The following is a 55,893-nucleotide window of genomic DNA, read 5'->3' on the forward strand; positions in this document are numbered from 1 at the left end:
GGCCTTGCCGATCGCGGCGATGCGGCTGCCCTTGATGCCGATGTCGGCCTTGACGATGCCCCAGTGGTCCAGGATGACGGCGTTGGTGATCACGCAGTCCATGGCCTCACCAGTGCCGGGGCCGTTGATGCGCTGGCCCTGGCCCATGCCGTCGCGCACGGTCTTGCCGCCGCCGAACTTGACCTCTTCGCCGTAGCCGCCGGCACGCAGCGTCAGGTCCTGCTCCACCTCCAGCACCAGCGCGGTGTCGGCCAGCCGCAGGCGGTCGCCCACGGTGGGGCCAAAGATCTCGGCATAGGCGCGCTTGTCCATCTTGACCATCACAGCGCTCCTTGCACCAGACCGCGGAAGCCCCAGACCGCGCGGTCGCCCGCGTAGTCCACCAGTTCCACCGTGCGCTGCTGGCCCGGCTCGAAGCGCACCGCGGTGCCGCTGGCGATGTTCAGCCGCATGCCGTGGGCTGCCGCGCGGTCGAAGCGCAGCGCGCCGTTGGTCTCGGCGAAGTGGTAGTGCGAGCCCACCTGGATCGGGCGGTCGCCAGTGTTCTCGACCACCAGCGTCAGCGTGCGGCGGCCGGGGTTGAGGTCGATCTCGCCGGGATCGGTCAGCAGTTCACCTGGAATCATTCGGGGGCTCCGTGGCACCTGATTGGTGCAATCAGGCAATGGGTTGGTGCACGGTCACCAGCTTGGTGCCGTCAGGGAAGGTGGCCTCGACCTGGATCTCGGGGATCATCTCGGGCACGCCGTCCATCACCTGGCCGCGGCTGAGCACGGTCTTGCCGGCGCTCATCAGCTCGGCCACGCTGCGGCCGTCGCGCGCGCCTTCCAGGATGGCCGCGGTGATCAGTGCCACGGCCTCGGGGTAATTGAGCTTCAGCCCGCGGGCCAGCCGGCGCTCGGCCAGCAGCGCGGCGGTGAAGATCAGCAGCTTGTCCTTCTCGCGGGGGGTGAGGTCCATGGCATCGGTGGTTCAGGCGACAGCGTCGATTGCAGCAAGGCCAATGCCATCTGTCCAGCGGGCGGTCCAGGCTGGTGCGTTTCTTGATGGCAGACGGGGCTTGCCATGGATGCCGCCACCCCGCCCGTCGCCCCCCGCCCGCAGCAGGTCATCCCGATCCGCCGCGACTACAACGCCTGGGTGGCCAGCGAGACGCTGGAGGACTATGCGCTGCGCTTCACGCCGCGCTCGTTCCGCAAATGGAGTCCCTGGCGGGTGGCCAACACCGCGTTTGGTGCCGCGTCTTTCCTGGTGCTGGAGGCGGTGGGGGCGACACTGCTGGTGCAGCACGGCTTCGTCAATGCCTTCTGGGCCATCCTGGCCACCGGGCTGGCGATCTTCCTGGCCGGCTGGCCGATCAGCGTCTACGCGGCGCGCCATGGCGTGGACATGGACCTGCTCACCCGCGGTGCCGGTTTCGGCTACCTGGGCTCCACCGTCACCTCGCTGATCTACGCCAGCTTCACCTTCATCTTTTTCGCCCTCGAGGCGGCGATCATGGCCTACGCGCTGGAGCTGGTGGCCGACATCCCGCCGGCCTGGGGTTATCTGCTCTGTGCGCTGGTGGTGATTCCGCTGGTGGCGTATGGCGTCACCGCGCTGTCCAGGCTGCAGGTCTGGACGCAGCCACTGTGGCTGGCGATGCTGGTGCTGCCCTACATCGCCGTCCTCCAGGCGCACCCGGACTGGTGGCAGGGTCTGCAGGGTTTTTCAGGCCAGTCCGGCGGTGCGGGCTTTGACCTGCTGTCCTTTGGTGCCGCCACCACAGTGGGCATGGCGCTGATCACCCAGATGGGCGAGCAGGTCGACTACCTGCGCTTCATGCCCGAGCCCCGGCCGGGCCAGCGCGCCCGCTGGTGGCTGGCGGTGGCGGCCGGCGGTCCGGGCTGGGTGATTCCTGGCGTGCTGAAGATGCTGGGCGGCGCGCTGCTGGCCTGGCTGGCGCTGCAGCAGATGGTGCCGCCCGACCGCGCCGTCGATCCCAACCAGATGTACCTGCTGGCCTGGGAGCAGGTGCTGGGTCACTACCACTGGGCGGTGGCGGCCACCGCGGTGTTTGTGGTGGTGTCGCAGCTGAAGATCAACGTCACCAACGCCTACGCCGGCTCGCTGGCCTGGTCCAACTTCTTCTCGCGCGCCACCCACAGCCACCCGGGGCGGGTGGTGTGGATGGTGTTCAACCTGCTGATCGCGCTGATGCTGATGGAGCTCAGCGTGTTCCAGGCGCTGGAGCGGGTGCTGGGCCTGTTCGCCAACCTGGCGATCAGCTGGCTGATGGCGGTGGTGGCCGACCTGGTGATCAACAAGCCGCTGGGCTGGAGCCCCAAGGGCATCGAGTTCCGCCGCGCCTACCTGCACGACATCAACCCGGTGGGTGTGGGCGCGATGGGCCTGGCCTCGGTGCTGTCGATGGCGGCGCACCTGGGCGCCTTCGGGCCGCTGGCGCAGGCCTTTTCGGCGCTGGTGGCGGCGGTCACGGCCTTCTGCGCGGCGCCGGCCATCGCCTGGGCCACGCGCGGCCGCTACTACCTGGCGCGCGACCCGGCTGAAGACGGCGGCCGCTACCTGGGCGCCGCGCTGCACCGCTGCCTGGTCTGCGAGCGCGACTACGAGGCCGACGACATGGCCGGCTGCCCGGCCTACGGCGGCCCGATCTGCTCGCTGTGCTGCACGCTCGATGCCCGCTGCCAGGACCGCTGCAAGCCCACACCGCGCATCAGCGACGCGGTCTGGGGCCGCTGGCGCGGTGCGCTGCGCCGTCTGCTGCCGCGCGCCTGGGCCGGCCAGGTCGACACCGGCCTGGGCCAGTACCTGCTGATGATGGCGGTGCTGGTGCCGCTGCTGGGCGGCCTGGCGGCACTGCTGGTGCGCCTGGCGCGCTCGGGGCAGGACGGCTACTGGCAGGTCTTTGCGACCATGCTGCTGCTGGCCGCGGTGGTGGCCTGGTGGCTGGTGCTGGCGCAACGCAGCCGCGCCGTGGCCCAGGAGGAGACCGAGCGCCAGACTGATGCGCTGGTGCGCGAGATCGACTCGCACCGCCAGACCGACCTGGCGCTGCAGGCCGCCAAGCGCCTGGCCGATGCCGCCAACCAGGCCAAGACGCGCTACATCACGGCGGTCAGCCACGAGCTGCGCACACCGCTCAACAGCATCCTCGGCTACGCCCAGCTGCTGGGCGATGACCCGGCCATCCCGGCGCAGCGCCGCCCGGCGGTGGAGGTCATCCGCCGCGGCGGCGAGCACCTGCTGGGCCTGATCGAGGGCACGCTGGACATTGCTCGCATCGAGAGCGGCAAGCTGAGGCTGGACGTGCGCCCGATGCGGCTGCGCGAAGCCATCCGCGAGCTGGTCACGCTGTTCGAGCAGCAGGCGCAGGCCAAGGGCATCGGCTTTGCCGTCATCGGCGTCGATGCCCTGCCTGAGGCGGTGCGCGCCGACGAGCGCCGTCTGCGCCAGATCCTGATCAACCTGCTGGGCAACGCGGTGAAGTTCACCCGCCACGGCCAGGTCACGCTGCGCGCCGCCTACAGCGGGCAGATGGCCCGCTTCGAGGTGGTGGACACCGGACCGGGCATGGACACTGCCGAGGTGGCGCGCGTCTTCGAGCCCTTCGAGCGCGGTAGCGCTGCCGGTGGGAGCGCCGCCGGCGGCACCGGCCTGGGCCTGACGATCAGCCGCATGCTGACCGGCCTGATGGGCGGCGAGCTGACGCTGGACAGCACGCCCGGCCAGGGCAGCATCTTTCGCCTGAAGCTCTTCCTGCCAGAGGTGGCCGGTGCCCACAGCGCACCGGCGGGCCGCGTTCGCCATGCCGGCTATGCCGGGCCGCGCCGCACGCTGCTGGTGGTCGATAACGAGGAGGCCGATCGCCAACTGCTGGCCGACCTGCTGCAACCGCTGGGCTTCACGATCGAGGCGGCCGGCAGCGGCGAGGCCGCCCTGGCGCGCCTGGCCTCACTGAAGCCCGACGCGATTTTCATGGACCTGGCGATGCCCGGCATCGACGGCTGGGAGACCATCCGCCGCCTGCGCGCCCAGGGCCTGAGCCGGGCGCCGCTGGCGGTGGTCTCGGCCAACGCCTTTGATCGCGCGCTGGACCACGACGTGGACCTGCCGCCCGAGGACTTCCTGGTCAAGCCCGTGCGACTGGACGACCTGCTGGCCTGGCTGGAGCGGCGCCTGCAGCTGCAGTGGATAGCCGCGCCGCCGCCTACCGCGCCACCGCCACCGGCGCCCGAGACACCCCCGCCCGCTGCCGCGCTGCAGCGACTGAACGAGCTGGTGGGCCTGGGCTACCTGCGCGGCATCACCCAGGAGCTCGACCGCCTGGAGGCCGCGCACGCGGACAGCGCCGCCTTCATTGCACGATTGCGCGGCCTGGCGCGCGGCTTCCAGCTCGACGCGCTGGCCGACACCCTGAAGAAAGCCCTGAATGAGCCCGCCGTCTGAGTCGCCCACCGACCTGCTCGATGCTGGCGACGCCGACGTGGTGCTGGTGGTCGACGACGTGCCCGACAACCTGGCCGTGCTGCACGACGCATTGGATGAATCCGGCTACACGGTGCTGGTCGCCACCCACGGCGAGGCCGCGCTGGAGCGTGCGCGCCAGGCCCGGCCGCACCTGGTGTTGCTGGATGCGGTGATGCCGGGCATGGACGGCTTCGAGGTGGCCCGTCGCCTGAAGGCCGATCCGGCCACCGCCGCCATCCCGATCGTCTTCATGACCGGCCTGACCGATGCCGAGCATGTGGTGCAGGCCTTTGCCGCCGGCGGCATCGACTACGTCACCAAGCCGCTGCGCCCGCGCGAGGTGCTGGCGCGCATTGCCGCCCACCTGCGTGCCGCCCGCGCCCAGGCGCAGGCGCGCAATGCGCTGGACGCCTTCGGCCACGCCACGCTGGTGCTGCGCCAGCGCGACGGCCGCCGGCTGTGGCAGACCGCGCTGGCCCGCCAGCTGCTGCGCGAGCACTTTCCCGAGGTGCCCGACGAGCAACTGCCCGCCCCGTTGCTGACCTGGGTGCAGGAGGTGGTGCCCGAGGCCGCCACGTCTGCGCCCACGCGCCAGCTACAAACGCCGCGCGGCCGCTTGACGCTGGCCCTGCACCCGATGGGCGAGGACGATGGCACGCCCGGCACCGACGGTGAATGGCTGCTGGTGCTGCGCGAGGCCAGCGAGGCCGCGCTGATGCTGGCCCTGGCCCAGGCCTTTCCGCAGCTCACCGCGCGTGAGCGCGAGGTGCTGTACTGGGTGGTCCAGGGCAAGACCAACCGCGACATCGGCGACATCCTGGGCACCAGCCCGCGCACCGTTCACAAGCACCTCGAGCATGTTTTTGAGAAGCTGGGTGTGGAAACCCGCACAGCGGCGGCGGGTGTGGTGATGGCGCGGATGGGGCGCTGATCGGTAACATCTCGGTAACAAGACGTCGGGCAATCGGTAACACTTCGAAAGCCGGCGCGGCGTGCCGTCGTGACCGCTTGCCTGTCGATGAACCCACCACCTGAATCCGCTCCCATCCGTCTGCGTCTGGGCCTGCGTCCCTCGCTGCTGTCCGCCGATGGGCAAGAGCTGGCGCTGTCGCGCAAGGATGCCGCGTTGCTGGCGATGCTCGCTGTTGAGGGCGCTTGCGCCAAGGACCATCTGGCCGCGATGCTGTGGCCCGACGCCGACAGCCAGCGCTCGCGCCTGAGCCTGCGCCAGCGGCGCTTTCGCCTGGCTCGGGCTGCGGGTGTGCCGGTGGTGGTGGGCGAGGACACGCTGAGCCTGAATCCCGCCGTGGTCACACAGCTGCAGGCCTTCGACGAACCGGGCGACGCATGGCCTGAGACCGAGCTGCTGGGCAGTCAGACCTTCGACGATTGCCCCGACTTTCAACGCTGGCTGCAGGGCGCCCGCCCGGCCTGGCGGCGCCGCATCACCACTCGGCTGGAGCAGCATGCCGAGGCGCTGGAGGCCGAGGGCCGACTGGTCGAAGCCCTGGCCTTGGCGCGCCGTCTGGCCGAAGACGAGCCCCTGTCCGACCGGGCGCACCGCCGCCTGATCTGGCTGCACTACCTGCGAGGTGACCTGGGCCGCGCGCTGGGCGAGTACAAGGCCTTCTGCGACCGTCTGGCCGAGGAGCTGGGTGAGCTGCCTGACGACGCCACCGGCGAGCTGGTGGCCCGCATTCGGCTGGGCGAGTTCAGCGATGCCGCAGCCCGCACGGCCCCCAGCGATGCCCCCCGGCAGTGGCCCTTCGTCGGTCGCGACGCCGAACTGGGCGCACTGCATCAGGCCTGGTCCGACCGCCGACCGATGCTGGTCGAAGGCATGCCTGGCATTGGCAAGACGCGTCTGATCGGTGAGGCGCTGCGCGCCCAGGCCGGCTGCTGCTGCCTGCATGTGCCGGTGTTCGCCGGTGAGCGTCACCGAACCTACGCCGTGCTGGCGCGTTTGTTGGCCAACCTGTGGCTGGGGCCGTCAGCGCTGAGGCCCCAGGGGCATCTTGACTTGCCTGATTGGGCCCGCAGCGAGCTGGCTGCGTTGTTGCCCGAGCTGCACCCCAAGCGCCAGGCCGAGCTGCGGCCGCTGGGCCTGCAGCGCGCGCTGGAGTGCGCGCTGTCCCAGGCCGGCCCCGATCTGGTGGTGATTGACGATCTGCAGCAGGCTGACCAGGCCACACTGGAACTGCTTCCCGCGCTCAGCCGCCCCGGCCTGCCGCCCTGGTGGCTGGTCTGTCGCAAAGGGGAGCGACCGGCGGAGATCGATGCCTGGCTGCAGGCGTCGCCGGCGCCGCAGGTGATCGAGCTGCAGCCGCTGGACCAGTCGGCCGTCGCCGTGTTGCTCGCCCATGCCTCACCCCATAGCGCCCCGAACGGCTCGGCGGCTTCCATCCTGCGCTCATCGGGCGGCGTGACCTTTCTGGTGGTGGAGCTGATCAAGGCGATGGCCGAGGGGCGCATGCCCGTCGGCGACGGCACGCCCCAGGGCGCTGCGCACTTCATCCGCTCGCGCGAGGCCTCGCTGGATGCCACGGCTCGGCAGATGGCACGCACGGCAGCGGTCCTGCGTGCGCCGCTCACAGCCGCCGCCGCGGCCGCGATCTGGGACACGGCCGAAGCGCCCTGGCAGGAGGCTTTGCGACATCTGGAGGCGGTGCATTGGGTGGACGCGCAATTGCGCATGCACGACCTGGTGGCCAGCGCCCTGTATGAGGCCCTGCCACAGGCCGAGCGGCGCGCCTTGCATGCCCGCCTGGCGGCCTGGATGGAGCGCGAGGGTCACCCACCGGCCGATGCCGCCCAGCACCATGAAGCCGCCGGCCAGCCGGCGCAGGCTGCACCGTTGTTCGAGCGCGCAGCCGCCGAGGCCGCCCGGGCCTGCCGGGTGGCCGAACAAGCGTGTTTCCAGCGCAGTGCGGCCGAGGCTTGGCAGGCCTGCGGACGCCATGACGAGTCCTTCGAGGCGCTGCGCGCCAGCCTGGATCCGCTGCTGATGGGACTGGGCGCCGAGGCCGCTTTGCCGGTGGCTCAGCAGATGCTGGCCCAGGCCCGTGGCCCGCTGCAGCATGTCCAGGCCCACATCGCGCTGGCAGAACTCGACAACCACCTGGGCCGCTATGCGGATGCCGACGCGCGCGCCGCCCGTGTGCAGCCCGTCGCCCAGTCGCTGCAGGATGTCGACGCCTGCATCCAGCTGGGGGCTCACCGCGCGTATGCGCTGGTGTCACTGTCCCGACTGGCCGAGGCCACCGAGATCCTGGCGCAGCTGGAGCCCCTGCTCGAGAAGGCCACCCCGCTGGTGCGCAAGGAGTACGTCGAGGCCCAGGCCGTGGTGTGCTGGCGTGCCGGCCAGCTGGGCCGCTGCGCCGAATACACCCAGACCGCGCTGGACCTGCAGTTGGCCTGCGGACGCTGGGCCGGTGCGCTGGTGCAGGCCAGCAATCTGGCGGCGATCCAGACCCTGCGTGGGCGCTTTCGCCAGGCCGATGAGCTGCTCAATGCCAGCCTGGCGTGGCGAGACATGCTCGGGCCGCTGGAAGGCCACACCGTGGCCGGCCTGGACACGGTGCGGGCCTGGATCGACATTGGCCTGGGCCACGCGGCCGATGCGCTGGCCACCGCCCGCCGCGCGCTGGGCTTCTACCAGGGCGCCAGCGCCTTGGACCGCATCGCGGCGCACGCCACCGAGACGCTGGCACGCATCCACCTGGCGCTGGGTCAGGTGGATGAGGCCCGTGCGGTCCACGCCCCGCTGGCGGCGGTGCTGCTGCCGGTGCAGGGGACGCGTGGCTGGCTGCTGGCCGCGGCCATCGAACGGGCCGCCGGGGGCGACGCCCAGCCCGCGCTGGACCAGGCCGCGTCATTGGCCGCGCAGGCCAGCGATACGCGGCTGCTGCAACTGAGGTTGGCGGCCGAGCGCCTGTGCAGCGGCCGCGAGCCGCCGTCGCCAGCGGATCTGGCGGCGGTCGAAGGCCAGGCCCTCGAGTGCGAGCAGGACGCGCTGGCCGCACGCCTGGCCTGGCACCGCGTGGGCGTGTTGCTGGACCGGGGCGATGCTGCCGCGGCGGCCGAGCTGGCGCGCCGTCTGCTGGACAGCCCGGCCTGGCCCGAGGACATCCTGCCCTGCCACTGGCAGTGGCTGGGCGCGCTGACCCTGCAGCTCGTGGGCGACGCCCAGGCCCCGGTGTGGCAGCAACGTGCCGAGGCTGCGCTGGCACGCACATGCCAGGATCTGCAGGGGGGATGGCCCACGCCAGCCTGGCCACGCTTTGCCCATCTGCAGGCGGCGGTGGCAGCGTGGCCGGCGCCGACCGACCGCCTCAGCGCTTGTCCAGCACCAGACCGCGCCGCTCCAGCAGTGGCTCGAGGCGCGGCTCGTGGCCGACCAGGTGACGGAACAGGTCCATCGCGTCCTCGCTGCCGCCGCGCGACAGCAGCTTGTCGCGCAGCGCATCGCCGTTCTCGCGTGTCAGGCCGCCGTTGGCCATGAGCCAGGCCACGGTATCGGCGTCCAGCACCTCGCTCCAGATGTAGGCGTAGTAGCCGGCCGAGTAGCCGCCCATGATGTGGCTGAAGTAGGGCGTGCGGTAGCGCGGTGGCACGGGCGCGAAGTCCAGGCCTTCCTCCTTCAGCACGCGCGTCTCGAAGGCCATGACCTCCGCTGCGGCGGGCACCTCGTTGGCACGCAGCTGGTGCCAGCGCTGGTCCAGCAGGGCCGAGGCCAGGTAGGACGTGGTGATGTAGCCCTGGTTGAAGCGCTTGGCACCCGACACCTTGTCCAGCAGTGCGGCCGGCATCGGCTCGCCCGTCCGGTGGTGTCGGGCGTAGCTGGCCAGCACGCTGGGCCAGTAGGCCCAGACCTCGTTGACCTGCGAGGGGTACTCGACAACATCGCGCGGCACGCGGCCCAGGCTGGGGTAGCGACTGCGGTTGAACATGCCGTGCAGCGCATGGCCGAACTCGTGGAACAGCGTGTTCACCTCGTCCCAGGTCAGCAGCGTGGGATCACCCGCTGGCGGCTTGGGAATGTTGAGGTGGTTGGCCACCACGGGCGAGGTGCCTTCCAGCGGGTTATAGCGCACGTAGGCGTTCATCCAGGCGCCGCCGCGCTTGGTGGGTCGTGCGTACAGATCGGCCAGAAAGATGGCGAGCTGCTGGCCCTTGCTGTCGAAGACGTCGTAGACCCACACGTCCGGGTGGTAGACCGGCAGGTCGGTGCGGCGCTTGAAGCTCAGGCCGTACAGCTGCCGGGCGGCAAAGAACACGCCGCGCTCAAGCACGTTGGTGATCTCGAGGTAGGGCCGCAGCTGGTTCTCGTCGAAGCCATGGCGGTCGGCGCGCAGCTTCTCGGCGTAGTAGGACCAGTCCCAGGCCTGCAACTCAAAGCGGGGCTGCTGCCGGGCGGCCTGGTCGCGGTCGATCAGGGCTTGCAGCTCGGCGGCCTCGGCCCGGGCGGCAGCCATGGCGGCCGGGGCCAGCCGGCGCAGCAGCGTGTTGACGGTCTCGGGGGTGCGGGCGGTCTCGTCCTCCAGCACCTGCGCGGCGTGGGTGGGGTGGCCCAGCAGCGCGGCGCGCTCCTGGCGCAGCTGCATGACGCGCGACAGCAGACCGGTGGTGTCCTGGGCGTTGCCGCGGCTGCCGCGTGCCACCGAAGCCCGGTGCAGGCGCTCGCGCACAGCACGCTGGTGCAGCAGCGTCTCGGCCGGCTGGATCGTGGTGTTCTGCAGTGCGATCAGGTACTTGCCTGGCAGACCACGCTGGCGGGCGGCCTCGGCCGCCGCCGCCACCTCGCCTGGGCTCAGGCCGTCCAGCTCAGCCGCCGTGTCGACCACCAGCGCGGAATCATTGACCTCGGCCAGCACGGCCTTGTTGAAGCGCGCGCTCAGCGTGGCCAGCTCGGCATTGATGGCCCGCATGCGGACCTTCTGGTCGTCATTCAGCAGCGCCCCGGCCCGCACCATGTCGAGCCGCATGCGCTCAATCAGGCGGCGTGCCTCGGCGTTGGGTGCCGCGTGGTCGCGTTGGGCGTACAAGGTGTCGACACGGGCAAAGAGCCTGGGATTGAGCTGGATCGCATCGCGGTGTGCGGCCAGTCGCGCGGCGTAATCGCTCTGCAACTGCTGGCGGGCTGGATGGGCGTCGACGCCCAGCAGGCTGAACAGCAGCGTGGTGGTGCGCGACAACAGCCGGCCGGAGCGCTCCATCGCGACGATGGTGTTGTCGAAGCTGGGCGCCGCCGGGTTGTCGGCGATGGCCTGGACCTGGGCCTGCTGCTCGGCCATGCCGCGCTCCAGCGCGGGCGCGAAGTGCTCGTCGCGCAGGCGGTCGAAGGGCGGGTACTGCAGCGGCAAGGGGCTGGGGCTGAACAGCGGGTTGTCCGTGTCGGGCGATGGCAGAGCCTGCGCATCGGCGGTGCCCAGGCTGGCGATCACGGCCAGGAGCAGCAGGGGGCGCCAAGCTGGCAGGCGTGTGCAGAACATCGCGGCCTCAGTGGGGGGGATGGTCGGGGCCATGGGCGGCGCGGCGGTCCATCGGGTAGGCATCGGCCACATAGGCCGGGCCCTTCATCACCATCACGATGAACGCGCCAATGGCCACCGTCAGCACCCCGTTCCAGTGCAGGAACAGCAGGCCCAGCACCCAGTGGTCGACCGTGTTGAGCGCGAAAGTCTCTGCGGCGAGGTCCGCGCCCAGCAGCCGCACCAGCAGCGAGGGCAGCATCAGCAGCAGCGAGCCCTGCCAGAGTGCCTTGGGCAGCAGGCGAAGGATTCGGCGCTCCAGGCCAGGTGGGGTGCGCTGGCCGCCGGGCAGGCGCTGGAAGGCATCGACCATGGGGGTACCTTGGGGGTCAGGGCAGGGGCAGGCCCTCGTGGCGCGCCAGGCGCTCCAGGGCCGATTCGAACAGCGCGCGCGAGGCGCCGGCCACCTGCTGCAGATAGGCATGCAGGCGGGCGTCGGCGCTGTCGCGGTGGGCACAGGCCGCACTGTAGGCCTCGAAGCTGGAGAGCTGCATCAGCAGTTCCGCCACATGGCGCGGGCATTCGCAGGCCAGCGTCGGCGACAGGCCGGCGATGCGGGTGAGGGTGGCGTCGTCGTAGCGGCGCGGTGCCAGGGCGGCGCTGAGGGCCGGCGGGGGCGCTGCCGGGGGCGGGTTGTCGCGTGCCGGCAGACTGTCCAGCAGCGCCGCCAGCCAGCGGCCCAGTGCCGGGTCGTCAGCGGGCTCGCGCAGCGTGGCCACGTCGGCGTCAGCCAGCGCCAGCGTGGCGGCCGAGCTGGCGTAGCGGTAGACCACGGCCACCCGGCGTGCGCCGCAGGCCTGGCGCGCTGCAGCCAGCTCGGGCGGCAGCGCAGACGGCAGCGTCGGGGCGTGCCACAGCAGCAGCTCGGCGCCAGCAGCCGCCCGCAGCGCGTCCTGCAGTGAGGCATAGGCCGCCACTGACGGCACCGTCGGCAGCAGCGCTCGGGTCACCGCGGGGCGCTGCAGCCGCGCCGCCAGGGCCGTGCCCACCACCGCCACGCGGGGTGCAGGCCTGCGCAGGCGAGCGGCCGGGGTTGGTGCCTGCTGGGCCAGGCGCTGCAACTCGGCCGAACTCAGCGCCGCGATCGAGCCGATCGCATGGCCTTGGCCGGTCAGTTGCCGCAGCAGCAGCAGCCGCTGCACATCGGCCGGCGCATACAGCCGGTGACCCGAGGGCGCTGTGGCCGGCTTCACCGCCTGGTGGCGCTGCTCCCAGATGCGCAGCGTGGCCACCGGCATGCCGGCCAGGCGGGCCACCGCGCCGCTGCGCAAACCGGGCGCACTGTCGGTGGGGGAGGGCAAAGGGCGTGGCGGCATGGTGTGGTGAGTTATCAATGAGTCGGAAAAATCAACTCATAGTCGCTGAATATACCCTTTCGTGCAATGAGTGAGTTGGATATATATGATCCAGCCATGTCCCGCCACCGTCTGTCCGCGCCGTCCTCGTTCAAGGGCAACAAGCAGGCCCTGCCCAGCAAACCCTGTTTGGCCTGCGGCCGCCCGATGAGCTGGCGCAAGCGCTGGTCCGCCTGCTGGGACGCCGTGCGCTACTGCTCCGACGCCTGCCGTCAGGACCGCCGCCGATGAGCCGCGTGCGCCACCTGGTGCTGGTGCTGGGTGACCAGCTCGACCTGGACGCCGCCGCGTTCGACGGCTTCGACCCCGCGCAGGACGCGGTGTGGATGGCCGAGGTGGCCGAGGAATCCACCCATGTCTGGTCCAGCCAGCCGCGCACCGCGCTGTTCCTGGCCGCGATGCGGCACTTCGCCCAGGCGCTGCAGACGGCGGGCCGGCCACTGCACTACAGGCGTCTGGACGACCCGGACAACCGTGGCACGCTGGCGGCCGAGCTGGCGGCGGCGCTGCCCGCCCTGGCACCCCGGCGCGTGCTGATGACCGCGCCGGGCGACTGGCGGGTGTGGCAGGCCCTGAAGGCGGTGGTGGCCGAGGCCGGCCTGGTGCTGGAGCTGCGCGAGGACCGGCACTTCTACAGCACCGTGCGCGAGTTTGCGGCGCACGCCAAGGGCCGCCGCACGCTGCGCCTGGAGTACTTCTACCGCGAGCTTCGCCGTCGCCATGGGGTGCTGATGCGCGGCAGCGGCGTCCAGGCGCAGCCGATCGGCGGCCAGTGGAATTTCGACGCCGACAACCGCGAGCCCTTCGGCCCTGACGGCCCTGGCCCGGTGCCGCCGCGCAGCCGTTTTGAGCCCGACGCCACCACGCGCGAGGTGCTGGCCCTGGTGGCCCAGCGCTTTGCCGATCACCCAGGGGCGCTGGCCCACTTCGCCTGGCCGGTCACGCGCGAGCAGGCCCTGCTGGCGCTGCAGCAGTTCATCGAACAACGCCTGCCGCACTTCGGCCGCACGCAGGACGCGATGTGGCCCGGCGAGCCCTGGCTGTACCACTCGCACCTGTCGGCTGCGCTGAACCTGAAGCTCATCTCGGCGCGCGAGGTGGTGCAGGCCGCCGAGGCGGCGTACCACGCCGGCCAGGTGGACATCGCCAGCGCCGAGGGCTTCATCCGCCAGATCCTGGGCTGGCGCGAGTACGTGCGCGGCCTGTACTGGACGCAGATGCCCGGCTATATGTCGCACAACGCGCTGCAGGCCGACCAAGACTTGCCCGCCTGGTACTGGACGGGCGACACCGACATGGCCTGCCTGCGTGACGCGCTCACGCAGACGCTGGTGCATGGCTACGCGCACCACATCCAGCGCCTGATGGTCACCGGCCTGTTCGCGCTGCTGCTGGGCGTGCGGCCGCAGCAGGTGCACGCCTGGTACCTGTCGGTCTACGTGGACGCGGTGGAGTGGGTCGAGCTGCCCAACACCTTGGGCATGAGCCAGTACGCCGACGGCGGCCTGATGGCCAGCAAGCCCTATGTGGCCACGGGCCGCTACATCGAGCGCATGGGCGGCGGCTGTGCCGGCTGCCGCTACGACCCGGCGCAGCGCGTGGGCGAGCGCGCCTGCCCTTTCACCACGCTGTACTGGGACTTCCTGGGCCGCCATGAGGCGCTGCTGGCGCGCCACCCGCGCATGGCGCTGCAGGTGAAGAACCTGGCGCGGCTGCCGCCGACCGAGCGTGAGGCGGTGCGTCAGCGCGCCGACGCGATCCGCCAGGGCCAGGTGGGGGTGGCGGCATGACCGGGTTGGCCGAGTTCCCGCCCACACCCGCTGCCGCCCGCGCCCGCCTGGCTGCCGTGCAGCCGGCCGCGTACGCGCGCAGCCGCAACGCACTGGACGGCGCGGTGACGCGGCTGTCGCCCTACATCACCCACGGCCTGCTCAGCCTGCCCGAGGTGTTGGCCACGGTGGCCGCGCGCCACCGGCTGGACCTGGGCCACCGCTTCGTGATGGAGCTGGGCTGGCGCGCCTGGTTCCGATACCAGTGGCGGCAGCATGGCGAGGCCATCCTGTCCTCGCTGCACCCCGGCCCACTGCCGGAGGCGGCCTATGCCGACGAATTGCCCGCCGACATCCGCCAGGCCCGCACGGGTGTGCCGGTGATCGACCAGGCGGTGCGCACGCTCTACGCCACCGGCTACCTGCACAACCATGCGCGGATGTGGCTGGCCAGCTATGTGGTGCACCTGCGCAAGGTGCACTGGCGCGTGGGCGCCGACTGGCTGCTGGGCCATCTGCTGGATGGTGACCTGGCCAGCAACCACCTCAGCTGGCAGTGGGTGGCCGGCACTGGCAGCCACCGGCCCTACCTGTTCAATGCCGACAATGTGGCGCGCTGTGCGCCGGCACCCTGGCACTGCGCCAGCACGGTGCTGGACACGGGCTACGAGGCGCTCGACGCCCTGGCGCACTCACCGCAGGCGGTGCCGATGCGGCCCTCGCTTGTGGGTGTCGACGAGCCGCCGCTGTCGTCGCAGCCCACAGGTGCCACAGCGCCCGAGCCTGAGGCTGTGGCCGGGCGCGATGTCTGGCTGGTGCATCCCTGGGCGCTGGGCGACCCGCCGCCCGATCTGCCGGCCGGCTGCCTGTGCGTCGGCTGGTGGCCGGCCGAGCAGCATGCGGCCTGGCCCTGGAGCGCCGCCCGCTGGGCCTTCGTCGGCACACGGATGGCGGCCTTAGCGCCGCAGCGCTGGCAAGGCCGGCTGGGCGACCTGGCCGCCGCGCTGACGGGCGCCCGCTCGGTGCACACGCTGGCCGATCCGCACATCGACCCCTGGCTGCCGCCCGAAGTGCAGCGCCGAGCACCCGCCGCGCTGTTTCCCGAGCCGGACCGGCCCTGCCCCTCGTTTTCGGCCTGGTGGTCGCGCAGCATGCGGGGCCTGCGAGCGCTGTCCGAGTTGCCGGGCCTGCACCAGGAGGCTCAGGCATGAGCGAAGGCCGGCCGCAGCTGGTGTGGTTCAAGCGCGACCTGCGCATCAGCGACCATGCGCCGCTGGCCCAGGCGGCGCAGCGCGGCCCGGTGGTGGGCTTGTATGTCTACGAGCCCAGCCAACTGCATTCGGCCGAGTTCGATGCCTGCCACCTCGACTTCATCAACGACAGCCTGGCCGAGCTGCGCGAAGCGCTGGCCCGGCGCGGCTGTCCGCTGCTGATCCGCGTGGGCGAGTGTCCGCAGGTGCTGCAAGACCTGCACACGCAACTGGGTTTTCGCACGCTGTGGAGCCACGAGGAGACCGGCCTGGAGGTGAGCTTTGCGCGCGATCGCCGGGTGGCCGCCTGGTGTCGCGCGCAAGGCATCGACTGGCACGAGCTGCCGCAGTGCGGCGTGATCCGCCGCCTGCGCAGCCGCGATGGCTGGGCTGCGCGCTGGGAGCAGCGCATGTCGGCGCCGCTGGTGGCGCCGCCGGAGGGGCTGTCCACCGTGGCAGCGCTGCGCGACCTGGGCGAGGTGGCCGTGCGCCACCCGATCCTCGGTGCAGCCGCGCTGGGTGTGGCCGGCGCGCCGCGCCCCGAGGCCCAGCGCGGTGGCGAGCGCCGCGGACGCGCGGTGCTGCAGTCGTTTCTCAGCGAGCGCGGCGTCGATTACCGGCGCGGCATGTCCTCGCCCACCACCGGCTTTGAGGCCTGCTCGCGCCTGAGCGCCCACCTGGCCTGGGGCTCGCTGTCACTGCGCCAGGTGCACCAGGCCTGCGAGCAGCGCCGCGCGGCGATCGATGAGGCGCGCGCCGTGGGCGCGCCGGTCGATCCGCGCTGGCCCGGCTCGCTGCAGTCCTTCAGCAGCCGGCTGCGCTGGCACTGCCACTTCATGCAGAAGCTCGAGGACGAGCCGCGCATCGAGTTCGAGAACTTCTCGCACGCCTTTGACGGTCTGCGTGAACCCGGTGCCCACCCCGAACGCCTGGCCGCCTGGTGCGCAGGCCGCACCGGCTATCCGCTGATCGATGCCTGCATGCGCGCACTGCACAGCGGCGGCTGGATCAACTTCCGCATGCGGGCGATGCTGGTGTCGTTCGCCGCGCAGCACCTGTGGCTGCACTGGCGCGACTTTGCCCCCTTCCTGGCGCGCCAGTTCATCGATTTCGAGCCCGGCATCCACTACAGCCAGGTGCAGATGCAAAGCGGCACCACCGGCATCAACGCCATCCGCATCTACTCGCCGATCAAGCAGGCGCAGGACCAAGATCCCGAGGGCATCTTCATCCGCCGCCACGTGCCCGAGCTGGCTGCGGTGCCCACGGCCTTCCTGGCCCAGCCTGAGCGCCTGCCCAGCGCGCTGCAGCAGCGCCTGGGCGTGTGCATCGGCCGCGACTACCCGGCGCCGATCGTCGAGCATGCCAGCGCCTACCGTGCCGCGCGCGAGCGCATCGGCGCACTGCGCCAGACAGCCCAGGCGCGCGCCGAGGCCGAGCGCGTGCTGGCGCGCCACGGCAGCCGCCGCAGCGGTCTGCCGGACAGTGAGCGGCGTCGCCGGCCGCGCCGGCCGGACGCGGACGCGGGCGCGGCGACGCAGCTCACGCTGTGGGGCGATCCCGCGGCATAGCGCCCTCACGGAACCCGCGGCCGGATCCGCTCCCCTCAGCGTGGGCGTAGACGCCGCAGTGCGGCGGCCCGACAGTGCCTCCCGGGACACCCCAGGAGGACGCCCATGACCGACACCGCCGTGCTCGACGCCCCTGCCGCCGCGCCGCTGGCACCGCCGCCCTTCGGCGACATCGTCATCGCCACCGGCTGCGGCCAGGGGCCCACGCGCCTGGCCGCGTTCGACACCGCGCTGCTCGATGCCGGCGTGGCCAACTACAACCTGCTGTGCCTGTCGTCGGTGATACCGCCCGGCAGCCGCCTCGTGCGTGGTCGCTGGCACACGCCGGCCGAGCACTACGGCCAGCGGCTGTATGTGGTGATGTCCGAGATGCGCGAGGACCGGCCCGGCCACGCGGCGCATGCCGGCGTGGCCTGGGTGCAGGCCGAGTGCGGCGGCCAGGGCCTGTTCGTCGAACTGCACGACAGCGACCCGGCACGGCTGGAGGCCGACCTGCACGCGACGCTGCACACCATGCAGCGCAACCGCGGCGTGGCCCTGGGGCCGGTGCACAGCCAGATCGCCAGCGTGCGCTGCGAAGACCAGCCGGTCTGCGCGCTGGTCATCGCCGTCTATGCGAGCCAGCCATGGTGAGCGCCGCGCCGCCCGCCGAGGCGCCGCTGCGCAGCGCGCGTGAACGGCTGCTGCAAACCCTGGCCTACGAGGCCGGCGGTCTGCTGCTGGTGACGCCGCTGTTCTCGCAGGGCAGCGCGATCGGGCTGGCCGATTCCTTCACGCTGCTGCTGATGCTGTCTGGGGTCGTGATGGCCTGGGCCGCGGTGTTCAACACCGTGGTCGATCGCCTGGAGGCCCGCCACCGGGGCCGCAGCGCCAGCGAGCGGCCGGCGGCGGCGCGCCTGGCCCATGCGCTGGGGCTGGAAGGCGGAGCGGTGCTGCTGACCTGGCCGGTCATCCACGCCGCCAGCCACCTGGGCTGGTGGGCCGCGCTGGGCGCCGACCTGGCGCTGACCGCCGCCTATGCGGCCTACGGCTATGTGTTTCACCGCCTGTTTGACCTCTGGCGGCCGGTGCGTTCGGCCGGTTGAGCTGGCGCCTGCGCGAGACCGGCGCGCTGATGGCACTTCAGTGCGCATGAGGGCAGGCCGCTCGTCAGCAGCGTGGCCTCAGTCCCGCCCGGCCTGCTCGATGGCTGCGGCGATGGCCGCCGGGTCGGTGAACCACACCTCGTGGCTGCCGCTGCACTCGATGTAGCGGAACAGCCCCAGCCGCTCGGACAGGCGCGGATGCCAGCCCAGGCTCTGCGGCAGCGCGCTGTCCATGCGGCAGTTGACATAGCTCTTGGGCAGCGGGCAGGCGGCCATGGGCTGGCTCAGGGTGATCGGGTCCTGGAACGTCTTGTACGGGTGCGGGTTCAGCCGATCAAAGGCCTGCTGCGCCAGCGCCCCATCGGCATCGTTGATGAAGGCCTCGCGCCAGATGGGGAAGGGCAGCATCACCGCGCCGCCGTTGGCCGCGGCGACGCCGTCGAACAGCGCGGTGTAGTGCGGCGGCACCAGGTCATTCAAGCACTCGCCTGGCTGCGGCACGAAGGCGTTGACGTAGACCAGGCGGGCCAGGCGCTGCGGGCACAGGTCGGCGGTGCGCGAGATCACCATGCCGCCATAGCTGTGGCCCACCAGGCGTACCTGCTGCAGCTGGTGCTGCTCCAGGTCGTCCACCAACGAGCGGGCGGCGTCTTCCAGGCCGGTGCGCGCGCGATCGTCGCCCGGGCGGTTGCCGGCCAGCGTGGGGCAATGCACGGTGTGGCCGCGCGCGCGCAGGCGCTCGGCGGTGGCGTCCAGCTCGGCGCCGGTGTGCCAGGCGCCATGGACGAGTACATAGGTGTTGGTGGCCATCGGGGTCTCCTGCCGGGGTGATCAGGTCCCTGAGTCTGCGCGCCGGTTTGGCGCGCGGCTGGCCGTTGTGTGCCAGGCCAATGGCCGCTGTGTGCCAGGATGACCGGCGTCAGCGCGGGCGCAGCGCCGACGGCGGCTGGCCCAGGTGGCGGCGACACAGCCTGGCGAAGTGCGAGGGGTCGAGCAGGCCGACCCGGCGGCCGATCTCGGCCACCGCCAGCTGCTGCAGCGCGCGGCTGCCCAGCATCTGCTGCGCCTGCGCCATGCGCTCGGCGAGCAGCAGCGCGGCAAAGGTTTGACCGCGCGCGGCCAGCGCACGGTGCAGGCTGCGCACCGAGCGGCCCAGGTCGGCAGCGATGGTGCTGGCGCTGAGGCCGGGCTCGGCCAGGCGCTGGCGCAGTGCGGCGCGCACGCGCGCCAGCGTGTCGTCAGCCATCGGCGCTGGCCTGCTGGCGCTGCCGCAGGCCAGCGCCAGCAGCGCGCCGAGCTGGTCGGTCAGCAGCTCGGCCGGTAGGGGTGGCGCGCTGGCCAGGTCTGGCCGCCAGGGTCGCGCAAAGGCCGACAGGGCCGCGCCCCAGCCGGCCCCGTCGTCGCGGCGGAAGGGTTGCGCAGTGTGCGCCTGCGGCTCGTCCACCCAGCGCAACAGCCAGTCCAGCGGCAGTGCCAACGACACGGTGCTGGGGCCGTCGGAGAAATCGAAGCTGTAGGGGCGGCGCGCGTCCACCAGCACGAAGTCGCCCGGCCGCATCAGCGCCTCGCGGCCGTCCTGGCGCACCCGCCAGGCGGTGTCCTGGTTGCCCAACAAAAAGGCCCAGCGCCCGTCGCCGCGGGCAATGCCGCGCGGCGTGCGCCAGACCTGCTGGGCCGAGGCGCGCACCCAGTTCACGCCCACCGGCCCCAGCGGCACGGACAGCAGCTCACCCTGAAAGTGGCGCGGGTCGCCGCTGGCTTCCATGGCCAGAAAGCCCTCGGAGATGGCGCCGGCCCAGTAGTCCAGCCGCTGGGCGGCGGGCACGGCGTCGGTGCTCCAGCGGCGGACGGTGTCGGGGCGGGCTGACATGGGCCGCAGTGTGCGGCGATGCCGGGGCGTCGGGGGCTGGGGCTTGCCCGGTGGTCGGCCCGCTGGTGGGCTCGGTGCAGGGGTGGCTCGGGATCAGGGACCGGTTTCGGTGGGCGAGGTGACGATCGCGTCAAACGCCGCCTGGCTCAGGTACTGTGGCGTGTAGCTGGCGCCCTGGGCGGCCAGCGTCTTCATGAATGCCCGCAGATGGTTTCGCGAGCCGCGCAGCAGCTCGCCGTAGACCATCAGGATGTCCGCATTGTCGATGGCGGCCTGCTGCTCGGTGATGTCGCGGATGTCGAGCTCTTCGATCTGCGCGCCCACCCGCAAGGCGTCGACCTGGCTGGACTGGCTGGCAGCCACCAGATCGTCGTGGAGCGACTGGAAGGCCGGCGTGGCGAACTGGCCTTCGGGCAGGCCCTGCAGCGGGTCGGGCAACTGGTAGCGATCGAGCAGGGACAGCACAGCGGCGGTGTGCGTGGCCTCGCTGCTGGCGATGTTGCTGAAAATCGGCATGCTCCATCGCAGCGCCGACGCCGCATACACATCATGCGCCAGGCGCTCTTCCTCACGGATCGACGCCAGGCTGGCCGATTCGGATGTCGACAGTGGCGACAGCGGGTAGAGGAGCAACTGCGCCGCCAGCTTGCTGGCGTCAAAGCGGGAGGCGCCTTGTTCGTCCACCGACAGGGCGGGGCTGCTGTCGCCGCCACCGCAGGCCGTCAGCAAGGCCGTGACGGTGGCCAGCAGAGCGCGCTTGAGGGCAAAGGGGCTCATGTCTCGGTTCTCCAGGAGGGTGAAACAGGCGGCATCGGCGGGGAAGGGATCCGCCTGGGTGCTCGCCTGAAAGATACTGCACTGGGTATGTTGATCGATTGCGTTCGCGCACCCTGGTCCAGGGAACTTTGCGCGCGCTGCCAGCTCCTGCGCCGCGCGCTCAGGGCGCCAGGCCCAGGCCGCGCTCCTCGTGGGTTCGCCCGTCGCGGATGTGGTAGAGCCGACGGAAGGTCGGGATGATCTTTTCGTCGTGCGTGACCACGATGATCGCGGTGTGGTGCTGCACGGCCATCTGGTTCAGGATGCGCACCACGGCCAGCGCGCGCTCGCTGTCCAGCGGGGCGGTGGGCTCGTCGGCCAGGATCACTGGCGGCCGATTGGCCAGTGCGCGGGCGATCGAGACCCGCTGCTGCTCACCCCCCGACAGCTCCGACGGCCGGGCTCCGGCGCGGTGTGCCACGTCCAGCGCAGTCAGCAGCTCGCGCGCGCGGGCACGGGCCTCGGCATTGGGTCGGCCCGCCAGCATCGGCAGCAGGGCCACGTTGTCGGTGACGTCCAGGAAAGGAATCAGGTACGGCGCCTGGAAGACGAAGCCGATGCTGTCGCGGCGCAGCGCGCGCAGGTCGGGCAGGGTCCAGCCGTTGTCGTAGATTGTTCGGCCACCCAGCACCATGCGGCCGGCGGTCGGCTCAATCACCGCGCCCAGGCACTTCAACAGCGTGCTCTTGCCCGAGCCCGACGGACCGATCAGGCCCACCACCTCGCCGGGGGCCACGGTCATGTTGACGTCCTTGAGCGCCTCGACGGCGGTGTCGCCCTGGCCATAGCGCTTGCGCAGGCCTTCGATGCGGATGCCAGCGTCGTCCACCTCAGCCTCCGATCGCGGCGGCCGGATCGACCTTCAGCGCCACGCGAATCGCCAGGGTGCTGGCCAGCGCGCAGATCAGCAGCACCGCCACCAGCCCGCGCAGTGCATCGGCCGGCTCCAGCAGCACGTACTTGGGGAAGATCGGTGCCCAGACCGTGGCAGCCACCTTGCCCACCGCGAAGCCCATCAAGCCCAAGCCCAGCGCCTGCTGCAGGATCATGGAGGCGATCGTGCGGTTGCGCGTGCCGATCAGCTTGAGCACCGCGATCTCGCGGATCTTGCCCAGCGTCATCGTGTAGATGATGAAGGCGACGATCGCCGCGCTGACGATCGCCAGGATGACCAGAAACATGCCGATCTGCCGCGCCGAGGTGGCGATCAGCTTGGCAACCAGGATGTCCTCCATCTGGGCGCGCGTGTAGGCCTCCAGGTGCTTCCAGCGGCGGATCGGTTCGGCCACGGTCTGCGGATCGGCCTGGGCGTGCACCTGCACCAGGATGGCATTGACCTGGTGGTTGCTGGCCTGCGCGGCCAGCAGCGCATCCAGCACGCCGCCCGCCCCGGGGCGGTTCAAGGACGGGTTGGCCAGGGTGCGGGCGCGCTCGTTGAGGATGGCCTCGTTGTCCTTCAGGAACTGGGCCTCCTGGGCGTCCTTCAGCGGGATGAAGACCATCGGGTCGCCGCCGGAGGACACCATGCGCCGCGTCAGTCCCACCACGCTGTAGTCGTGCCGGCGGATGCGGATGCGGTCGCCGAGCGCGAAACCGGTGCGCACGTCGGCGATCGCCTCGTAGTGGCTGCGCGTGAGCTGGCGCCCGGCGACCAGGTAGCCGGGCTGGCCGGGCAGCCCGGGCTCGAAGCCCACCACCATCGCACGCACCTCACGGCCGCCGTCCGGCGCCGGGCCGCTGGCCGCGCGCCGGACCTGCATCGTCAGGTAGGTGACATTGGCCGCGCGTGCGACACCGGGCAGCGCCAGCACGCTGCGCACCGTGTCGTCACGCAGGCTGGACGATTCGGCATAGGGGCCCTGGGTGTCCTGTTGCACCACCCAGAGGTCGGCGCCGCTGTTGTCGAGCAGTGCGCGCGCATCGTCGACCATGCCGCGGTAGACCCCGGCCATGGTCAGCGTCACGCCAATCAGCAGGCCCAGCCCCAGGCCGGTGAGGACGAACTTGCCCCAGCCATGCAGGATGTCGCGGCCGGCCAGGCTGATCACGGCTGCGGCCCGGCCAGCGAATCCACCACCTGCAGGCGGCTGTGGCTGTTCAGCGCCTTCTCGCTGTGCACCACGATGCGGTCGCCGGCGCGCAGGCCGTCCAGCACCTGCACCTGGCCGTCCAAACTGGCCTGACCCAGCCGCAGTGCCACGAAGCGCAGCGCGTCGCCATCGAGCTGCCAGACGCCGGTGCGCCCTTGCACCTGCACGATCGCGGCATTGGGCACCAGCAGCGCGTCTGAGGCGGCTGGCAGGCTCAGCGTGACCTCGGCCAGGTCGCCCACCGACACACCACTGGGCAGGGGATCAAAGGCCACCAGGGCCATGCGCTCCTCGGTGACGCTGTCGCTGACCGCTTCAACCCGGGCCACGTGGCCGCGCAGCGCAGCCCCGGGCTGGGAGCGCAGTGCGATCTGTGCCGGCAGGCCGACGGCCAGGCCAGCCGAGCGTGCCTGGTCCAGGCGCACCCGCACCCACAGCGAATCCGGCGCGATCAGGCGCAGCACGGCCTGGCCGGCGATCACCGTCGAGCCGGGCTCAGCGTCACGGCTGGTGACCACGGCGTCCATCGGCGCCGTCAGGCGCAGGCTGGCGCGCTGCTGGAGCAGGCCGGCCCGTTCGGCGGCCAGGCGCTGCAGGTCGTGCTGGGCAGCGGACAGGTTGGCTTCGGCGGCGCCCAGGGCGGCCTCGGCGGAGGCCAGTTCCTGCAGCCGCGCTTCCAGCGCACCGGCGCTGATGAAGTTCTGCGCGGCCAGGTCGGTGTTGCGGCGCGCGTTCATGGCGGCCAGCTCGCGTCGGGCCAGCATGTCGCGGCCTTGCGCCTGGGCGGCGGCCAGGGTGCTGCCGGCGCGGGCGATCGAGGCCTCCACCGCGAGGCGCCGCTCCTCCAGGTCGACCGGGTCCATCTCGGCCAGCCATTGGCCGGCCTGGACCGTGTCGCCGACCTCGACCCGCACCGAGCGTACGCGGCCGGCCAGCGTCGGTCCGACCAGCACGCTGCGGCGCGCCTCGACGGTGCCGATGCCGAACAAAGCGGGGGTGAGTCGTCCTGGCTGCACGGAGGTCAGCGTGACGCGGATGGGGGCCAAGGGGCCTGCCCGCATCACCACGGCGGCCAGGGCCAGCAGCAGGGCCAAGGCCAGCAGGGCAAGCAGCCAGCGGCGCTTCAGGGTCTTCAGAACGCTCACGTGGGTTCTCCGATGCCTCGCCAGTACAAAGCGAAGAGGGGGGCGGCCTGCTGGCGCAGGGCGGCCGGCCGGCCGGACAGCATGGACTGCATCACCAGACCCTGGATCAGCCCGATGAAGGCGGTGGCGGCGGTGTCGGGGTCGATCGCTGGCTGGCCGGGCTGCGCCCGGGTCAGGACGGCCGTCAGCAGGCGGCGGTAGTCCCGCAGCACGGCGCGCACTTCGTGCTTGGCCGGCGAGTCGGCCGCCTGCTGCAATTCGTGGAAGATGAAGCGCGGCACGCCAGGGTGCTCGATGACGAAGTCGACATGGGCGTCGAACATGGCCCGCAGCGCTTCGGCGGGGCCGGGCGCGTTGTTGGCCGCGGTCTGCAACGCACCCAGCAGGGCCTCATGGACCCAGCGCATGGCCGCCAGCCAGATGGCGTCCTTCGAGGGAAAGTGCTTGAACACCGCGCCCTGGCTAACGCCCACGGCCAGGGCGATGTCTCCGGTGGTGATGCGTGCCGGGCTGCTGCTGCCCGCCAGATGCAGCGCCGCCTGGACGATCTCGGCCTGGCGTTCAAGGGTGGGCAGACGGGGCGGCACGGCAGGGTGGCCTGGCAAGTAATTGAATACTTACCATGTTAGTCGGGTCTGCCGTCGCCCGCAGCGCCCGGGCGCCGTGGCGCTTGCGCTGGATCATGTCGGTGCAGGCAACGATGCGTCTCGACCCATGCCGTCTGGTCGGCACGGTGTCCACCGAGACGAACCTGGGCCCGCCTCAGTGCGCGCTTCTGACCAGGCGCACCGCCAGCTTCGAGCCCTTGGGCACGTCGTCGCGCGCCTGCCCGTCGCCCAGATGCACCGCCCAGCCATTGACAAAGCTGCTGTCGGCGACCTGAGTGCCGCTCTGGCCGCGCATCACGCTGCCGTAGTTGTACGGGTTCACGCTCTCTTGCGAGAGGCTGGGCATGCCGCTCCAGTGCCAATCGGCGGGCGCGCCCGGAAACAGCTTGGGGTCCAGTCCCTGGCCGTTGCGGCGCACCAGGTGCTGCAACTCAGGCACGCGCGGCAGGCGCCAGGGCAGGCCGGTCTGCTTGGCCAGTGCGCGCGCGCGGGCCAAGGCCTCGGTGTGACGCAGCAGCTCAGGGGCGCCGCTGCAGGTCTTGCCCGTCCAGCGCTGGCCCACCAGGCAGCGGGACCAGGCCAGGTGGGCGGTGGGGTCGAGGATCTCCTGGCCATCGGGCGACGGCGCCGCCCCGGCCGCAGTGGCCAGCGCGGGGCTGCCCAGGGCCAGCACGGCAGCCAGGATCAGGCCAGGAAGGGTGAAGCGCATGCGCAGCACTCTACGCCAGTGTGCGTATGGTCGGTCCGGGCGGCGGCTTCTAACCTGCGGGCACTGATTCACCCCCAACCCCTCCGAGGAGCACCCGCATGCAATTCACCCGCCGTTCCATCACCGCGCTGGCCGCCGCCGCCTGCGCGCTCGGCTTCACCACGCTGGCCCAGGCCGCCGACACCATCAAGGTGGGCGTGCTGCACTCGCTGTCGGGCACGATGGCGATCTCGGAAACCGTGCTGAAGGACACCGTCCTGATGGCCATCGACGAGATCAACGCCAAGGGCGGCCTGCTGGGCAAGAAGCTCGAGCCGGTGGTGGTGGATCCGGCCTCGAACTGGCCGCTGTTCGCCGAGAAGGCCAAGCAGCTGATCGACCAGGACAAGGTGGCCGTGGTCTTCGGCTGCTGGACCTCGGTGAGCCGCAAGTCGGTGCTGCCGGTGTTCGAGGAAAAGAACTCGCTGCTGTTCTACCCGGTGCAGTACGAAGGCGAAGAGCTGAGCAAGAACGTGTTCTACACCGGTGCCGCGCCCAACCAGCAGGCGATTCCCGCGGTGGAGTACCTGATGAGCAAGGACGGCGGCTCGGCCAAGCGCTTCGTGCTGCTGGGCACCGACTACGTCTACCCGCGCACCACCAACAAGATCCTGCGCGCCTTCCTGAAGGCCAAGGGCGTGGCCGAGTCGGACATCATGGAGGAGTACACCCCCTTCGGCCACTCCGACTACCAAAGCATCATCGCCAAGATCAAGAAGTTCGCCTCCGAAGGCAAGAAGACCGCGGTGGTCTCCACCATCAATGGCGACTCCAACGTGCCCTTCTACAAGGAACTGGGCAACCAGGGCCTGAAGGCGACCGACGTGCCGGTGGTGGCCTTCTCGGTGGGTGAAGAGGAACTGCGTGGCGTGGACACCAAGCCGCTGGTCGGCCACCTGGCTGCCTGGAACTACTTCATGAGCATCAAGAACCCGGCCAACGCCGAGTTCGTCAAGAAGTGGAGCGACTACGCCAAGGCCAAGGGCATCGCCGGCCACAAGGACAAGCCGTTGACCAATGACCCGATGGAAGCCACCTACATCGGCATCAACATGTGGGCCCAGGCCGTGACCAAGGCCAAGTCCACCGACACCGACAAGGTGATCGCGGCGATGGCCGGCCAGACCTTCAAGGCGCCGGGCGGCTTCACCAGCACGATGGACAAGGAAAACCACCACCTGCACAAGCCGGTGTTCATCGGTGAGGTCAAGGCCGATGGCCAGTTCAACGTGGTGTGGAAGACCCCGGGTCCGGTCGTGGCCGATCCGTGGAGCGACTACATCGCCGAGAACAAGGGCAAGAAGAACGTCCCCGAGAAAAAGTAACCCCCCCCTACCGCAGCACAGCTGCGGCCCCCCCAGGGGGGCGCCACTGGCGGACCGGCAGAGCCGGATCCGCGGTGGCTGCCGGAAGGCGCGGGCGGCTTCGCCGACCCGCGTTTTCGTTTGCTGAGGGCATGTGATGATTCGTTGGATGGTGGGCCTTGGTCTGGCGCTGTCGGCCTGGAGTGCTTCGGCGCTGACGGCGGAGCAGGCGCGGGCGATTGCGGCGGGGGAGACTGATGCGCGGATTGCGGCGCTGGGCGAGGCGGCCAAGCAGCCGGATGCGGCGCTGGCGGGCTTTGTGCAGGCGCTGCTGGAGGATGCGGTCAAGCTGACGCCCAAGGCGGTGCTGGTGGTCGATGGCGCGGCGGTCAAGGATGCCGTGACCGGGGCGGCGGCGACGCTGCCCGACGACGCCGAGGACGTGGTCAACAACAACCGCATGCGCGGCGCGCTGCAGGCGGTGCAGGCGTCGATGAAGCTGCTGTCGCCGGAGCTGGCGGTGCGCCAGGCGGCGGTGGCCGAACTGGCCAAGGGCGGCGTCGATGAAGCCCAGTTGCCATTGCTGGACAAGGCGGTCGAGGCCGAGCCGGATGCGGCGCTGAAGGCCACGCTGGGCCGGCTGCGCGCCAGCGTGCTGGTGGCGTCGGCCGATGCCGCCAAGCGGCTGACGGCGGTGAAGGAGCTGTCTGTCAGTGGTGAGCCCACGGTCAAGGCGCTGCTGCAGGAACGCCTGGCCGTCGAGACCGATGCCGAGGTCAAGGGCGCGCTGATGAGCGCGATCGGCCAGGTCGAGTCGCGCCTGGCCTGGGGTGAGCGCCTGGGCGTGGTGTTCACCGGCGTCAGCCTGGGCAGCATCCTGCTGCTGGTGGCGCTGGGCCTGGCGATCACCTATGGCCTGATGGGCGTGATCAACATGGCCCACGGCGAGCTGATGATGATCGGCGCCTACGCCACCTACGTGGTGCAGAACCTGTTCCGCGCCTATGCGCCGGACGTCTTCGACTATTACCTGTGGCTGGCGGTGCCGGCCTCGTTCCTGGCGGCGGCGCTGGTGGGCGCGGTGCTGGAGCGCACGGTGCTGCGCTGGCTCTACGGCCGGCCGTTGGAGACGCTGCTGGCCACCTGGGGCATCTCGCTGGTGCTGATGCAGGGCGTGCGCTCGCTGTTCGGTGCGCAGAACGTGCCGGTGGAGAACCCGGCCTGGCTGTCGGGCGGCATCGCGGTGCTGCCCAATCTGACGCTGCCCTACAACCGCATCGCCATCATCGGCTTCGCCTTCGCGGTGCTGGCCGGTGTGGCCCTGCTGATCGCCCGCACCCGGCTGGGCCTGTTCGTGCGCGGCGTCACGCAGAACCGCCGCATGGCCGCCTGCGTGGGCATCCACACCGCGCGCATCGACACCTACGCCTTCTCGCTGGGCGCCGGCATCGCCGGGCTGGCCGGCTGTGCGCTCAGCCAGGTGGGCAACGTCGGCCCGGACCTGGGCCAGAGCTACATCGTCGACAGCTTCATGGTGGTGGTGCTGGGCGGCGTGGGCCAGCTGGCCGGCACGGTGTACGCCGCGCTGGGGCTGGGTGTGCTGAACAAGTTCCTGGAAGGCTGGGCCGGTGCGGTGCTGGCCAAGATCATGGTGCTGGTGTTCATCGTGGTGTTCATCCAGAAGCGTCCGCAAGGGCTGTTCGCGATGAAGGGCCGAAGCGCCGAGGCATGAGATGACGACGACGACTCTGAACCTTCCCGCGCCGCGCCGCGGCCTGCTGCTCACCCCCGCCGGCTGGTCCGGCGTGCTGCTGGCCACGCTGGTGGTGACCGCGCTGGTGCCGGTGCTGAACCTGCTGGTGCCAGCCGACAGCGTGTTCCACCTCAGCGACTTCTATGTGCAGCTGGCCGGCAAGATCATGTGCTACGCGATCTGCGCGCTGGCCATGGACCTGATCTGGGGCTACACCGGCATCCTCAGCCTGGGCCACGGCCTGTTCTTCGCGCTGGGCGGCTACGGCATGGGCATGTACCTGATGCGCCAGATTGGCCGCGACGGCAACTACCAGAGCGACCTGCCCGACTTCATGGTCTTCCTGGACTGGAAGGCGCTGCCCTGGCACTGGGCCTGGAGCGACAGCTTTGCGCTGCAGATGCTGCTGGTGCTGGTGGTGCCGGGCCTGCTGGCCTTCGTGTTCGGCTTCTTCGCCTTCCGCAGCCGCATCAAGGGCGTGTACTTCAGCATCATCACGCAGGCCATGACCTTCGCGGCGATGCTGCTGTTCTTCCGCAACGAGACCGGCTTCGGCGGCAACAACGGCTTCACCGACTTCAAGCGCATCCTGGACATCCCGATCGCCCAGCCGTCCACCCGCATGGTGCTGTTCGTCATCACCGGTCTGACGCTGATCGGCTTCTACCTGATGGCCCGCGCCATCGTGAACAGCAAGTTCGGCCGCGTGCTGCAGGCGATCCGCGATGCCGAGAGCCGCGTGATGTTCACCGGCTACAACCCGCTGGCCTACAAGCTGGCGATCTGGACGCTGAGTGCCGTGATGTGCGGCGTGGCGGGTGCGCTCTATGTGCCGCAGGTGGGCATCATCAACCCGGGCGAGATGAGCGCGGCGGCCTCGATCGAGATCGCCATCTGGGCCGCGGTGGGCGGTCGCGCCACGCTGATCGGGCCGATCGTCGGCGCCTTCTTCGTCAATGGTGCGAAGAGCTGGTTCACGCAGGTGTTCCCCGAGTTCTGGCTGTATTTCCTGGGCGCGCTGTTCATTGCGGTGACGCTGTTCCTGCCGCAGGGATTGGTCGGCCTGGTGGACCGCCTGAAGGGCGCGAAGAAGGAGGAGCGCGCATGACGCCCGACCTGATGGAAGCCGGCGCCAAGGCGCTGGAGGCGCACCGCGCCAAGGTGGAGGCCGAGGTCACCAGCGGCGACCGCGGCGCCAGCTTCGGCCGCGTGCTGCACGGTGCCGAGCCCGACTTCGCACACGGCGTGGCGCTGTACCTGGACGACATCACGGTCAGCTTCGATGGCTTCCGGGCGCTGAACGCGCTGAGCCTGGCGGTCAACGTGGGCGAGCTGCGCTGCATCATCGGCCCCAACGGTGCCGGCAAGACGACGATGATGGACGTCATCACCGGCAAGACCCGGCCCGATGCCGGCACCGCCAGCTTCGGCTCCAACATCGACCTGCTGCGCCTGCGCGAGAACGAGATCGCGCAGATCGGCATCGGCCGCAAGTTCCAGAAGCCCACGGTCTACGAGCAGCTCAGCGTGTTCGAGAACCTGGAGCTGGCGCTCAAGGCCGACCGCCGCGCGCGCGCCAGCCTGTTCTCGCGCCTGTCGGGTGCGCAACTGGACCGCATCGGCGAGATCCTGCAGCTGATCCACCTGCTGCCCGATGCCCAGCGCACCGCCGGCCTGCTCAGCCACGGCCAGAAGCAGTGGCTGGAGATCGGCATGCTGCTGATGCAGGACCCCAAGCTGCTGCTGCTGGATGAGCCGGTGGCCGGCATGACCGACGAAGAGACCGAGCGCACCGCCGAGCTCTTCCTGAGCCTGGAGGGCCAGCATTCGCTGGTGGTGGTGGAGCACGACATGAAGTTCGTCGACCAACTGACCGAGGGCCGCAAGACGGTGACCGTGCTGCACGAGGGCAGCGTGCTGGCCGAGGGCCTGCTGCGCGACGTGCAGGCGAACGAGAAAGTGGTCGAGGTCTACCTGGGACGATGAGATGCTGAAGGTCGAAGGTCTGAACCAGTACTACGGCGGCAGCCACATCCTGCGCGGCGTCTCCTTCGAGGCGCGCCTGGGCGAGGTCACCGTGGTGCTGGGCCGCAACGGCGTGGGCAAGACCACGCTGCTCAAGAGCCTGATGGGCGTGGTGCCGGTGAAGACCGGCACGGTGCAACTGGATGGACGCGAACTGACGCGGTCCACCCCGTATGAGCGGGTGCGCGCCGGCATGGGCTATGTGCCACAGGGCCGCGAGATCTTCGGCCGCCTGACGGTGGAGGAGAACCTGCGCATGGGCCTGGCCAGCCGGCCGGCGGGCACCAAGATCCCGGACGAGCTGTTCACGCTGTTCCCGGTGCTCAAGCAAATGATCGCCCGTCGCGGCGGGGACCTGTCGGGTGGCCAGCAGCAGCAACTGGCGATCGCCCGCGCGCTGGCGCCGGGCCCGAAGCTGCTGATCCTGGACGAGCCCACCGAGGGCATCCAGCCCAGCATCATCAAGGACATCGGCCGCGTGATCCGCATGCTGGCCGACCGCGGCGACATGGCCATCGTGCTGGTCGAGCAGTACTACGACTTTGCCGCCGAGCTGGCCGACCAGTACCTGGTGATGGAGCGCGGTGAGATCATCGCCCGCGGCCGTGGCGAGGACATGCAGGCCAACGGCGTGCGCGAGCTGATGTCGATCTGAGCGGGCGCGCCGCGCCTACCAGGGCAGGCCGCTGTCCTTGATGATCTTCTCGGTCTCCTGCTGGTCCAGCTTCAGGGCCAGGTCGCGGCGCTTCTCCAGGGCCTGCCGGGTCAGGAACGGCGCCAGCTTGGCCTTGGCCGCCTTGGCCTTGGCGTCCTCGGGGTTCTTGGACAAGACCTTGTTCAGGCGTTCCAGCTCCTTGAGCAGGCGGTCCAGGTCCTTGTTGAAGGCGTCGATGTACTTGTGGCCCACGGCGTGGCTCCTGAGTCAGATTGACGCTGGATATTCTGGGTGCCCAGCGCCGGTGGCGGTGACCGGGTTCGCCCATCCCCCCAAGCTCGTCGAGGCGATTAGCGGCGCTGCAGGCGGAAGGCCTCGGCCGGACTGGCCGACGGTGGCAGCCCCGGGGCGGCCTGGCGCCATGCTGTCCACAGCGAGGACCAGGCCGGCGTGTCCTGCAGCGCAGCCCAGCTGGGGTCGGTGTCGAGCAGCAGCAGGTTGGGGTCGCGCCCTTGTAGAGCACGCCGCAGCAGACGCAGGGCAGGCTCGGTCTCGTGCCAGCGGGCCCAGGCCAGGGCCAGCACGTAAGGCGACACCGGCTGGGCTTCCAGCGCCTGCAGGGCCTCGCGCGCCTGGGCGCGCTCGGTGGCCGGGCCGGTCAGTCCGCGCACCGACCAGGCCAGTGCCTGGTAGCCGGCCTCCTGCGGGGCGGCCACCTGCGCTTCCTCGGCCCAGGGGCGCGCAGCGTCGGCGTTGCCATCGAGCAGCGCGATCAACGCCGCCATCGCCAGTGCCGGTGGGCTGCCGGGGGCGATGTCCAGCACCGAGGCCAGCTCGGCGCGGGCCTGGTCGCGCCGGCCTTGCGCCAGACGCAGGTTGACCAGATGCATGCGGCTGCTCAGGTAGTGCGGGTCGGCACGGCGGGCCTGCAGCAGCGCGGCCTCGGACGCCGCGAGCTCGCCACGCAACAGCAGGTGCCAGCCAAGGGCACTGTGCACGAAAGCCTGGTGGGGGGCGAGCGCCAGCGCGCGCTCGAAACCTTGCCGGGCCTGCGCCCAGTCCCAGCCGAACTGGTGGTGAGCCGCGGCGCGCAGCGTATGGGCCAGCGCATCGGCGGGATCGAGCTGCAGCGCCCGCTCAAGCGCCTGCTCGGCCTCGGGCGCCGCCTGCCGTGGCGGCAGTGCCCAGCTGATCGCGGTGTTGTACCAGGCGCGGCCCAGGCCAGTCCAGGCGGCGGCCCACTCCGGCGCGGCCCGGCAGGCCGCGGCGAAGCGGTCGCGCGCCTGGGCCAGGTTGGGGCCGGTGACCGGACCGCGCAGGAAGTGCTCGCCGCGCTCCAGCAGGTCGCGCGCCGGCCCGAGCCGCTCATCGCTGGAGGCCGGACCCAGCCAGTGCACCTGGTAGCTGCCAGGCAGCAGTTGCAGGCGCCAGGCGTCCAAGCGGCCGTCGCGTTCATAGTAGCGCGCCAGGCGGGCGCGCAGGCGCCGCATCTCCACCCTGACGATGCTGTCCACCGTGGGGTCGAAGCGGTCCGCCGGGCGGCCCAGCACCTGCACCGCGATCAACGACTCCTTCAGGCAGGCGATGTCGCCCGCCGCGCTGCGCTCGGCCAGATGGCGCAGCAGGCGCCGGTGGCGCACGGCCCGCGCGAAGGCGGGGCTGGCCTCGATGCGGGCCAGCGCCGCGGCCTGTGCACTGGGCAGGGCGGGGGAAGGCGGCGTGCTCATCGCCCGGCCAGCTTAGCCAATGTGTCACTCGCCTGTCACCCCCGCACACTCGACCGCGGCGTGGCGGCCCCCCAGACTGGGGCTTTCATCCACCCTGATGGAGGCTCCATGGACAAGCGCATGGCGGTGGCGGCGATGCTGGCGGTCGGCGCCCTGGCATCGGCCCGCGCCCAGTACACGCTGTACGTTGGCAACGACCAATGCCCCACCAACAATTCGGTGACCCGCTTCACCGGCAAGCCCTGGGGCGCTGGCGCCACCGTGCCCGTGGGTCACTGTCCGGCCGGCATCGCCTTCAGCCCCGACGGTGCCACCGCCTGGGTGATGAATGCCGGTGCCAACACCATCACCCCGATCGCCACGGCCAGTTTCAGCCCCGGCGCCGCCTTCGATGCCGGTGTGGTGGCGCCGCTGTTCGCGGCGGTCACGCCCGATGGCCAGTGGCTGGCCACCACGGGCGCCGGCTCCAACCAGCTGGCGCTGATTGCCACCACCAACACGGCGCTGGTGAAGACCGTGGCGGTCGGGGCCTCGCCCACCGGCCTGGCCCTGCTGCCCGATGGCAGCAAGGCGTACACCGCCAATGTGGCCGACAACACCGTCTCGGTGGTGTCGCTGGGCACCCAGCCGAAGCTGAAGAAGACCTTGTCGCTGCCCGGCTGCAGTCCTTACGGCATGGCGGCCACGCCCGATGGCAGCGCGGTCTACGTGGCCTGCATCAGCGGGCCGCTGTGGCGCATCCGCACAGCCAAGGACAAGGCCGATGCGGCACCGATCGCGCTGCCGCAAACCAGCGGCGGCGCCCAGGTGGTGATCACACGCGACGGCAAGACGGCCTTCGTCTCGAACACCAACGGCGCGGTCTACCCGGTGACGCTGAAGACCGGCGCGGTGGGCGCGCCGATCGCCATCCCCGGCGCCTACGGTCTGGCGCTGAGCCCGGATGGCAAGGTGCTGGCGGTGGGCAATGGCGACTGCTGCTGGCTGGACACGCCGGTTCACTTCATCAAGGTCAGCACGCTGACGGTCGAGACCACGCTGGGCACCGGGACGAACTACACCCATCGCTGGCTCGCCTTCCAGCCCTGATGACCGCTCGGGCCGCAGGCCCTACACTGCGGCCCCCCCATGAGCGATACCACCCCTGCCACCGCCCCGCGTGTCGCCGTTGTCGGCGCCGGCCCTGCTGGCCTGATGGCGGCCGAGGTGCTGGCCGCGGCCGGCGCCCAGGTCGATGTGTTCGATGCCAGCGCGGTGCCGGCGCGCAAGTTCCTGCTGGCTGGCAAGGGCGGCCTGAACCTGACCCACTCCGAGCCGCTGCCGGCCTTCACCGACCGCTATGCCGAGCGCGCGCCCGAGGTGGCGCGCTGGCTCCAGACCTTCGGCCCGCAGGCGCTGCGCGACTGGGCCCAGGGCCTGGGCGTATCCACCTTTGTGGGCAGTTCCGGCCGGGTATTTCCAGAATCGATGAAGGCCGCGCCGCTGCTGCGCGCCTGGCTGCATCGCCTGCGCGCCAGCGGCGTGCGCCTGCACCTGCGGCACCGCTGGCAGGCTGGCGCCTTGCAGCACGGGCCCGAGCTGCGCTTTGAGACGCCTGACGGTCCGCGCCAGGTGCATGCCGATGCGCTGCTGCTGGCGCTGGGCGGCGCCAGCTGGGCCCGCCTGGGCTCGGATGGCGCCTGGGTGCAGCCGCTGGGCGAGGCGGGTCTGGCACTGTCGCCGCTGCAGCCGGCCAACTGTGGCTTCGATGTCGGCTGGAGTGAGCACTTCGCCAGCCGGCACGCGGGGGCGCCACTGAAATCGGTGCTGCTGGATGCGCGTGACAGCCGCGGTCGCCAGTTCCGTCGCAAGGGCGAGTGCGTGGTCACTGCCACCGGGCTGGAGGGCAGCCTGGTCTATGCGGCGTCGGCGTTGCTGCGCGACGAGATCGCTGCGCATGGCCGAGCGCTGGTGCTGCTGGACCTGCTGCCCGACCGCCCGCTGGACGAGCTGCAGACTGCCCTGGCACGCGGCCGGGGCGCGCGCAGCCTGGCCAACCACCTGAAGGAGCAGGCCGGTTTGTCCGGTGCCAAGGCCGGCCTGCTGCGCGAAGGTCTGAGCGCCGAGGCCTGGCAACTGCAGAGCCGCGACGTGGCCTGGCTGGCGCGGCGCATCAAGGCGCTGCCGCTGCAGCTGCATGCGGCGCGGCCGATCGACGAGGCGATCAGCACCGCCGGCGGCGTGCGGCTGGAGGCGCTGGACGCGCAGCTGATGTGGCGCGATCGCCCGGGCGTGTTCTTTGCCGGCGAGATGCTGGACTGGGAGGCGCCCACGGGCGGCTACCTGCTCACGGCCTGCTTCGCCAGCGGGGTGGTGGCGGCGCGTGGACTGCTGCAGTGGTGGGCGGCCAAGACCCCGTGACAACGCGGGTGCCGCTGGCCCCGTAGCATGCCGGCCCATGATCACAGTCCACCATCTGAACAACTCGCGCTCGCAGCGTGTGCTGTGGCTGCTCGAGGAACTGGGGCTGCCCTACGAGATCCGGCACTACCAGCGCGACCCGCAGACCATGCTGGCGCCCGCGTCCCTGAAGGCGGTGCATCCGCTGGGCAAGTCGCCCGTGCTGACCGACGGCGACATCACGGTGGCCGAGAGCGGCGCGATCATCGAGTATGTGCTGGACAGCCACGGCCAGGGCCGGCTGCGGCCCCTGCCGGGCACGCCAGAGCAGCGCCGCTTCCGCTACTGGCTGCACTTCGCCGAGGGCTCGGCCATGCCGCCGCTGCTGCTGAAGCTGGTGTTCGCGCGGGTGCAGTCGGCGCCGATGCCCTTCTTTGTCAAGCCGGTGGCACGCGGCATCGCCGCCAAGGTGCTGGGCAGCTTCGTCGAGCCCAACCTGCGGGCGCAACTGGATTTCATGGAGGCCGAGCTGGCGGGCCGCGACTGGTTTGCCGGCGACGACTTCAGCGCCGCCGACATCCAGATGAGCTTCCCGATCGAGGCCGCGGCGCAGCGCGCCGGCCTGGATGCCTCGCGCCCCCGGCTGATGGACTGGCTGCGCCGCATCCACGCGCGGCCGGCCTACCGGCGCGCGCTGGAACGGGGCGGTCCCTACGATTTCGCGCGCGACTGAGACGCCACGCGGGGCGCTCAGGTCCTGAGCTGATCGACCAGGCGGTGCAGCTCGTCCGCGCCGTGGCGCAGCGTGTTGGCCGCACTGCTGGTGGCCTCGGCGCTGTGGGCGTTGTGCGCGGTGGTGTCGCCGATCTGGCGCACCGCCTCGGCCACCTGACCCACGGCCAGGGTCTGCTCGCGGGTGGCGGTGGCCAGCTGGCCCATGGCCTCGCCGACACCACCCACCTGGTCCAGGATGCGGTCAACACTGTCGCGCGCCTTGTGGATCTCGGCCACGCCGGCTTCCACCTGCTCGGCCGAGCCGGTGATCAGTGAACGGATCTCACCCGCGGCACTGGCGCTGCGCTGGGCCAGCGCCCGCACCTCGCCGGCCACCACCGCGAAGCCGCGGCCCGATTCACCGGCCCGGGCGGCTTCCACCGCGGCATTGAGCGCCAGGATGTTGGTCTGGAAGGCGATGCCGTCGATGACCTGCACGATCTCGCCAACCCGGCGGCTGGTGGCGGCGATGCCCTCCACCGTCTGCACCGCGCCCTGCATGCGCTGGCGGCCATCGGCGCCGGTGTGGCGGATCTGGTGAAACAACTGGTCGACCTGTTCGACATGGCTGGCGTTGCTGCGGGCGGTCTGCGAGACCTGCTCCAGCGTGGCCGCCGACTCCTCGACCGTGGCGGCCTGCTGGCTGGCGCGGCTGGCCAGGTCGTGGCTTTGCTGCTCCATCTGCTGGCCGGTTTGCGCCACCTGCTGGGCATGGCTGCGGATGCTGCCCACCACGCCGGCCAGGCGGGTACACATGGCATCCAGCTCATGCGCCATGGTCGCGAACTCGTCGCGGCCCTGCACCTGGGCCCGCACCGACAGGTCGCCCTCGGCGCCGGCATGGGCCACGCGGCTGACGCGCTGCAGCGCGTCCATCACGCTGCTGTAAAAGCCCACCAGTGCGTAGGCCAGTACCAGGATGCCCAGCAGCGAGCCGCCCAGCGCCAGCCACTGGCGCTGCTGCAGACGCTGCTCGCGCGCACGCAGGATCTCGGACAGGCGGCTGGTGGCCTGGCGCGAGAAGGCGATGGTGGCCTCAATCGCGGTCGTGCCGGCCTTGAAGAAGGCCTGGGCGTCTCCTTGCGGCTGACCCTCGGCGAAGCTGCGGCCTGCCAGGGCGGCAAAGGCCTGGTTGGTCTCCACCATCGGCGCGAAGCCCGCGGGCTCCGGCTCGCCCGCGCGGACCAGTGCTGCGACCCGGTTCTTCATGCCCTCGGTCTGTTCCTGCAGCATCGCCACACGGCCGTTGACCTGGGCCATGTCGCTCAGGGCGGCTTCGCCGCGGCTGATCAGGCCCGCGCCCTGGCCGCGCAGCAATCCGGCCACCTCGGTCAGCGGCAGGGTGCGCTCAACCACCACGTCCATCAGGAAGTAGCTGGCCGCCTCGGGATCGAAGTACAACTCCGAGACTTCTCCGACCTGCGACACCAGCGTGCGCACGGCCTTGATCTGGGCGGTGTGGGCGGCAAACACCTGGGCACGATCGCCCTCGCGTCGGCCCTGCGCCAGCGCGGCCAGGGAGGTGGCGATCGGGGGCCAGGCCTCGGCCAGTCCCCACGCCTGCAGCGTGGTCTGTTCGCCCTGCATCGCCGCCAGCGCCTTGGTCAGATCGGCCCGCGTGGCCTGCAGCGCCGACTCCGCCGAGGCATTGCCGCTCATCGCCAGATTGGTCTGGCCGCGGTGTTTCTGGGTCAGTACCGCCACATCCAGCAAGGCGGTGACGACGCGCGCGCCCTGGGCTTCGTTGCGGGCCACGGCCAGCTCTCGGCCGGTGTCGAGCAGTGTTCTGGCGATCAGGATCAGCAGCGGGACGGCGATCAGCGCCACGATCAGTGCCATCTTGGCAGGCAGCCGAAGCTGGCGCATCACGGACACGGCCGGGCGCAGCAAGGATCCATCGGCAGCAAAGGACATGTCAAAACCCCTCGGGCGCCGAGAACACGGCGAATGCGTGTTTATCGCCCGACCGCTGCGCTCACGAACGCCCGAAAAGACGGGCCTGGACGCGTTTTACCGATGCACCCGCGGTGCCCGGGGTCAGAGTGCCCACAGGCGTGGCGGGCACTCGGCCAGCGCCCACAGCCGCTGTCGCCAGGCGGCGCGCACGGCGCGGGCCAGCGTGAACAAGGCCTCGGTGCGCGGCGCCAGCGCGCGCAGCACGACCACCCCCTCATCGGCGGCGCTGGCACCGGCCTGGGCGGCCAGCGGCAGGCCGGCGATGCAGGTGCGCGCGTCCTCCAGCAGCTGTTCGCGCAGTGCGTCGCTGAAGCCGTTGCCGCTGGCGCACCACAGCGTGGCCAGGGCACGCTGTCCGGCCCAGCCGAGCGGCGAGTCCAGCAGCACCCGGTCGTCGGCGCTGATGCGCCCCCGCTCCAGCCAGCGGCCGCCAATGGACAGCGTCTGCTGCAGCTCGCCCCGCTCGAACGCCAGGTCGGCGGCCGGCAGGCCCAGGGCCAGCAGGTCCCAGCCGATCATCTGCGCGCCGGGTGCCAGGTCGAAGTGCAGCGCGTTGGCGGCCAGGCAGCCGCTGTAGGCAATGGTCTCCAGCGGCAGCCACTCCAGCCGCGCACCGGCCGCCACGCGGGCCCGCAGTGTCTGCGTGGCCAGCGGACCGGCGCTGCGGTAGAAGCGGGTGGCGCCGGGGGTGGTGATCAGCGCGTGGGTGCCGGCGTCCAGTGTGGCCTCGATCAGCAGCTCGTCGCCGCCGACAATGCCGCCCGGCGGATGCACCAGCACGTGGTGGCAGATCGCATCGCCCTCAGGGTAGAGGCGCTGCAGCACGCGCAGCGGGCCCTCATGCCGATCGAGTGCGGTGGTGCGCTGGTTCTCGAGCCGGTAGTCGAGCCGCAGGTGGCCGCGCCAGCTCATTCAGGCGCCGGCAGGCTGTCCACCGCGTCGCGCAGCCACTCGCCGGCCGGGATGGTGGTGATCAGGCCCTCGCCGCGCATGCGCTCCAGCACGCGGCGGCTGGTGCAGAACGGGGTGCCCTGGCGGCGGCTGAAGGCGTAGAACTGGCCGTTGTCGCTGATCCAGTCCAGGCGCACGGCGGTCCAGCGGCCTTGCAGGCTGGCACGGCACAGGTCATCGACCGCCAGGCCGGCCAGCCACTGCTGGCGGTCGCGCCAGGCCGGGGAGTCGGTGTTGTCGTCCATGGCCACCGGCACCGTGGCCAGGTCGGCATGGTGCAGCCAGGCCGAGGACTGGATGTCGGGCGAGCCTTCAACGGCGGTTGCGGCTGGATCCTGCGCACCCGGCGGCGGCCGGCGTGGCCAGGCCTTCAGCGCCACCCGCAGCTCGTCCAGCTGGCGCTGGATGCGCGCGGGCGCCTCGTCAATCGCCTGCAAGCCGTCCTGGGCCTCCAGCAGCAGGCAGTCGAGCGCTGCCGGTGTGGGTGGCCGGGGGGCGTCCATGGCTGCGGCATCCACCAGGGTGTCGATCAGGGTGGTCCAGCGGCGCGGACCCGGGGCGTCGACGCCGTCGCGGGCGCTGGTGCGGGCGATCACCCGGACCCAATCGCCCAGCAGGAACTGGGCGGCCTGGGGCAGCAGCTCGGTGCGCTGCAACTGTTCCACCACCTGGGCCTGGACCAGCGGCAGCAGTTCGGCGTGGCGCTCGGCCTGCTGCAGCTGCGCCACCGGGCCGGGATGCACCGGGTCCGGCAGCGAGGCGTTGGCCAGGCGCTCCAGGTGCACCCGGGCCTGTTCATAGTGGCGGCTCAGCAGGGGCTGGGGCGCGCGTTGCAGCGCATCCATCAGCGGCCGCAGGCGCTGGTGCAGGGCGATCTTGCCCGGTGCCTGGCCGGCCAGATCCAGTTGCGACAGCGCCACCAGGCGATCGGTCAGCAACCACAGCGGGTGGCTGGTGTCCTGCAGCAGCGCGGGGTCGGCGGCAGCGCTGGCCTGGGCCAGCGTGGACAGTACCTGGAGCAGCTCGCGCATGCCCTCGCCCAGGCGGGCGTGCTCCTGCAGCCGGTTGAACACGGCCCCCACCTGGCCGGGTGGGATCGGGCTGGCACCCGGCGTCGCGACGCCCACCCGCCCCGCACCGGGCGAGCGCCGCGCGGCCTGCGCGTGCTCGGCGGCGCGGGCGCCGGTGCTTTGCAGCCAGGCGCACTGGCGCTCGTAGGAGCGGGTGGCCTCGCGCACCAGGGCCGGGTGCAGCTCCTTGAGCAACTCCAGCCGCCGACCGGCGGTCGGTACGACCGCATGCAGCGCCCGGTCGAGGGTTTCGGTGAGCGTGGCGGCCTCCAGCAGCACCGGGCTGGGATAGCCCAGGGCGTCGGTCTCGCGGTACCAGCGCAGGGCCAGCGCGCCCAGCTCGCGCAGCGCGAACTCGGCCTCGTGCTCGATCGCCTGCACGGCGCTGCGCAGCTGGATCGATTCATTGACCTCGTCGTCGCACAGCAATGACACGCCGCTGAGGGTCTCGACCACCACGCCGCCGATGGCGGTGTCCAGGCCGGCCTGGCGGGGCTGCAGCAGGGCCTCGCGCAGCTGGGCCTGCCAGGCCGGACGCAGCCCGGGTTGGGTGCGGGCGCTGCCGTCGAACAGGACCCGGTCAATCAGGTCCAGGGCTTCGTCCAGGCAGAACTGCCGCCAGGCGTGCAGGGCAGGGTCAACGTCGCGCAGGTCCATGGGCGCGATTGTGCCCAAGCCGTCAGTGCGACTGCGAGCCGCGGTGCGCCCAGGCCGTGGTGTGCTTCTCGATCCAGCTGAAGAGCTCGTACATGGCCATGGCCATCGCGCCCACCACCACCAGGCCGGCAAAGGCCAGGCCCATTTGCATGGCGCTGCCGGCGCTGACCAGCAGGTAGCCGATGCCCTCGTTGGAGGCCTGCATCTCGGACACCGTGGTGCCCACAAACGCCAGCGTGATCGCCACCTTCAGGCTGCCAAAGAAGTAGGGCATGGAGCGCGGCAGACCGACCTTGGTCAGCACATCCCAGCGGCTGGCGCCCAGCACGCGCAGCACATCCTCGAGCTCGGGCTCCAGCGTGGCCAGGCCGGTGGCGATGTTCACGGTGATCGGGAAGAAGCTGATCAGGAAGGCGGTCAGGATGGCCGGGCCGATGCCGATGCCGAACCACACCACCAACACCGGCACGAAGGCCGCCTTGGGCAGCGCATTGAAGCCGGTCATCAGCGGATAGAAGGCGGTGTAGGCCACGCGCGAGCTGCCGATCAGGAAGCCCAGCAGCACACCCACCACGATGGCGATCGCGAAGCCCGCCATCGTCACCCAGAAGGTGCGCCAGGCATGGCCGGCGATGACTTCCTTGTATTCCAGCAACTGCTCCCAGATGCGCGCCGGGCTGGGGAAGATGAACTCGCTGACGTTGAAGGCGCTGCAGATCGCCTGCCAGACCAGCAGGATCAGCACCAGCAGCACCCAGGGTGACCAGGCTTCCAGGCTCTTGCGCGTCATTGGGCGATCTCCACGCCCTGCTTGCGCATCGCGCCGATGTGGCCGCGCAGCTCATGGACGATGTCGGTGAACTGCGGCGTGTAGGTGATCTCCAGGTCGCGCGGGCGCGGCAGGTCGATCTGGCGGCGCACCACCATGCGGCCAGGGCTCTTGCTCATCACGTAGACGGTGTCGGCCAGGAAGACGCTTTCGCGCAGATCATGGGTGACCAGGATGACATTGAACTTCTGCGCCGCCTGCAGGTCGCGCAGCGTGCACCACAGCTCTTCGCGGGTGAACGCATCCAGGGCGCCGAAGGGCTCGTCGAGCAGCAGCATCTTGGGCTCATGGATCAGCGCGCGGCAGATGCTGGCGCGCTGCTGCATGCCACCCGAGAGCTGCCAGGGGAACTTGTCCTCGTAGCCGCCCAGGCCCACGCTTTGCAGCAGGGCGCGGGCCTTGGCCTCGTACTCGGCCTTCTTCTGCTTGAAGCTGCTGCGGTAGGGCTCGACGATCTCCAGCGGCAGCATCACGTTGGCCACCGTGGTGCGCCAGGGCAGCAGGCTGGGGGCCTGAAAGGCCATGCCGGTGATCTTCAGCGGCCCGGTCACTTCCTTGCCGCCGATGATCACCGTGCCCTGGCTGGGCCGCTTCAGGCCGGTGGCCAGCTTCATGAAGGTGGACTTGCCGCAGCCCGAAGGCCCGACGATGGCGATGAACTCGCCCTCGTCGACCTGCAGGTGGATGTCCTCGACCGCGTAGTGGCCCTGGGCCAGCAGCTCGTCGTTGTAGGCGAGCCAGACCCCGTTGAAGTCGACGAAGGCCATCAGCTCACTTCTTGGCGAAGATGTTGCGCTCGGCGGCGCTGGGCAGGAAGTTGCCGTTCCAGACCGCGTCAGGGTTGATGCGGCCCTTGGTCTGGAAGGCATCGGCCACCTGGCTGGCCATCAGCGCCAGGCGCGGCTTGCTGACCTCGCCAAAGGTCTCGGCCTTGGCGTCGGCGGTGGCCACCGAGGAGTCGATCGCCAGCTTCAGGCGCTTTTCCTCCAGATCGGCGTTGATGATGCCGTCGCGCTCCTTGACCACCGCAATGGCGGCCTTCGGATCGGCGATCACCGCCTTGGCACCTTGGGTGAAGGCGCGCAGGAAGGCCTTGACCGCTTCCGGGTTCTTCTTCAGGAACTCCTCGCCGGCGATGATGACGTTGCCGTACAGCTTGACGCCGTGGGCCGGGTACATCATGACGTTGACGTCCTCAGCCTTGATGCCGCGCGCCTCCAGGTTCAGCAGGCTGGTGAAGTAGAAGCCGGTGATGGCATCGACATCGCCCTTGGCCAGCATGGTTTCGCGCAGCGGCGGGTCCATCGAGACCCACTCGACCTTGCCGATGCTGTTGGCCTTCTGGAAGATCGGGAAGGCGCGGCGGCCGGCGTCAAAGACCGGCGCGCCGAGCTTCTTGCCGGCGAGGTCGGCGGGGGTCTTGATGCCGCTCTTCTTGAGCGCGAACACCGCGGCCGGCGTGTTGTTGTAGACCATCATCACCGCCACCGGCTTGTTCGGCGCGGTGGGGTTGTTGGCGTGGAACTCCATCAGCGCCGACAGGTCGGCGAAGCCCATGTCGTAGGTGCCCGAAGCCACGCGGTTGACCGCGTTGCCCGAGCCGTTGCCGGCGTCGACCGTGACATTGAGCTTCTCGGCCTTGAACTGGCCCTTGGCCGCCGGCAGCAGGAAGAAAGCGCTGGGACCTTCGAAGCGCCAGTCGAGCTGGAACTTGACGGCCGTCTCCTGGGCGGCGGCAGGCAGGGCAGTGCCCAGCAGGCCGGCAAGGGCGGCCAGGGCGAGGATCGAGCGGCGGGCGAAGGTCATGAAACAGGGCTCCAGAGGGTCATTCTTGAGGCGGGTGGACGGCGGCGGTCCGCGCGCATTGTCAACCAGACGCTGCTTGCATGATTCGTGCCCGCGTCAAGGATGCCTCGGTGTTCTCCCGAGGGGCATCGGCCACCGGGTGCCCAGCCACCCGATAATCCCGGGCCGATTCTTCTTTCCCAGCCGGAGCCGCTGCATGTCGCAGGCCACCAACACCGTCCGGGTCGTCATTGACGGCCGCATCATCGAGGCCCAGGGCCTGCGCCGAACCACCACCGTGCTCGACTTCCTGCGCGAGCACCAGCATCGCAGCGGCACCAAGGAAGGCTGCGCCGAGGGCGACTGCGGCGCCTGCACGGTGCTGGTGGGCACGCTCAATACCGCCGGTGACGCGGTGGACTACATCGCGGTCAACAGCTGCATGCAGCTGCTGCCCACGCTGGACGGCAAGAGCCTGAAGACGGTCGAGAGCCTGAAGCGCGCCGATGGCAGCCTGCACCCGGTGCAGCAGGCGCTGGTGGGCTGCCACGGCACGCAGTGCGGCTTTTGCACGCCGGGCTTCGCGATGAGCCTGGCCGGCCTGATGCAGGTGCTGCCCACGCCCAGCCGCCAGCAGGTCAATGACGCGCTGCAGGGCAACCTGTGCCGCTGCACCGGCTACCGGCCGATCGTCGACGCCGCACTCGAGGCCAGTGCCGCCGGTGCCGCCGCGCTGAAGCTCGACGACAGCGCCGACCTGCCGCTGCTGCGCCAGATCCGCCGCGATGCCGCGCCCACCTACTCGCTCGATGGCGAACTGCTGGTGCAGCCGGTGGTGCGCACCCGCAAGGGCAGCAGCTTCACCTCGCCGGCCAACCTGGCCGAGCTGGACAAGGCGCTGCAGGACGCCCCCGGCGCCACGCTGCTGGCCGGCTCCACCGAGATCGGCCTGCAGGTCAACAAGCAGTTTCACCGTCCCGAGCACATCGTTTACCTGGGCAATGTGGCCGAGCTGCAGCGGGTGCAGACCACGCCTGCCGCCTGGCGCGTGGGCGCCAGCGTGTCGCTGGAACGCGTGCTGACGCTGGTCCATGCCGACTGGCCCGACTTTGCCGAGGTGCTGCGCCGCTTTGGCTCGCCGCCGATCCGCTCCACCGCCACGCTGGCCGGCAACATCGCCAATGGCTCGCCGATCGGCGACAGCATGCCCTGCCTGATGGCACTGGGCGCGACGCTGGTGCTGCGCCGTGCCGGCCGCACCCGGCGCGTGGCGATGGACGCGTTCTACACCGGCATGAAGGCCCATGTGCTGCAGGCGGACGAACTGATCGAGGCAGTGGAGATCCCGCGCCGGCAGGCCGGCGAGGTCTTCGTGGCGCACAAGGTCAGCAAGCGCTTCGACCAGGACATCTCTGCCATCTGCGCCGCGGCACGCTACACGCTGCAGGACGGCCGTCTGCGCGGCCTGCGTCTGGCGGTCAACGGCGTCACGCCCTTCCCGCAGCGGGTGCCGGCGCTGGAGTCGCTGCTGGAAGGGCGCGCGCCCGACAGCATCACCGCGGCCGAGGTGGACGCCGTGGTGGCCACCGCCTTCCCGGCGCGTGACGGCCTGCGCGGCACCTGGGCCTACCGCTCGCTGGTGGCCCGCAACCTGGTCCTCCGATTCATCGGCAACGAAGAGGCAGCCCTGGCATGAACGCTCCCGAATCCCTGAAGTCGCTGCTGCCCGCCGCCACCGGCCCGTTCTCCGGCAAGGAGGTGGCGCATGAATCGGCCGTGCTGCATGTCAGCGGCGAGGCCACTTTCACCGACGACATCCCCGAGCTGCGCGGCACGCTGTACGCCGCGCTGGTGACCTCGCCCGTGGCGCATGGCCGGCTGACGGGGCCGCACAACGGTGTCGACAAGGCGGCGCTGCTGGCCGAGCACGGCGTGGTGGCCGTGTTCACTGCCGAGGACATCCCGGGCGAGAACAACTGCGGCCCGATCGTCCACGACGACCCCTTCCTGTGCCCGGGCGAGCTGAACTACCTGGGCCAGCCGGTGGCGGTGGTGGTGGCGCGCGAAATGGTCTATGCCCGTGAAGCCGCGCGCAAGGCCAAGCTGTCCATTGAGGAGCTGCCCGCGATCCTGACGATCGAGCAGGCACTGGAAGCCCAGAGCTGGGTCATGCCCAGCAAGACCGTGGTGCGCGGTGACGCCGCCGCCGCGCTGGCCGCCGCACCGCACCGGCTGTCGGGCAGCACCCGCACCGGCCAGCAGGAGCAGTTCTACCTGGAAGGCCAGGTCAGCTATGCGGTCCCGCGCGAAGACGGCCAGCTGACGATCTACACCAGCAGCCAGCACCCCGAGGGCAACCAGAAGGAAGCCGCCGCGGCGCTGAACCTGCAGACCAAGGACGTCGAGGTCATCTGCCGGCGCATGGGCGGCGGCTTTGGCGGCAAGGAGGGCAATGCCAGCATCTTCTCGCAAAGCGCCGCGCTGGCCGCGTTCCTGCTGAAGAAGCCCGTCAAGCTGCGTGCCTGCCGTGACGACGACATGCTGATCACCGGCAAGCGCCATGACTTCCGCATCGACTACGACGTCGGCTTCGACGACGCCGGCCGGGTGCTGGGCCTGGACCTGATGCTGGCCTCGCGCTGCGGCCCGACCATGGACTACTCGGGTCCGGTCAATGACCGCGCGCTGCTGCACATCGACAACACCTACTACCTGCCCAACGTTCACGTGGTGGGTCACCGCTGCCGCACCCACACGCAAAGCAGCACCGCCTTCCGCGGCTTCGGCGGTCCGCAGGGCATGTTCGCGATCGAGACGGTGATGGACGAGATCGCCCGCCACCTGGGCAAGGACCCATTGGCGGTGCGCCGGGCCAACCTCTACCACGCCAGTGCCGACCCGGCCACGCTGACCACGCAGTACGGCCAGCAGATCGAGGACTGGGTGGGCGACCAGGTCATCGCCGAGGTTGAGGCCAAGGCCGACTATGCGGTGCGGCGCGCCGAGGTGGCGGCGTTCAATGCAGCGCACAAGACCGTCAAGCGCGGCCTGGCCTTGACGCCGCTCAAGTTTGGCATCAGCTTCACCGCCACGCTGCTGAACCAGGCTGGTGCGCTGGTCAACATTTTCAATGACGGCTCGGTGGCGGTGAACCATGGCGGCACCGAAATGGGGCAGGGCCTGAACACCAAGATCGCCCAGCTGGCGGCCGATGAGCTCGGCATCAGCGTGGCGAGGGTGCGGGTGACCGCCACTGACACGCTCAAGGTGCCCAACGCCTCGGCCACGGCCGCGTCCAGCGGCTTTGACCTCAACGGCGCCGCCACCCGCCATGCCTGTGAACAGCTGCGGGCCCGCCTGGCGCCGGTGGCCGCCGAGGCCCTGGGCTGCACCGCCGAGCAGGTGGTGTTTGGCGGCGACGGCGTCAGCAGCCCGACCGGCCAGTTCCTGGACTTCAAGACCCTGGCCAACAAGGCCTGGGCGGCCCGCGTGGGCCTGAGCCAGACCGGCTTCTACCGCACGCCCGAGATTGGCTACGACCCGCTGAAGCTGCAGGGCCGGGCCTTCTACTACTACTGCTACGGTGCCTCGGTCAGCGAGGTCGAGCTCGACCTGCTGACTGGCGAATGGCGGCTGCTGCGCGCCGACATGGTCCACGACGTCGGCCGCTCGATCAACCCGGCCATCGACCGGGGCCAGATCGAGGGCGGATTCATCCAGGGCATGGGCTGGCTGACGATGGAAGAGTGCTTGTGGGACGCCAAGGGCAAGCTGCTGACCCATGGCCCCAGCACCTACAAGATCCCGGTCGCCTCCGACGTGCCCGAGCAGTTCAACGTCCACCTGTTCGACGGCCGCAACATCAAGCCCACGCCGTTCAACATCAAGGCCACCGGTGAGCCGCCGCTGATGCTGGGCCTGAGCGTGTTCTTCGCGCTGAAGGATGCGGTGGGCGCGGTCAGACCCGGGCCCGCGCCGGTGCCGCTGGTCAGTCCGGCCACGCCGGAGCGGCTGCTGCTGGCTGCCCAGGCGCTGCGCCGCGCCTGACCCCCACGATCGCAGGCGTTCTGGGCGCGCGGTAACGCTAGGATGTCAGGCTGCCGGAGGGGTCTTTGCCGGCCTCCTCCTGCCGACCTGCCTGCCCGGAGCCGCCCTCGTGAGCCTGCCCCCCGATCCCAGCGACGATCCCGATTCGCCGTCCGGCGTGCCGCCTGGCGCGCGGGCGCTGCAGGCGCGCTGGCGCATCCACTACGAGACCCAGGACGGCGGCGTCAGCGTGCGCACGGTGCAGATCTCGCACCTGCTGGAGCGCGGTCCGCGCCAACAGATCCTGGGCCACTGCGAGACCCGCGGCAAGGACCGCGCCTTCCGCATTGACCGCATCCGCCGCGCCTACGACCTGGACCGGGCCTGCCGGGTGGACGATCCGCTGGCCGATCTGCGCCGCGCCTGCGAGCAGGACGATCACTGAGCGCGCAACCCGTGCCGGAGGGCCCGGCGCGGGGCAGGGTATCGGCCCTGGGCTAGACTGCGCCGCGTCCCACCCCATCCACGCTCCGAACTCCCCATGGCACTGACTGAATCCGCCCTGCTCGCTGCGCTGCAGACCGTCATTGATCCCAACACCCAGCAGGACCTGGTCAGCACCCGGCAGCTGAAGAACCTGCGCATCGACGGCACCGACGTGTCCTTCGATGTGGAACTGGGCTACCCGGCCGCCACCCAGATTCCGGCGCTGCGCCAGGCGCTGATCGCCGCCGCGCGCAGCGTGCCCGGCGTGGGCAACGTCAGCGCCAACCTGGGTTTCAAGATCACCGCCCACTCGGTGCAGCGCGGCGTGCCGCTGCTGCCGGGCGTGAAGAACATCATCGCCATCGCCTCGGGCAAGGGTGGTGTGGGCAAGAGCACCACCACCGTCAACCTGGCGCTGGCGCTGGCCGCCGAGGGCGCCCGCGTGGGCATCCTGGATGCCGACATCTACGGCCCCAGCCAGCCGATGATGATGGGCATCGACGGCCGCCCGGAAAGCGTCGACGGCAAGTCGATGGAGCCGATGATCGGCCACGGCGTGCAGGTGATGTCGATCGGCTTCATCGTCGAGGCCGACCAGGCCATGATCTGGCGTGGCCCGATGGCCACCCAGGCCCTGGACCAGCTGCTGCGCCAGACCAACTGGCAGGACCTGGACTACCTGCTGGTCGACATGCCGCCCGGCACCGGCGACATTCAGCTCACGCTGAGCCAACGCGTGCCGCTGACTGGCGCGGTGATCGTCACCACGCCGCAGGACATCGCCCTGCTGGACGCCCGCAAGGGCGTCAGCATGTTCGAGAAGGTGGGCGTGCCCATCATCGGCGTGGTCGAGAACATGGCGGTCTACTGCTGCCCCAATTGCGGCCACACCGAACACATCTTCGGCCAGGGCGGTGGCATGAAGATGTCGCAGGACTTCAACATGCCCTACCTGGGCGCGCTGCCGCTGAACCTGTCGATCCGCGAGCAGGCCGACAGCGGCCGCCCCAGCGTGGTGGCTGATCCCGACGGCGAGATCGCCGGCATCTACCGCAGCGTGGCGCGCCAGGTGGCGGTGGCGGTGGCCAAGAAGGCCAAGGACTACTCGTCGAAGTTCCCGACCATCACGGTGTCCAAAGGCACCTGAGGCCCTGGCGGGGTGCCGCTCAGGCCGGCACCGTGAGGTCGCGCAGCCGGGTGGGTCCGGCGGCGCGCTCGATCTGCTCGCGCAGCGGCCGGCAGCGGCCCAGCGCGAACAACGCCTCGGCCGCCACGAACAGCGGGCCAACCAGCAGCCGGGTGGGATCGTCGATCGCGTCGGTGCGGCGGCCTTCGTAGTAGTGGCCGGCCCATTGCGCCGACCAGCCCACCAGCAGCGCACCGACGCCCACCACCAGCCACGAGCCGCTGGCGGCCAGCGGCGTGGCCAGTGCCAGCAGCAGCGCATTGAGCAGCGTGGCCGCCACCCCCAGGCCCACCTGGCCGCGCGACAGGTACCAGGGCGCAGTCAGGCACCACAGCGCCCAGGCCGGCGTCCAGCCGCTGTCCCAGCGCGGCCGGCCCAGCAGCACGCCCAGCGCAAACACCACCAGCGGCACGCCCACGGCGTGGGTCAGGATGTTGCGCCGGTCGCGGTGCAGGCGCGCGTACTGCACCAGCAGGTCGGTGGCGGGACGGAAGGCTGAGTTCATGGTCGTCTCCTCGGCAGCTCGAGGCGGTCAGGCTGCATCGTAGCGGTTCAGGGTGGACTTGTGCATGCCGGTTCAGGGCGCGGACGCGTGCAGGGCCTGGTGCAGCGCGTCCGCGCCGGGCCATTCGCCCGGCGGCGGCCAGTGGCCCACCAGCGACAGCATGCGCTCGTTCAGTGGCGTGGCCACACCGTGCTCACGACCCAGGCGGACGACGGCACCGCAGAGCTCATCGATCTCGGTGCGGCGGCCCTGGGCCAGATCGTCGGCCATGCTGGAGCGCGCCTGCGGGTCGATGCGCAGCATGCGCCGCGCCAGCAGCCGAAACAGCCAGTCCGGCGCCTCCAGCATAGCTGGCAGGCGCTGCGGCGGCAGCGGGGTCATGCGGGCCGGGGCGATGCCGGCCGCGGCCAGCGCGGCCAGGGCCTCGCGCTGCAGCGCCGCCAGGATACGGCGGTAGCCGCGGTTCATCAGCTCGGCGCGCAACGGCAAGCCCGAGAGGGCATTGACCGGGTTGTTCAGGTTGAGCAGCAGCTTGCCCCACTGCACCGGTCGCATGTCGGCGTGGCGCTGCAGGGGCAGCCCGGCGTGGGCGAACAGCGGCGCCAGGCGCTGCAGCACCGGCGCGTCCTCGGCGGCCAGGCGGCCGGTGGTGCCACGGTGCAGATGCCCTGGCGCCAGCTCGGCCACGTTGAAGGGCACCATGCCGGTGAGCCAGTCCAGCCGCGGCGCCCACTCGCGGGCCTGAGCGGCCTGGTCGATGCCGTTTTGCAGGCTCAGCACCGGCGAGCCCGGCGGCAGGCGCTGCCCCAGCGCGCGCGCGGCGTCGGCGGTGCCGCTGCACTTGACGGTGAGCAGCGTCAGATCGGGCAGCAGGCCCGAGGGCAGGCGCTCGTGCAGGTGCAGTGAGTCGACCGGCAGTTCCACCGGCGCAGCCTCGATGTCGGTGGCGCGCAGGCCGTGCGTGCGCAGTGCGTTGAGCATGCGGCCGCGGCCGACGCAGTGCACCACCGCACCGGCGGCCTGCAGGCGCGCAGCCAGGAAGGCGCCCACGCTGCCGCAGCCCATGACCAGCAGGGTGGCGGGTGGAACAGCGGTGTTGTCATCGACCATGTCCCGAGCGTACCCCGGCCATGGGCTATGCTGGCAGGCGTGAACGACGTGAACAAGGCCCTGATCGACTGGCATTCGATGTTCATGGGTGTGGCCCTGCTGGCCTCGGCCCGGTCCAAGGACGGCCTCACGCGCAATGGCGCCTGCATCGCCAGCGCCGACCACCGCATCCTGGGCGTGGGCTACAACGGCCTGCCGCGCGGCTGCTCCGACCAGGATCCGGTCTACTGGTCCGACCAGGACGACGACCCCTTCCTGTCCCGGCACAGCTACGTGGTGCACGCCGAGATGAACGCCATCCTGAACTGCGTGACGCTGCCCCTGACCGGCAGCCGCATCTACACCACGCAGTTTCCCTGCCCGCGCTGTACGCAGTCGATCATTCAGGTGGGCATCACCGAGGTGGTCTGGCTGCGCCGCAAGCCGCACCAGCAGCGCTCGCAGGAGGCGGCGCTGAAGATGCTGGGCGACGCCGGTGTGCGCATCCTCAGCCTGGCCGAGGCCGACCTGCGCGCCGACGCCTGGGTCCAGGCGCTGGACGGCTACCTGCAGGGCGCGGCACCGCGGTTCTAGGGCCGCCGGAAGACGGCGGGCCTTGGCCCGGCTTTTCCGGTCTTGGTCCCGGGCTGCTGCAGCGCACCATCCGCAGCCATGCGGTCCCCATGGCCGCCAGGAGCCTGCGATGCAACCCCAAGCCCTCTCCCGCACCCCGATCCGCCCGCCGGTCGCCCCGGTCACGCTGCGCCGGGCGCCGCTGCTGCCGCGTCGCCTGCCACTGGCCCGTGGCGCGTCGATGGCCGACATGCTGCGCTTTCAGGCGCTGATGGCTGGCGAGGGCCAGACGGTCCAGGTGGCGCGCATGTGCTACGACCGCCCCTACGCCTTCGACTGCATTGCCAGCGCCCACACCAGCGCCAGCGATCCGCTGCGGCGCCTGGCGCTGCACCTGTTCCGTGCCTACGAACAGGACGCCGACCCGCGGCATCTGCACGACTGAGTGGCGCCCACGCCGCGACCGGGGGTGATCCGCCCTTGGCGCGCCGGCCCGGGCCTGCGCAGAATGCCGGTGGGGGAGGCCGTCGCCTTCGCCACGGCAGGAGGCAGTCACCATGCGCTGGCAAGGACAACGACAGAGCGACCACATCGACGACCGGCGTGAGGCCGGGCCGACCGGCAGCGCCGGCCCGGGCCTGCGCCTGGGTGGCGGCCGCGGTCTGGGCCTGGGCACGATCGTCGTGGCCCTGCTGGCCAGCTGGCTGCTGGGCATCAACCCGATGACCGTGCTGGGCGTGCTGGGTGGCGGGGCTGAGCTGCCCGCGGCGGCGCCGGCCACCGGCAACATCGGCCGACCCAAGGCCGGCGACGCCGAGGCCGCGTTCGTGGCGGCCGTGCTGGGCAGCACCGAGGATGTCTGGGGCGGCTTGTTCAAGTCGGCCGGCTCGATCTACGAGCCGCCGACGCTGGTGCTCTTCCGCGGCAGCACGCCCACCGCCTGCGGCCGCGGCGAGGCGGCGATGGGGCCGTTCTACTGCCCCGGGGACCGGCAGGTCTACATCGACCTGGCCTTCTACGACACGCTGCGCAGCCGCCTGGGCGCGCCGGGCGACTTTGCCCAGGCCTATGTGATCGCCCATGAGGTGGGCCACCACGTGCAGAACCTGATGGGCGTGACCGGCAAGGTCGACGCCATGCGCCAGCGCCAGAGCGCCGCGCAGGCCAATGCCATGTCGGTGCGGGTGGAGCTGCAGGCAGACTGCCTGGCCGGGCTGTGGGCCCGCCAGTCCGAGCAGGCCCAGCGCTGGCTGGACCAGGGCGACATCGAGGAGGCGCTGAACGCGGCCAGCCGCATCGGCGACGACGCGCTGCAGCAGCAGTCCCGGGGCCGGGTGGTGCCCGAGACCTTCACCCACGGCACCAGCCGCCAGCGCGTGAGCTGGTTCCGCAAGGGACTGGAGGGCGCGCAGTTGCGCGACTGTGATACGTTCGCGGCCAGGGAGCTGTAAGGGGCCGAGGCGTCGGCCCCGCATCGGAGCGGTCGATGCGGCATGCCGGACGGAACAAGGCCCTGGTGGCCAGCTGGATCGACTTCCTGTCGCCGCCCTTGCGCGAGCTGGCCGAGTCGGTGCGCCGGCAGGTGCGGCAGGCCGGCCCCGAGCTGGCCGAAAGCATCCAGTGGGGCAAGCTGGTCTTCAGCGTGGACAGCCTGCCGGTGCTGGCACTGGTGCCCGCGCGCGGACACCTGAACCTGCAGATGCTGCAGGGCGCCCACTGGCCCGCGGCGGTGCTGGCCGAACGGCCGGCTCTGGGCGGGGCGCGCCAATGGCGGCTGGATCCGGCGGCGGCGGTGGACCCGGTGCTGCTGGAGATGGTGGTGTCGGCGGCGCTGGTTCAGGCCCGAGAGAGGCTGGACCGGTCGCCGCCGAGGCGCGATGAGCCTTAACGACGGCCTTCGTCGCGGTAGAGGTTGAGCCGCGGCCTCAGGACCACGCGCTGCGTGCCGTCGGGCTGGTACTCGATCATCGACTCCAGCACGCTGACATTGCGGCCCGTGCGCGCCAGCCACTCCCATCGCCGGACGCGGTAGGCGCCATTGAAGGCGTCGGTGTCCAGTTCGATCACCGAGCCATTGACGCGCCAGCGCAGCAGCGGCAGGTGGTCTGTCTCGCCGGTGTCCCGATCCACATGCAACCATTCGCCCGAGCCGTTGCTCAAGAGGTCGACGAACACCTGGGTCTGGGTGAACTCGGTGGGCGTCAGCAGCCAGTGGCGCGCCGACTTGCGCAGGCCGCCCCAGTCGCCGAGCTGCGGATGCACCATCGGTGAGCGAGCCACCTGGACGGGCCGGTCGCCTGACCACATGGCGGCCAACCAGGCTTCCTGGCCGCTGCCGTCGGCTTCAGCAATGCGCAGATAGCCCCGCTGGCCCCGGTCACCCAAGTCGAGCACGAACCAGCCATCGGCTCGCCGCGTCAGGGGCACCACGGCACCGCCGTCGCGAAAGCGCAGCTGGCCCTCCTCCACGCTGGCCGGGTTGGCTGTCGCGCCCGAGTAGTAGGGATAGATCGCATCGCTGAAGCCCACCCATTGGCTGCCCACGCTCACCGCGTCGGGCGAGGCGAACCGCGATCGGTCGCTGTGGTTCACCAGCAGGCCGCCGGTCTCGGCAATGCCGCCCCACGGCGTGACCCGGCCGGTGGCACAGCCGCTGAGCACGGTGGTGGTGCCCGCCTGCGTGATCGCCGACTGGCCCAAGCGGCTGTTGCCCTGAACCGGCCGCACGCCGATACGCTGGATGTCGATCCGCACATTCGGGTAACCACCGTCGCAGTCAGTGGGCTCATCGGCGGTGGTCCAGACGCTGATCGGCGCGTCCAGCGTGATCACCCGGTTGCTGGCTTCGCTGCTCACCGCGCCGGCGCCGGCGCCGTCAAAACTGACCACCGACGCACGCCCCTGCGGCTGCCAGTCGATCAGGAATGCGAAGGGCGTGCCGTACCCTGGCGTGGCCAGGTAGGCCAGCTCCCGTGCCAGGCTGGGCAGCGTGGTGAGACCCAGCAGCGCAGCCAGGCATCCCAGGCGGCAGCTTGTGCGCCATGTCGTCATGGATTCGTTCCTCCGTCGGGGCCGACAGGCATCGGACCGAGGTGGCCCCGGGTCGGCCTCGGCGGGCGTAGCCTAGGCCGGCGCTGGCGCCAGGGCATCCTCCGAAGTGCGGAGGACGCCGCGGCTCAGCGGGAGGTGCAGCCCAGCCAGTCGCAGCGCAGGGCCCCGCGGGCGTGCAGGCGGGTGCGCAAGGCCACGTAGGTCTGCGGCACCAGCAGCGCCATCGCGCAGGCGATCACGCCCCAGGGTTCGTCGAGCAGCAATTCGGCGGGCACGCCCAGCCAGCCCATCAGCCACACGGTCAGCACTCCGTCCCAGGTGTGGAACTCGAGGGGACGCGCGTCCTTGTGGTCGAGCAACCAGTGGTGGATCGCGCTCAGCTGCATCAGCGTCATGGGGCACTCCTTGGCGTGCCACCATGCTCGCGTGGCCGCGCTCGGTGCGACGGCCGAAAAAACGGCCGTCCGAGCGGGCAGTTTGATCCTCAGGCGGTGGGAAAGGAACCCGGCAGCAGAATGTCCCTGCCGACGTCCGTGATACGGGTGTGGCCGCAGAAGGCCATGGTCACGTCCAGCTCCTTGTGCAGGATCTGCAGCGCCTTGGTCACGCCTTCCTCGCCCATCGCGCCCAGGCCGTAGACCATCGCCCGGCCGATGTAGGTGCCCTTGGCGCCCAGCGCCCAGGCCTTGAGCACGTCCTGGCCGGAGCGGATGCCGCCGTCCATGTGCACCTCGATCTGCGAGCCCACCGCCGCCACGATGCGCGGCAAGGCGTGGATGCTGGACTCGGCGCCATCGAGCTGGCGGCCGCCGTGGTTGCTCACCACGATCGCGTCGGCGCCGGACTCCACCGCCAGCTTCGCGTCGACCTCGTCCATGATGCCCTTGAGGATCAGCTTGCCGCCCCACTGCTGCTTGACCCACTCGATGTCGGGCCAGGACAGGCGCGGGTCGAACTGCTCGTTGGTCCAGGAGGCCAGCGAGTTCATGTCGGTCACCGCCTTGACGTGGCCCACCAGGTTGCCAAACGTGCGGCGCTTCGTGCCGGCCATGCCCAGGCACCAGCGCGGCTTGGTCATCAGGTTGATGATGTTGGCCAGGGTGGGGCGAGGCGGCGCGGTCAGGCCGTTCTTCAGGTCCTTGTGGCGCTGGCCGATGACCTGCAGGTCCAGCGTCAGCACCAGCGCCGAGCAGCCGGCGTCCTTGGCGCGGCCGATCATGCGGGCCATGGCCTCGCGGTCGCGCATCATGTAGAGCTGGAACCAGAACGGCGCCGTGGTGTGGGCGCGGATGTCCTCGATCGAGCAGATGCTCATCGTCGACAGCGTGAACGGGATGCCGAACTTCTCGGCCGCCTTGGCCGCCAGGATCTCGCCGTCGGCATGCTGCATGCCGGTCAGGCCCACCGGGGCGATCGCCACCGGCATCTTCACCGCCTGGCCGACCATGGTGGTGGCGGTGCTGCGGTTCTCCATGTTCACGGCCACGCGCTGGCGGAACTTGATCGGCTGGAAGTCGCTCTCGTTGGCGCGGTAGGTGCCCTCGGTCCACGAGCCGGAATCGGCGTAGTCGTAGAACATCCGCGGCACGCGTTGCTGGGCCAGCTGGCGCAGGTCTTCAATGGTTGTGATCACCGGCATGTCGTGTGTCTCCTGTGGGCCGGGATGCTAGCGGCAGCGGCCCGGCCAGGCGCCGGAAAAGTTTTCGGGGCGGACCGGATCAGGCCATCAGCGCCGCCGCCTCGGCCACCGCGTCGGCGGCGGCGCGGCTCACCCAGGCAGCCACCCCCAGCACCGCGGCGTCCTC

Annotated in this window: 51 protein-coding genes and 2 pseudogenes (2 of these 53 only partly in view); 25 read left to right on the top strand and 28 right to left on the bottom strand. The window is 70.8% G+C overall.

The features are described from left to right. The 3 genes in view from ureC to KAK06_RS01535 are tightly spaced (at most 31 nt apart) and all read right to left on the bottom strand, a layout consistent with a single transcriptional unit that may run on beyond the window. Positions 1-321 carry the beginning of an urease subunit alpha gene (gene ureC, locus KAK06_RS01525; RefSeq protein ID WP_210799953.1) on the bottom strand. It extends 1,419 nt beyond the left edge of the window, so the window shows 321 of its 1,740 coding nt (coding positions 1-321); its start codon is at positions 319-321; its stop codon lies off the left edge, out of view. Further along, complete coding sequence (locus tag KAK06_RS01530) at positions 321-626, bottom strand: urease subunit beta (protein WP_210799954.1); 306 nt, start codon at positions 624-626, stop codon at positions 321-323. The genes ureC and KAK06_RS01530 overlap by 1 nt, the downstream gene beginning before the upstream one ends. Positions 627-657: 31 nt before the next feature. Continuing rightward, positions 658-960 carry an urease subunit gamma gene (locus KAK06_RS01535; RefSeq protein ID WP_210799956.1) on the bottom strand — a complete coding sequence of 101 codons (303 nt, stop codon included), beginning with the start codon at positions 958-960 and terminating at the stop codon, positions 658-660. A gap of 105 nt (positions 961-1,065) precedes the next feature. Between KAK06_RS01535 and KAK06_RS01540 the strand changes: the two genes are divergently transcribed. The 3 genes and pseudogenes from KAK06_RS01540 to KAK06_RS23990 form a co-directional block, all read left to right on the top strand. Further along, positions 1,066-4,449, top strand: coding sequence for an ATP-binding protein (locus KAK06_RS01540; RefSeq protein WP_210799957.1), 3,384 nt, complete (start codon positions 1,066-1,068; stop codon positions 4,447-4,449). Beyond that, the gene (locus tag KAK06_RS01545) at positions 4,433-5,401 is read left to right on the top strand and encodes a response regulator transcription factor (RefSeq protein ID WP_210799959.1); all 969 of its coding nucleotides are present in this window, start codon (positions 4,433-4,435) and stop codon (positions 5,399-5,401) included. Before KAK06_RS01540 ends, KAK06_RS01545 begins: the two co-directional genes overlap by 17 nt. Positions 5,402-5,650: 249 nt before the next feature. Next, a pseudogene (locus KAK06_RS23990) lies at positions 5,651-6,676 on the top strand (AfsR/SARP family transcriptional regulator); the annotation flags it as partial. 2,125 nt (positions 6,677-8,801) lie between these two features. Here KAK06_RS23990 and KAK06_RS23995 read toward each other — a convergent pair. Genes KAK06_RS23995 through KAK06_RS01560 form a run of 3 tightly spaced genes read right to left on the bottom strand, consistent with a single transcriptional unit; the run spans position 8,802 to position 12,316 of the window. Then, positions 8,802-10,961, bottom strand: a complete 2,160-nt coding sequence (locus tag KAK06_RS23995) for a M3 family metallopeptidase (RefSeq protein ID WP_247652574.1) — start codon at positions 10,959-10,961, stop codon at positions 8,802-8,804. Positions 10,962-10,968: 7 nt separating this feature from the next. Continuing rightward, the gene (locus KAK06_RS01555) at positions 10,969-11,313 is read right to left on the bottom strand and encodes a hypothetical protein (RefSeq protein ID WP_210799963.1); all 345 of its coding nucleotides are present in this window, start codon (positions 11,311-11,313) and stop codon (positions 10,969-10,971) included. 16 nt (positions 11,314-11,329) lie between these two features. Further along, positions 11,330-12,316, bottom strand: a complete 987-nt coding sequence (locus tag KAK06_RS01560; protein WP_210799964.1) for a MerR family transcriptional regulator — start codon at positions 12,314-12,316, stop codon at positions 11,330-11,332. A 96-nt stretch (positions 12,317-12,412) separates the two neighbouring features. Here KAK06_RS01560 and KAK06_RS01565 point away from each other — a divergent pair, with 96 nt between their 5' ends. From KAK06_RS01565 to KAK06_RS01590, 6 genes are all read left to right on the top strand, one after another. Further along, a complete protein-coding gene (locus KAK06_RS01565) occupies positions 12,413-12,586 on the top strand; it encodes a DUF2256 domain-containing protein (protein WP_210799965.1) in 174 nt (57 codons plus the stop codon). Next, positions 12,583-14,145, top strand: coding sequence for a cryptochrome/photolyase family protein (locus tag KAK06_RS01570; protein ID WP_210799966.1), 1,563 nt, complete (start codon positions 12,583-12,585; stop codon positions 14,143-14,145). Before KAK06_RS01565 ends, KAK06_RS01570 begins: the two co-directional genes overlap by 4 nt. After that, on the top strand, positions 14,142-15,335 hold the full coding sequence (locus KAK06_RS01575) for an FAD-binding domain-containing protein (protein ID WP_210799967.1): 1,194 nt from the start codon (positions 14,142-14,144) through the stop codon (positions 15,333-15,335). The genes KAK06_RS01570 and KAK06_RS01575 overlap by 4 nt, the downstream gene beginning before the upstream one ends. Further along, positions 15,332-16,945 (top strand): FAD-binding domain-containing protein, encoded by a 1,614-nt coding sequence (locus KAK06_RS01580; protein ID WP_210799968.1) that lies wholly within the window; start codon positions 15,332-15,334, stop codon positions 16,943-16,945. The genes KAK06_RS01575 and KAK06_RS01580 overlap by 4 nt, the downstream gene beginning before the upstream one ends. A 105-nt stretch (positions 16,946-17,050) precedes the next feature. Further along, positions 17,051-17,578 carry a pyruvoyl-dependent arginine decarboxylase gene (locus KAK06_RS01585; RefSeq protein WP_210799969.1) on the top strand — a complete coding sequence of 176 codons (528 nt, stop codon included), beginning with the start codon at positions 17,051-17,053 and terminating at the stop codon, positions 17,576-17,578. After that, positions 17,572-18,030 carry a chlorhexidine efflux transporter gene (locus tag KAK06_RS01590; RefSeq protein ID WP_210799970.1) on the top strand — a complete coding sequence of 153 codons (459 nt, stop codon included), beginning with the start codon at positions 17,572-17,574 and terminating at the stop codon, positions 18,028-18,030. Before KAK06_RS01585 ends, KAK06_RS01590 begins: the two co-directional genes overlap by 7 nt. A gap of 78 nt (positions 18,031-18,108) precedes the next feature. Here KAK06_RS01590 and KAK06_RS01595 read toward each other — a convergent pair whose 3' ends face one another. From KAK06_RS01595 to KAK06_RS01630, 8 genes are all read right to left on the bottom strand, one after another. Continuing rightward, entirely contained in the window at positions 18,109-18,840 is a 732-nt protein-coding gene (locus KAK06_RS01595) for an alpha/beta fold hydrolase (RefSeq protein ID WP_210799972.1), read from the bottom strand. Between the two features lie 109 nt (positions 18,841-18,949). Continuing rightward, positions 18,950-19,900, bottom strand: a complete 951-nt coding sequence (locus KAK06_RS01600; protein WP_210799974.1) for an AraC-like ligand-binding domain-containing protein — start codon at positions 19,898-19,900, stop codon at positions 18,950-18,952. Between the two features lie 93 nt (positions 19,901-19,993). Further along, entirely contained in the window at positions 19,994-20,677 is a 684-nt protein-coding gene (locus KAK06_RS01605) for a DUF2202 domain-containing protein (RefSeq protein WP_210799976.1), read from the bottom strand. Between the two features lie 160 nt (positions 20,678-20,837). Next, a complete protein-coding gene (locus KAK06_RS01610) occupies positions 20,838-21,545 on the bottom strand; it encodes an ABC transporter ATP-binding protein (protein WP_210799978.1) in 708 nt (235 codons plus the stop codon). Position 21,546: 1 nt separating this feature from the next. Next, positions 21,547-22,764 carry an ABC transporter permease gene (locus KAK06_RS01615; RefSeq protein ID WP_210799980.1) on the bottom strand — a complete coding sequence of 406 codons (1,218 nt, stop codon included), beginning with the start codon at positions 22,762-22,764 and terminating at the stop codon, positions 21,547-21,549. Continuing rightward, positions 22,761-23,951 (bottom strand): efflux RND transporter periplasmic adaptor subunit, encoded by a 1,191-nt coding sequence (locus KAK06_RS01620; RefSeq protein ID WP_310741011.1) that lies wholly within the window; start codon positions 23,949-23,951, stop codon positions 22,761-22,763. The genes KAK06_RS01615 and KAK06_RS01620 overlap by 4 nt, the downstream gene beginning before the upstream one ends. Then, on the bottom strand, positions 23,948-24,538 hold the full coding sequence (locus KAK06_RS01625; RefSeq protein ID WP_210799982.1) for a TetR/AcrR family transcriptional regulator: 591 nt from the start codon (positions 24,536-24,538) through the stop codon (positions 23,948-23,950). The genes KAK06_RS01620 and KAK06_RS01625 overlap by 4 nt, the downstream gene beginning before the upstream one ends. 175 nt (positions 24,539-24,713) lie before the next feature. Continuing rightward, positions 24,714-25,268, bottom strand: a complete 555-nt coding sequence (locus KAK06_RS01630) for an Lcl domain-containing protein (RefSeq protein ID WP_210799984.1) — start codon at positions 25,266-25,268, stop codon at positions 24,714-24,716. A gap of 98 nt (positions 25,269-25,366) precedes the next feature. On the opposite strand from KAK06_RS01630, the gene urtA reads away from it, so the two are divergent. From urtA to urtE, 5 genes are all read left to right on the top strand, one after another. Then, entirely contained in the window at positions 25,367-26,632 is a 1,266-nt protein-coding gene (urtA, locus tag KAK06_RS01635) for an urea ABC transporter substrate-binding protein (protein ID WP_210799985.1), read from the top strand. Between the two features lie 136 nt (positions 26,633-26,768). Further along, a complete protein-coding gene (gene urtB / locus KAK06_RS01640) occupies positions 26,769-28,343 on the top strand; it encodes an urea ABC transporter permease subunit UrtB (protein ID WP_210799986.1) in 1,575 nt (524 codons plus the stop codon). Between the two features lies 1 nt (position 28,344). Further along, the gene (gene urtC, locus KAK06_RS01645) at positions 28,345-29,472 is read left to right on the top strand and encodes an urea ABC transporter permease subunit UrtC (RefSeq protein WP_210799987.1); all 1,128 of its coding nucleotides are present in this window, start codon (positions 28,345-28,347) and stop codon (positions 29,470-29,472) included. Beyond that, positions 29,469-30,350, top strand: a complete 882-nt coding sequence (urtD, locus tag KAK06_RS01650) for an urea ABC transporter ATP-binding protein UrtD (RefSeq protein WP_210799988.1) — start codon at positions 29,469-29,471, stop codon at positions 30,348-30,350. The genes urtC and urtD overlap by 4 nt, the downstream gene beginning before the upstream one ends. Before the next feature lies 1 nt (position 30,351). Further along, positions 30,352-31,044, top strand: coding sequence for an urea ABC transporter ATP-binding subunit UrtE (gene urtE / locus KAK06_RS01655; RefSeq protein WP_210799989.1), 693 nt, complete (start codon positions 30,352-30,354; stop codon positions 31,042-31,044). A 15-nt stretch (positions 31,045-31,059) separates the two neighbouring features. Here urtE and KAK06_RS01660 read toward each other — a convergent pair whose 3' ends face one another. Then, positions 31,060-31,296, bottom strand: a complete 237-nt coding sequence (locus KAK06_RS01660; RefSeq protein WP_210799990.1) for a hypothetical protein — start codon at positions 31,294-31,296, stop codon at positions 31,060-31,062. Positions 31,297-31,394: 98 nt separating this feature from the next. Further along, positions 31,395-32,771, bottom strand: a complete 1,377-nt coding sequence (locus tag KAK06_RS01665; protein ID WP_210799992.1) for a tetratricopeptide repeat protein — start codon at positions 32,769-32,771, stop codon at positions 31,395-31,397. A 108-nt stretch (positions 32,772-32,879) separates the two neighbouring features. Between KAK06_RS01665 and KAK06_RS01670 the strand changes: the two genes are divergently transcribed. From KAK06_RS01670 to KAK06_RS01680, 3 genes are read left to right on the top strand one after another with little or no spacing between them, the layout of a single operon-like run. Then, complete coding sequence (locus KAK06_RS01670) at positions 32,880-33,860, top strand: YncE family protein (RefSeq protein ID WP_210799994.1); 981 nt, start codon at positions 32,880-32,882, stop codon at positions 33,858-33,860. A 39-nt stretch (positions 33,861-33,899) separates the two neighbouring features. Continuing rightward, positions 33,900-35,171 (top strand): TIGR03862 family flavoprotein, encoded by a 1,272-nt coding sequence (locus KAK06_RS01675; RefSeq protein ID WP_210799996.1) that lies wholly within the window; start codon positions 33,900-33,902, stop codon positions 35,169-35,171. A gap of 37 nt (positions 35,172-35,208) precedes the next feature. Beyond that, entirely contained in the window at positions 35,209-35,883 is a 675-nt protein-coding gene (locus KAK06_RS01680) for a glutathione S-transferase family protein (protein ID WP_210799997.1), read from the top strand. A gap of 17 nt (positions 35,884-35,900) precedes the next feature. Here KAK06_RS01680 and KAK06_RS24625 read toward each other — a convergent pair. From KAK06_RS24625 to KAK06_RS01710, 6 genes and pseudogenes are all read right to left on the bottom strand, one after another. Next, positions 35,901-36,794: pseudogene (locus KAK06_RS24625) on the bottom strand (methyl-accepting chemotaxis protein); the annotation flags it as partial. Positions 36,795-37,961: 1,167 nt separating this feature from the next. After that, a complete protein-coding gene (locus KAK06_RS01690) occupies positions 37,962-38,792 on the bottom strand; it encodes an urease accessory protein UreD (protein WP_210799999.1) in 831 nt (276 codons plus the stop codon). Next, entirely contained in the window at positions 38,789-40,558 is a 1,770-nt protein-coding gene (locus KAK06_RS01695; RefSeq protein ID WP_210800000.1) for a hypothetical protein, read from the bottom strand. The genes KAK06_RS01690 and KAK06_RS01695 overlap by 4 nt, the downstream gene beginning before the upstream one ends. A 22-nt stretch (positions 40,559-40,580) precedes the next feature. Continuing rightward, on the bottom strand, positions 40,581-41,348 hold the full coding sequence (locus tag KAK06_RS01700) for an ABC transporter permease (protein WP_210800001.1): 768 nt from the start codon (positions 41,346-41,348) through the stop codon (positions 40,581-40,583). Then, positions 41,345-42,154 (bottom strand): ABC transporter ATP-binding protein, encoded by an 810-nt coding sequence (locus KAK06_RS01705; protein WP_210800002.1) that lies wholly within the window; start codon positions 42,152-42,154, stop codon positions 41,345-41,347. Before KAK06_RS01705 ends, KAK06_RS01700 begins: the two co-directional genes overlap by 4 nt. 4 nt (positions 42,155-42,158) lie before the next feature. Beyond that, positions 42,159-43,193, bottom strand: coding sequence for an ABC transporter substrate-binding protein (locus tag KAK06_RS01710; RefSeq protein ID WP_210800003.1), 1,035 nt, complete (start codon positions 43,191-43,193; stop codon positions 42,159-42,161). A 196-nt stretch (positions 43,194-43,389) separates the two neighbouring features. Between KAK06_RS01710 and xdhA the strand changes: the two genes are divergently transcribed. The 4 genes from xdhA to apbC all read left to right on the top strand — a co-directional run bounded on the left by xdhA (position 43,390) and on the right by apbC (position 48,831). Next, positions 43,390-44,868, top strand: coding sequence for a xanthine dehydrogenase small subunit (xdhA, locus tag KAK06_RS01715; RefSeq protein ID WP_210800005.1), 1,479 nt, complete (start codon positions 43,390-43,392; stop codon positions 44,866-44,868). After that, positions 44,865-47,219 (top strand): xanthine dehydrogenase molybdopterin binding subunit, encoded by a 2,355-nt coding sequence (gene xdhB, locus KAK06_RS01720; RefSeq protein ID WP_210800007.1) that lies wholly within the window; start codon positions 44,865-44,867, stop codon positions 47,217-47,219. The genes xdhA and xdhB overlap by 4 nt, the downstream gene beginning before the upstream one ends. A 109-nt stretch (positions 47,220-47,328) precedes the next feature. Continuing rightward, positions 47,329-47,643: a WYL domain-containing protein gene (locus KAK06_RS01725; RefSeq protein WP_210800009.1), complete on the top strand. Its 315-nt coding sequence runs from the start codon at positions 47,329-47,331 to the stop codon at positions 47,641-47,643. Between the two features lie 96 nt (positions 47,644-47,739). Beyond that, positions 47,740-48,831: an iron-sulfur cluster carrier protein ApbC gene (gene apbC / locus KAK06_RS01730; protein WP_210800011.1), complete on the top strand. Its 1,092-nt coding sequence runs from the start codon at positions 47,740-47,742 to the stop codon at positions 48,829-48,831. A gap of 19 nt (positions 48,832-48,850) precedes the next feature. On the opposite strand, the gene KAK06_RS01735 is transcribed toward apbC, so the two are convergent. Then, complete coding sequence (locus tag KAK06_RS01735; protein ID WP_210800013.1) at positions 48,851-49,375, bottom strand: Mpo1 family 2-hydroxy fatty acid dioxygenase; 525 nt, start codon at positions 49,373-49,375, stop codon at positions 48,851-48,853. 72 nt (positions 49,376-49,447) lie between these two features. Then, entirely contained in the window at positions 49,448-50,485 is a 1,038-nt protein-coding gene (locus tag KAK06_RS01740) for a 2-dehydropantoate 2-reductase (protein WP_210800015.1), read from the bottom strand. 39 nt (positions 50,486-50,524) lie between these two features. On the opposite strand from KAK06_RS01740, the gene KAK06_RS01745 reads away from it, so the two are divergent. From KAK06_RS01745 to KAK06_RS01760, 4 genes are all read left to right on the top strand, one after another. Beyond that, positions 50,525-51,058 carry a deoxycytidylate deaminase gene (locus tag KAK06_RS01745; RefSeq protein ID WP_310741012.1) on the top strand — a complete coding sequence of 178 codons (534 nt, stop codon included), beginning with the start codon at positions 50,525-50,527 and terminating at the stop codon, positions 51,056-51,058. Between the two features lie 109 nt (positions 51,059-51,167). Continuing rightward, positions 51,168-51,482, top strand: coding sequence for a hypothetical protein (locus KAK06_RS01750; protein WP_210800018.1), 315 nt, complete (start codon positions 51,168-51,170; stop codon positions 51,480-51,482). Positions 51,483-51,594: 112 nt separating this feature from the next. Next, positions 51,595-52,488 carry a KPN_02809 family neutral zinc metallopeptidase gene (ypfJ, locus tag KAK06_RS01755; RefSeq protein WP_210800019.1) on the top strand — a complete coding sequence of 298 codons (894 nt, stop codon included), beginning with the start codon at positions 51,595-51,597 and terminating at the stop codon, positions 52,486-52,488. Positions 52,489-52,523: 35 nt separating this feature from the next. Continuing rightward, complete coding sequence (locus KAK06_RS01760) at positions 52,524-52,925, top strand: DUF1801 domain-containing protein (protein WP_210800020.1); 402 nt, start codon at positions 52,524-52,526, stop codon at positions 52,923-52,925. Here the strand turns inward: KAK06_RS01760 and KAK06_RS01765 are convergent. The 4 genes from KAK06_RS01765 to KAK06_RS01780 all read right to left on the bottom strand — a co-directional run. Then, positions 52,922-54,088, bottom strand: a complete 1,167-nt coding sequence (locus KAK06_RS01765) for a hypothetical protein (RefSeq protein WP_210800021.1) — start codon at positions 54,086-54,088, stop codon at positions 52,922-52,924. The two genes, KAK06_RS01760 and KAK06_RS01765, sit on opposite strands and share 4 nt — an antisense overlap. Before the next feature lie 125 nt (positions 54,089-54,213). Beyond that, positions 54,214-54,483, bottom strand: a complete 270-nt coding sequence (locus KAK06_RS01770) for a hypothetical protein (protein ID WP_210800022.1) — start codon at positions 54,481-54,483, stop codon at positions 54,214-54,216. Between the two features lie 89 nt (positions 54,484-54,572). Beyond that, positions 54,573-55,727 (bottom strand): alpha-hydroxy acid oxidase, encoded by a 1,155-nt coding sequence (locus KAK06_RS01775; RefSeq protein WP_210800023.1) that lies wholly within the window; start codon positions 55,725-55,727, stop codon positions 54,573-54,575. Positions 55,728-55,806: 79 nt separating this feature from the next. Further along, a protein-coding gene (locus KAK06_RS01780; RefSeq protein WP_210800024.1) for a LysR substrate-binding domain-containing protein crosses the window boundary here: on the bottom strand, positions 55,807-55,893 show its end. The gene runs 822 nt beyond the window's last position; only the last 87 of its 909 coding nucleotides appear in the window; the start codon falls outside the window, past its right edge; it ends in the stop codon at positions 55,807-55,809.

The organism is Ideonella aquatica (genome assembly GCF_018069755.1).
Taxonomy (GTDB): domain Bacteria; phylum Pseudomonadota; class Gammaproteobacteria; order Burkholderiales; family Burkholderiaceae_C; genus Ideonella; species Ideonella aquatica.

Bases quoted from the DNA above. Each gene is read 5' to 3' on its own strand.
- KAK06_RS01530 (WP_210799954.1), bottom strand. From the start codon at position 626: ATGATTCCAGGTGAACTGCTGACCGATCCCGGCGAGATCGACCTCAAC.
- KAK06_RS01535 (WP_210799956.1), bottom strand. From the start codon at position 960: ATGGACCTCACCCCCCGCGAGAAGGACAAGCTGCTGATCTTCACCGCC.
- KAK06_RS01540 (WP_210799957.1), top strand. From the start codon at position 1,066: ATGGATGCCGCCACCCCGCCCGTCGCCCCCCGCCCGCAGCAGGTCATC.
- KAK06_RS01545 (WP_210799959.1), top strand. From the start codon at position 4,433: ATGAGCCCGCCGTCTGAGTCGCCCACCGACCTGCTCGATGCTGGCGAC.
- KAK06_RS23995 (WP_247652574.1), bottom strand. From the start codon at position 10,961: ATGTTCTGCACACGCCTGCCAGCTTGGCGCCCCCTGCTGCTCCTGGCC.
- KAK06_RS01555 (WP_210799963.1), bottom strand. From the start codon at position 11,313: ATGGTCGATGCCTTCCAGCGCCTGCCCGGCGGCCAGCGCACCCCACCT.
- KAK06_RS01560 (WP_210799964.1), bottom strand. From the start codon at position 12,316: ATGCCGCCACGCCCTTTGCCCTCCCCCACCGACAGTGCGCCCGGTTTG.
- KAK06_RS01565 (WP_210799965.1), top strand. From the start codon at position 12,413: ATGTCCCGCCACCGTCTGTCCGCGCCGTCCTCGTTCAAGGGCAACAAG.
- KAK06_RS01570 (WP_210799966.1), top strand. From the start codon at position 12,583: ATGAGCCGCGTGCGCCACCTGGTGCTGGTGCTGGGTGACCAGCTCGAC.
- KAK06_RS01575 (WP_210799967.1), top strand. From the start codon at position 14,142: ATGACCGGGTTGGCCGAGTTCCCGCCCACACCCGCTGCCGCCCGCGCC.
- KAK06_RS01580 (WP_210799968.1), top strand. From the start codon at position 15,332: ATGAGCGAAGGCCGGCCGCAGCTGGTGTGGTTCAAGCGCGACCTGCGC.
- KAK06_RS01585 (WP_210799969.1), top strand. From the start codon at position 17,051: ATGACCGACACCGCCGTGCTCGACGCCCCTGCCGCCGCGCCGCTGGCA.
- KAK06_RS01590 (WP_210799970.1), top strand. From the start codon at position 17,572: ATGGTGAGCGCCGCGCCGCCCGCCGAGGCGCCGCTGCGCAGCGCGCGT.
- KAK06_RS01595 (WP_210799972.1), bottom strand. From the start codon at position 18,840: ATGGCCACCAACACCTATGTACTCGTCCATGGCGCCTGGCACACCGGC.
- KAK06_RS01600 (WP_210799974.1), bottom strand. From the start codon at position 19,900: ATGTCAGCCCGCCCCGACACCGTCCGCCGCTGGAGCACCGACGCCGTG.
- KAK06_RS01605 (WP_210799976.1), bottom strand. From the start codon at position 20,677: ATGAGCCCCTTTGCCCTCAAGCGCGCTCTGCTGGCCACCGTCACGGCC.
- KAK06_RS01630 (WP_210799984.1), bottom strand. From the start codon at position 25,268: ATGCGCTTCACCCTTCCTGGCCTGATCCTGGCTGCCGTGCTGGCCCTG.
- urtA (WP_210799985.1), top strand. From the start codon at position 25,367: ATGCAATTCACCCGCCGTTCCATCACCGCGCTGGCCGCCGCCGCCTGC.
- urtB (WP_210799986.1), top strand. From the start codon at position 26,769: ATGATTCGTTGGATGGTGGGCCTTGGTCTGGCGCTGTCGGCCTGGAGT.
- urtC (WP_210799987.1), top strand. From the start codon at position 28,345: ATGACGACGACGACTCTGAACCTTCCCGCGCCGCGCCGCGGCCTGCTG.
- urtD (WP_210799988.1), top strand. From the start codon at position 29,469: ATGACGCCCGACCTGATGGAAGCCGGCGCCAAGGCGCTGGAGGCGCAC.
- urtE (WP_210799989.1), top strand. From the start codon at position 30,352: ATGCTGAAGGTCGAAGGTCTGAACCAGTACTACGGCGGCAGCCACATC.
- KAK06_RS01665 (WP_210799992.1), bottom strand. From the start codon at position 32,771: ATGAGCACGCCGCCTTCCCCCGCCCTGCCCAGTGCACAGGCCGCGGCG.
- KAK06_RS01670 (WP_210799994.1), top strand. From the start codon at position 32,880: ATGGACAAGCGCATGGCGGTGGCGGCGATGCTGGCGGTCGGCGCCCTG.
- KAK06_RS01675 (WP_210799996.1), top strand. From the start codon at position 33,900: ATGAGCGATACCACCCCTGCCACCGCCCCGCGTGTCGCCGTTGTCGGC.
- KAK06_RS01680 (WP_210799997.1), top strand. From the start codon at position 35,209: ATGATCACAGTCCACCATCTGAACAACTCGCGCTCGCAGCGTGTGCTG.
- KAK06_RS01690 (WP_210799999.1), bottom strand. From the start codon at position 38,792: ATGAGCTGGCGCGGCCACCTGCGGCTCGACTACCGGCTCGAGAACCAG.
- KAK06_RS01695 (WP_210800000.1), bottom strand. From the start codon at position 40,558: ATGGACCTGCGCGACGTTGACCCTGCCCTGCACGCCTGGCGGCAGTTC.
- KAK06_RS01700 (WP_210800001.1), bottom strand. From the start codon at position 41,348: ATGACGCGCAAGAGCCTGGAAGCCTGGTCACCCTGGGTGCTGCTGGTG.
- KAK06_RS01705 (WP_210800002.1), bottom strand. From the start codon at position 42,154: ATGGCCTTCGTCGACTTCAACGGGGTCTGGCTCGCCTACAACGACGAG.
- KAK06_RS01710 (WP_210800003.1), bottom strand. From the start codon at position 43,193: ATGACCTTCGCCCGCCGCTCGATCCTCGCCCTGGCCGCCCTTGCCGGC.
- xdhA (WP_210800005.1), top strand. From the start codon at position 43,390: ATGTCGCAGGCCACCAACACCGTCCGGGTCGTCATTGACGGCCGCATC.
- xdhB (WP_210800007.1), top strand. From the start codon at position 44,865: ATGAACGCTCCCGAATCCCTGAAGTCGCTGCTGCCCGCCGCCACCGGC.
- apbC (WP_210800011.1), top strand. From the start codon at position 47,740: ATGGCACTGACTGAATCCGCCCTGCTCGCTGCGCTGCAGACCGTCATT.
- KAK06_RS01735 (WP_210800013.1), bottom strand. From the start codon at position 49,375: ATGAACTCAGCCTTCCGTCCCGCCACCGACCTGCTGGTGCAGTACGCG.
- KAK06_RS01740 (WP_210800015.1), bottom strand. From the start codon at position 50,485: ATGGTCGATGACAACACCGCTGTTCCACCCGCCACCCTGCTGGTCATG.
- KAK06_RS01750 (WP_210800018.1), top strand. From the start codon at position 51,168: ATGCAACCCCAAGCCCTCTCCCGCACCCCGATCCGCCCGCCGGTCGCC.
- ypfJ (WP_210800019.1), top strand. From the start codon at position 51,595: ATGCGCTGGCAAGGACAACGACAGAGCGACCACATCGACGACCGGCGT.
- KAK06_RS01760 (WP_210800020.1), top strand. From the start codon at position 52,524: ATGCGGCATGCCGGACGGAACAAGGCCCTGGTGGCCAGCTGGATCGAC.
- KAK06_RS01765 (WP_210800021.1), bottom strand. From the start codon at position 54,088: ATGACGACATGGCGCACAAGCTGCCGCCTGGGATGCCTGGCTGCGCTG.
- KAK06_RS01770 (WP_210800022.1), bottom strand. From the start codon at position 54,483: ATGACGCTGATGCAGCTGAGCGCGATCCACCACTGGTTGCTCGACCAC.
- KAK06_RS01775 (WP_210800023.1), bottom strand. From the start codon at position 55,727: ATGCCGGTGATCACAACCATTGAAGACCTGCGCCAGCTGGCCCAGCAA.